At 42.3% G+C, this 57,546-nt stretch carries 49 protein-coding genes and 2 tRNA genes (1 of these 51 only partly in view); 30 read left to right on the top strand and 21 right to left on the bottom strand.

Annotated features, from left to right (window positions below; translation table 11 throughout):
* Window positions 1–190: 190 nt before the first annotated feature.
* Together PTT44_RS14545 and PTT44_RS14540 are read left to right on the top strand one after the other, a co-directional pair.
* Window positions 191–266: transfer RNA gene (locus tag PTT44_RS14545), tRNA-Phe, on the top strand.
* Window positions 267–408: 142 nt separating this feature from the next.
* On the top strand, window positions 409–1,161 hold the full coding sequence (locus tag PTT44_RS14540) for a class I SAM-dependent methyltransferase (RefSeq protein ID WP_168158684.1): 753 nt from the start codon (window positions 409–411) through the stop codon (window positions 1,159–1,161).
* A gap of 10 nt (window positions 1,162–1,171) precedes the next feature.
* Here PTT44_RS14540 and PTT44_RS14535 read toward each other — a convergent pair whose 3' ends face one another.
* The 4 genes from PTT44_RS14535 to ompR form a co-directional block, all read right to left on the bottom strand.
* Entirely contained in the window at window positions 1,172–1,591 is a 420-nt protein-coding gene (locus PTT44_RS14535; protein ID WP_004691549.1) for a GNAT family acetyltransferase, read from the bottom strand.
* A gap of 129 nt (window positions 1,592–1,720) precedes the next feature.
* Window positions 1,721–3,238 carry an acetyl-CoA hydrolase/transferase family protein gene (locus tag PTT44_RS14530; RefSeq protein ID WP_004978127.1) on the bottom strand — a complete coding sequence of 506 codons (1,518 nt, stop codon included), beginning with the start codon at window positions 3,236–3,238 and terminating at the stop codon, window positions 1,721–1,723.
* A gap of 206 nt (window positions 3,239–3,444) precedes the next feature.
* On the bottom strand, window positions 3,445–4,905 hold the full coding sequence (locus PTT44_RS14525; protein WP_168158683.1) for an ATP-binding protein: 1,461 nt from the start codon (window positions 4,903–4,905) through the stop codon (window positions 3,445–3,447).
* 303 nt (window positions 4,906–5,208) lie between these two features.
* Entirely contained in the window at window positions 5,209–5,973 is a 765-nt protein-coding gene (gene ompR, locus PTT44_RS14520) for an osmolarity response regulator transcription factor OmpR (RefSeq protein WP_004691545.1), read from the bottom strand.
* 336 nt (window positions 5,974–6,309) lie between these two features.
* Here ompR and PTT44_RS14515 point away from each other — a divergent pair, with 336 nt between their 5' ends.
* Window positions 6,310–8,661 (top strand): Tex family protein, encoded by a 2,352-nt coding sequence (locus PTT44_RS14515; RefSeq protein WP_168158682.1) that lies wholly within the window; start codon window positions 6,310–6,312, stop codon window positions 8,659–8,661.
* A gap of 56 nt (window positions 8,662–8,717) precedes the next feature.
* On the opposite strand, the gene PTT44_RS14510 is transcribed toward PTT44_RS14515, so the two are convergent.
* The 3 genes from PTT44_RS14510 to PTT44_RS14500 all read right to left on the bottom strand — a co-directional run bounded on the left by PTT44_RS14510 (window position 8,718) and on the right by PTT44_RS14500 (window position 12,058).
* Window positions 8,718–9,035 carry a hypothetical protein gene (locus tag PTT44_RS14510; RefSeq protein ID WP_004691542.1) on the bottom strand — a complete coding sequence of 106 codons (318 nt, stop codon included), beginning with the start codon at window positions 9,033–9,035 and terminating at the stop codon, window positions 8,718–8,720.
* Between the two features lie 549 nt (window positions 9,036–9,584).
* Window positions 9,585–10,472, bottom strand: coding sequence for an SDR family NAD(P)-dependent oxidoreductase (locus PTT44_RS14505; protein ID WP_159152664.1), 888 nt, complete (start codon window positions 10,470–10,472; stop codon window positions 9,585–9,587).
* Between the two features lie 308 nt (window positions 10,473–10,780).
* Window positions 10,781–12,058 carry an O-acetylhomoserine aminocarboxypropyltransferase/cysteine synthase family protein gene (locus PTT44_RS14500; protein WP_168158680.1) on the bottom strand — a complete coding sequence of 426 codons (1,278 nt, stop codon included), beginning with the start codon at window positions 12,056–12,058 and terminating at the stop codon, window positions 10,781–10,783.
* A gap of 285 nt (window positions 12,059–12,343) precedes the next feature.
* Between PTT44_RS14500 and ettA the strand changes: the two genes are divergently transcribed.
* Entirely contained in the window at window positions 12,344–14,005 is a 1,662-nt protein-coding gene (gene ettA / locus PTT44_RS14495) for an energy-dependent translational throttle protein EttA (RefSeq protein WP_168158679.1), read from the top strand.
* 59 nt (window positions 14,006–14,064) lie between these two features.
* On the opposite strand, the gene PTT44_RS14490 is transcribed toward ettA, so the two are convergent.
* The 5 genes from PTT44_RS14490 to PTT44_RS14470 form a co-directional block, all read right to left on the bottom strand.
* On the bottom strand, window positions 14,065–14,868 hold the full coding sequence (locus PTT44_RS14490) for a DUF4198 domain-containing protein (protein ID WP_168158678.1): 804 nt from the start codon (window positions 14,866–14,868) through the stop codon (window positions 14,065–14,067).
* 149 nt (window positions 14,869–15,017) lie between these two features.
* Entirely contained in the window at window positions 15,018–15,359 is a 342-nt protein-coding gene (locus tag PTT44_RS14485; RefSeq protein WP_010327661.1) for a membrane protein, read from the bottom strand.
* A 152-nt stretch (window positions 15,360–15,511) separates the two neighbouring features.
* A tRNA-Glu gene (locus PTT44_RS14480) sits at window positions 15,512–15,587 on the bottom strand.
* Window positions 15,588–15,679: 92 nt separating this feature from the next.
* Complete coding sequence (gene gltX / locus PTT44_RS14475) at window positions 15,680–17,188, bottom strand: glutamate--tRNA ligase (protein WP_273795680.1); 1,509 nt, start codon at window positions 17,186–17,188, stop codon at window positions 15,680–15,682.
* A 148-nt stretch (window positions 17,189–17,336) separates the two neighbouring features.
* A complete protein-coding gene (locus PTT44_RS14470; RefSeq protein ID WP_168158676.1) occupies window positions 17,337–17,621 on the bottom strand; it encodes a hypothetical protein in 285 nt (94 codons plus the stop codon).
* Window positions 17,622–18,009: 388 nt separating this feature from the next.
* Here PTT44_RS14470 and PTT44_RS14465 point away from each other — a divergent pair, with 388 nt between their 5' ends.
* The 9 genes from PTT44_RS14465 to PTT44_RS14425 all read left to right on the top strand — a co-directional run bounded on the left by PTT44_RS14465 (window position 18,010) and on the right by PTT44_RS14425 (window position 28,477).
* Window positions 18,010–19,008, top strand: coding sequence for a sulfate ABC transporter substrate-binding protein (locus PTT44_RS14465; RefSeq protein ID WP_168158675.1), 999 nt, complete (start codon window positions 18,010–18,012; stop codon window positions 19,006–19,008).
* Window positions 19,009–19,260: 252 nt separating this feature from the next.
* Window positions 19,261–20,280, top strand: a complete 1,020-nt coding sequence (locus tag PTT44_RS14460; protein ID WP_159128570.1) for a sulfate ABC transporter substrate-binding protein — start codon at window positions 19,261–19,263, stop codon at window positions 20,278–20,280.
* A gap of 187 nt (window positions 20,281–20,467) precedes the next feature.
* Entirely contained in the window at window positions 20,468–21,391 is a 924-nt protein-coding gene (gene rsmH, locus PTT44_RS14455; RefSeq protein WP_058951622.1) for a 16S rRNA (cytosine(1402)-N(4))-methyltransferase RsmH, read from the top strand.
* Window positions 21,391–21,723: a cell division protein FtsL gene (ftsL, locus tag PTT44_RS14450; RefSeq protein ID WP_004691506.1), complete on the top strand. Its 333-nt coding sequence runs from the start codon at window positions 21,391–21,393 to the stop codon at window positions 21,721–21,723. The genes rsmH and ftsL overlap by 1 nt, the downstream gene beginning before the upstream one ends.
* A 12-nt stretch (window positions 21,724–21,735) precedes the next feature.
* Complete coding sequence (ftsI, locus tag PTT44_RS14445; protein ID WP_168158674.1) at window positions 21,736–23,559, top strand: penicillin-binding protein PBP3; 1,824 nt, start codon at window positions 21,736–21,738, stop codon at window positions 23,557–23,559.
* Between the two features lie 7 nt (window positions 23,560–23,566).
* Window positions 23,567–25,063, top strand: coding sequence for a UDP-N-acetylmuramoyl-L-alanyl-D-glutamate--2,6-diaminopimelate ligase (locus tag PTT44_RS14440; RefSeq protein ID WP_273795679.1), 1,497 nt, complete (start codon window positions 23,567–23,569; stop codon window positions 25,061–25,063).
* A gap of 9 nt (window positions 25,064–25,072) precedes the next feature.
* The gene (locus PTT44_RS14435) at window positions 25,073–26,482 is read left to right on the top strand and encodes a UDP-N-acetylmuramoyl-tripeptide--D-alanyl-D-alanine ligase (RefSeq protein ID WP_168158672.1); all 1,410 of its coding nucleotides are present in this window, start codon (window positions 25,073–25,075) and stop codon (window positions 26,480–26,482) included.
* A complete protein-coding gene (gene mraY, locus PTT44_RS14430) occupies window positions 26,483–27,601 on the top strand; it encodes a phospho-N-acetylmuramoyl-pentapeptide-transferase (RefSeq protein ID WP_058951625.1) in 1,119 nt (372 codons plus the stop codon).
* A 69-nt stretch (window positions 27,602–27,670) separates the two neighbouring features.
* Window positions 27,671–28,477 (top strand): putative RNA methyltransferase, encoded by an 807-nt coding sequence (locus PTT44_RS14425; protein ID WP_168158671.1) that lies wholly within the window; start codon window positions 27,671–27,673, stop codon window positions 28,475–28,477.
* 31 nt (window positions 28,478–28,508) lie between these two features.
* Here PTT44_RS14425 and ponA read toward each other — a convergent pair whose 3' ends face one another.
* Complete coding sequence (gene ponA / locus PTT44_RS14420) at window positions 28,509–31,037, bottom strand: penicillin-binding protein PBP1a (RefSeq protein WP_168158670.1); 2,529 nt, start codon at window positions 31,035–31,037, stop codon at window positions 28,509–28,511.
* A gap of 165 nt (window positions 31,038–31,202) precedes the next feature.
* Between ponA and PTT44_RS14415 the strand changes: the two genes are divergently transcribed.
* The 15 genes from PTT44_RS14415 to PTT44_RS14345 all read left to right on the top strand — a co-directional run bounded on the left by PTT44_RS14415 (window position 31,203) and on the right by PTT44_RS14345 (window position 49,350).
* A complete protein-coding gene (locus PTT44_RS14415) occupies window positions 31,203–32,261 on the top strand; it encodes a pilus assembly protein PilM (protein ID WP_168158669.1) in 1,059 nt (352 codons plus the stop codon).
* Window positions 32,261–32,917, top strand: coding sequence for a PilN domain-containing protein (locus PTT44_RS14410; RefSeq protein WP_168158668.1), 657 nt, complete (start codon window positions 32,261–32,263; stop codon window positions 32,915–32,917). The genes PTT44_RS14415 and PTT44_RS14410 overlap by 1 nt, the downstream gene beginning before the upstream one ends.
* Window positions 32,914–33,651, top strand: a complete 738-nt coding sequence (locus tag PTT44_RS14405; protein WP_168158667.1) for a type 4a pilus biogenesis protein PilO — start codon at window positions 32,914–32,916, stop codon at window positions 33,649–33,651. The genes PTT44_RS14410 and PTT44_RS14405 overlap by 4 nt, the downstream gene beginning before the upstream one ends.
* Window positions 33,651–34,178 (top strand): pilus assembly protein PilP, encoded by a 528-nt coding sequence (locus PTT44_RS14400; RefSeq protein WP_094148569.1) that lies wholly within the window; start codon window positions 33,651–33,653, stop codon window positions 34,176–34,178. The genes PTT44_RS14405 and PTT44_RS14400 overlap by 1 nt, the downstream gene beginning before the upstream one ends.
* A gap of 19 nt (window positions 34,179–34,197) precedes the next feature.
* The gene (pilQ, locus tag PTT44_RS14395) at window positions 34,198–36,276 is read left to right on the top strand and encodes a type IV pilus secretin PilQ family protein (RefSeq protein WP_273795678.1); all 2,079 of its coding nucleotides are present in this window, start codon (window positions 34,198–34,200) and stop codon (window positions 36,274–36,276) included.
* A 37-nt stretch (window positions 36,277–36,313) separates the two neighbouring features.
* Complete coding sequence (aroK, locus tag PTT44_RS14390; protein WP_168158665.1) at window positions 36,314–36,847, top strand: shikimate kinase AroK; 534 nt, start codon at window positions 36,314–36,316, stop codon at window positions 36,845–36,847.
* A gap of 30 nt (window positions 36,848–36,877) precedes the next feature.
* Entirely contained in the window at window positions 36,878–37,963 is a 1,086-nt protein-coding gene (gene aroB, locus PTT44_RS14385; protein WP_168158664.1) for a 3-dehydroquinate synthase, read from the top strand.
* 7 nt (window positions 37,964–37,970) lie between these two features.
* Window positions 37,971–38,810: a hypothetical protein gene (locus tag PTT44_RS14380; RefSeq protein WP_168158663.1), complete on the top strand. Its 840-nt coding sequence runs from the start codon at window positions 37,971–37,973 to the stop codon at window positions 38,808–38,810.
* A 447-nt stretch (window positions 38,811–39,257) separates the two neighbouring features.
* Window positions 39,258–43,733 carry a glutamate synthase large subunit gene (gene gltB, locus PTT44_RS14375; RefSeq protein WP_171527518.1) on the top strand — a complete coding sequence of 1,492 codons (4,476 nt, stop codon included), beginning with the start codon at window positions 39,258–39,260 and terminating at the stop codon, window positions 43,731–43,733.
* A 72-nt stretch (window positions 43,734–43,805) separates the two neighbouring features.
* Window positions 43,806–45,227: an FAD-dependent oxidoreductase gene (locus PTT44_RS14370; RefSeq protein ID WP_151835964.1), complete on the top strand. Its 1,422-nt coding sequence runs from the start codon at window positions 43,806–43,808 to the stop codon at window positions 45,225–45,227.
* 223 nt (window positions 45,228–45,450) lie between these two features.
* Entirely contained in the window at window positions 45,451–46,329 is an 879-nt protein-coding gene (locus PTT44_RS14365; protein ID WP_168158661.1) for a metal-dependent hydrolase, read from the top strand.
* A 148-nt stretch (window positions 46,330–46,477) separates the two neighbouring features.
* Window positions 46,478–47,068: a LemA family protein gene (locus PTT44_RS14360; RefSeq protein WP_004978062.1), complete on the top strand. Its 591-nt coding sequence runs from the start codon at window positions 46,478–46,480 to the stop codon at window positions 47,066–47,068.
* 37 nt (window positions 47,069–47,105) lie between these two features.
* Window positions 47,106–48,182 (top strand): TPM domain-containing protein, encoded by a 1,077-nt coding sequence (locus tag PTT44_RS14355; RefSeq protein ID WP_168158660.1) that lies wholly within the window; start codon window positions 47,106–47,108, stop codon window positions 48,180–48,182.
* Entirely contained in the window at window positions 48,176–48,736 is a 561-nt protein-coding gene (locus PTT44_RS14350) for a TPM domain-containing protein (protein ID WP_168158659.1), read from the top strand. Before PTT44_RS14355 ends, PTT44_RS14350 begins: the two co-directional genes overlap by 7 nt.
* A 194-nt stretch (window positions 48,737–48,930) precedes the next feature.
* Window positions 48,931–49,350: a pilin gene (locus tag PTT44_RS14345; protein WP_168158658.1), complete on the top strand. Its 420-nt coding sequence runs from the start codon at window positions 48,931–48,933 to the stop codon at window positions 49,348–49,350.
* Between the two features lie 76 nt (window positions 49,351–49,426).
* Here PTT44_RS14345 and PTT44_RS14340 read toward each other — a convergent pair whose 3' ends face one another.
* A complete protein-coding gene (locus PTT44_RS14340) occupies window positions 49,427–49,846 on the bottom strand; it encodes a pilin (protein ID WP_234951056.1) in 420 nt (139 codons plus the stop codon).
* A 158-nt stretch (window positions 49,847–50,004) separates the two neighbouring features.
* A complete protein-coding gene (locus PTT44_RS14335) occupies window positions 50,005–51,384 on the bottom strand; it encodes an O-antigen ligase family protein (RefSeq protein WP_273795677.1) in 1,380 nt (459 codons plus the stop codon).
* 54 nt (window positions 51,385–51,438) lie between these two features.
* On the opposite strand from PTT44_RS14335, the gene tfpZ reads away from it, so the two are divergent.
* The gene (tfpZ, locus tag PTT44_RS14330; RefSeq protein ID WP_168158656.1) at window positions 51,439–52,185 is read left to right on the top strand and encodes a TfpX/TfpZ family type IV pilin accessory protein; all 747 of its coding nucleotides are present in this window, start codon (window positions 51,439–51,441) and stop codon (window positions 52,183–52,185) included.
* A 46-nt stretch (window positions 52,186–52,231) separates the two neighbouring features.
* Here the strand turns inward: tfpZ and bfr are convergent, their stop codons facing one another.
* From bfr to gmk, 6 genes are all read right to left on the bottom strand, one after another.
* Window positions 52,232–52,696: a heteropolymeric bacterioferritin subunit Bfr gene (bfr, locus tag PTT44_RS14325; RefSeq protein WP_058870405.1), complete on the bottom strand. Its 465-nt coding sequence runs from the start codon at window positions 52,694–52,696 to the stop codon at window positions 52,232–52,234.
* 254 nt (window positions 52,697–52,950) lie between these two features.
* Complete coding sequence (locus tag PTT44_RS14320; protein ID WP_010327639.1) at window positions 52,951–53,145, bottom strand: bacterioferritin-associated ferredoxin; 195 nt, start codon at window positions 53,143–53,145, stop codon at window positions 52,951–52,953.
* Between the two features lie 154 nt (window positions 53,146–53,299).
* Window positions 53,300–53,683 (bottom strand): RidA family protein, encoded by a 384-nt coding sequence (locus PTT44_RS14315; protein WP_004691470.1) that lies wholly within the window; start codon window positions 53,681–53,683, stop codon window positions 53,300–53,302.
* 69 nt (window positions 53,684–53,752) lie between these two features.
* Window positions 53,753–55,852 (bottom strand): RelA/SpoT family protein, encoded by a 2,100-nt coding sequence (locus tag PTT44_RS14310; protein WP_004978051.1) that lies wholly within the window; start codon window positions 55,850–55,852, stop codon window positions 53,753–53,755.
* A 223-nt stretch (window positions 55,853–56,075) separates the two neighbouring features.
* Window positions 56,076–56,357: a DNA-directed RNA polymerase subunit omega gene (rpoZ, locus tag PTT44_RS14305; RefSeq protein ID WP_004978050.1), complete on the bottom strand. Its 282-nt coding sequence runs from the start codon at window positions 56,355–56,357 to the stop codon at window positions 56,076–56,078.
* Window positions 56,358–56,434: 77 nt separating this feature from the next.
* Complete coding sequence (gene gmk, locus PTT44_RS14300; protein WP_005401338.1) at window positions 56,435–57,058, bottom strand: guanylate kinase; 624 nt, start codon at window positions 57,056–57,058, stop codon at window positions 56,435–56,437.
* Window positions 57,059–57,192: 134 nt separating this feature from the next.
* Between gmk and ispH the strand changes: the two genes are divergently transcribed.
* A protein-coding gene (gene ispH, locus PTT44_RS14295; protein WP_168158655.1) for a 4-hydroxy-3-methylbut-2-enyl diphosphate reductase crosses the window boundary here: on the top strand, window positions 57,193–57,546 show its beginning. It continues 597 nt past the right edge of the window; the window shows 354 of its 951 coding nt (coding positions 1–354); its start codon is at window positions 57,193–57,195; the stop codon falls past the right edge of the window.

The raw sequence follows: 57,546 nt of genomic DNA, 5'->3' as shown, positions 1-57,546 counted from the left end.
AGCAACGGATTGAAAATCCGTGTGTCCCCAGTTCGATCCTGGGTCTCGCCACCATATTCAAAATCTTATTTAAAGATTTCAATCCCTGATCCCATCAGGGATTTTTTTTGCCTGAAATTTATTCGATCAAATAAAAAAGTGATGATTTTTATTGACTATTCATCCGAGATACGGCTTAATACACGGCATCGGCGTGATAGCTCAGTAGGTAGAGCAACGGATTGAAAATCCGTGTGTCCCCAGTTCGATCCTGGGTCTCGCCACCATATTCAAAAAAGTCTCAAACAATGTTTGGGGCTTTTTTTTGTCTCATGAAAAGTAGGATTGTATAAGATGTTGGACAACATCATGCTTTGGCTCTTGGAGAATGTGCTAATTTTGAGTCAAAAATAAGACTGAGGATGGCTTATGAAAGACCGCTTTTCATCGGGAAGTCAGCTTTATCAACTCGCACGTCCGAGTTATCCAGCGAGTTTGATTCAAGAAATACTCAAGCATGTAGTAACTCCTCAATTTGCGTGGGACTGTGGTGCAGGATCGGGGCAATTAACTCAATTGTTGGCGCCGCATTTTGATGCCGTGGTGGCGACAGATATCAGTGTGCATCAGTTACAACATGCACCTTATTTTGAAAATGTTAGTTATCAAGTTCAGTCTGCAGAGCACACCAGTTTTGCCGAGCAGAGTTTTGATTTAATCACGGTGGCTCAAGCCATTCATTGGTTTAACTTTGATAGCTTTTATGCAGAAGTGCGGCGGACTTTACGACCTGAAGGCATTTTGGCGGTCATTGGCTATGGTTTAATTCAGCTGCAGCAACCTGAGTTACAGGGTTGTATTGAGCGACTTTATTTTAAGACTTTGAAAGGCTATTGGGATGCCGAACGTCGTTATATCGACGAGGCCTATCAAACCATTCCTTTTCCCTTTGAGGAAATAGCGACGCCTGAATTGTCGATGTCGTTTCAATGGTCTGCTGCTCAATTGTTGGATTATTTAAATACATGGTCTGCACTGAAACATTATCGAGCGAAAAATTCAGATGACCCCTTATATGAGTTCAAAGCATTCTTTGCCGTTGATGATTATGCGAACCAAGTCTTTGCGCTTAAATTTCCAATTTTTTTAAGATTGGGCCGTCTACCTGTATCGGCGCATTGAGTGTCTAAGCTTAATCGGCAATCAGACGTTTACCGAAGCACACGACTTCGATTTCCTCATAACCCAGTTGCTCATAGAAGCTTTGCACGTCGATGTTTTCTTTACGTACAAGCAGTTGTAGTTTGGGACAGCCTAACGCAATCAGGCGCTTCTCTAGTTGCTGTATAAGTGCGGTTGCGACCCCATTGCGTTGAAAGTGCGGATGTACTGCCAAATAATTAATCCAGCCGCGATGGCCATCATAACCACCCATCAATGTGGCGATGAGTTGTTCATCTTTAACCGCTAATAAAAATAAACCATCTTTTTGTGCGGTTTTTCTAAAAATATCAATTTCAGGGTTGTTCCAAGGGCGAGTGAGGTCGCATACCTCCCAAAGTGCAATGACGTCTTCTAAATCTGTTTCGAGATAGGGGCGAATAATGAACATGAGCTTGGCATTTTTATTTTTTGGATGCCTTTAGATTAATTGAGTTTTTTTATTTTGATAAGTGTTTTATTGCACTTTTCATCAGACATAAAAAAAACGCCCAAGAGGGCGCTTTTTTTAAACTTTAAATTAAGCAGATTTTGCTTCTGCTTGAACAGGAAGCATGTGGCCTGTTTCTTCAAAGTTAGAATGCCAAGACAACGCTTCACGTAGAAGGTGAGGTGTATGACCACCTTTTGCACATGAACGATCGAAGTAGTCGTTTAATGCATCACGATACAGTGGGTGTGCACAGTTGTCGATAATCGCACGAGCACGTTCACGCGGTGCTAAACCACGCAGGTCAGCCAAACCTTGTTCAGTCACTAGAATGTCAACATCGTGTTCAGCATGGTCGATGTGCGATGCAAACGGTACGATTGAAGAGATGTCGCCACCTTTCGCAATTGATTTGGTTACGAAGATCGCCAAGTGTGCATTACGTGCGAAGTCACCTGAACCACCGATACCATTCATCATTTTCGTACCGCAAACGTGAGTTGAGTTTACGTTACCGTAAATATCAAATTCAAGCGCAGTATTGATGCCGATAATACCTAAACGACGAACCAATTCAGGGTGATTCGAAATTTCTTGCGGACGTAAAACCAATTTATCTTTGTACGCTTCAAGGTTATTAAATACTTTCTCGCCGTATTTTGCAGAAAGGGTAATTGATGAACCTGAAGCAAACTTCATTTTACCTGCATCGATCAATTCGAAAGTACAGTCTTGCAACACTTCTGAGTACATCACGAGGTCTTCGAAGTTCGAATCTTTAAGGCCTGTGAGTACAGCATTGGCAATTGAGCCAATCCCTGCTTGTAATGGGCCTAAGTTTTTCGGTAGACGCTCTTCAGCTACTTCTTTTTCAAAGAATGCGATTAAGTGATCTGCAATGCCTTGAGTTTCATCATCTGGCGCTGTCACAGTTGATGGAGAGTCGTGCAAGTCGTTGTTGATGACGATACCGACGATTTTTGCAGGATCGATATTGATCGCGTGCGTACCAATACGCTCATCCACTTGAGTCAATGGAATCGGTTGACGTGTCGGACGGTAAGTTGGGATGTAAATATCGTGTAAGCCTTCAAATGCAGGGCTTAAGTTGGTGTTGATTTCAACAATCACTTTTTCTGCGAAAATTGCAAAACTTGCAGAGTTACCTACCGACGTTGTTGGAATGATGCCGCCATCTTCAGTAATCGCAACTGCTTCAATGATCGCTACATCTGGCTTTTTCAACTGAAGGTTACGCATTTGCTCAACAGTTTCAGATAAGTGTTGGTCAATGAACATCACTTCGCCATTGTTGATAGCTTTACGTAAAGTGTTGTCCACTTGGAACGGTAAACGACGTGCCAATACACCCGCTTCAGTCAATTGCTTGTCTAGGTCATTACCTAAAGAAGCACCAGTAATTAATGTGATTTTTAAAGGATTTGTGTGTGCACGTTTAACCAATGCCAAAGGTACAGCTTTCGCTTCGCCAGCACGAGTGAAGCCACTCATACCTACAGTCATGCCATCTTCAATAAAAGCAGACGCTTCTTCTGCACTGATGACTTTATCGTGAAGTGAAGCTAAACGGATACGATCTAAAGACATGGTTTACTCTCGTTAATATTCTGGATCTGGCACCGATTGTACCGATCAAGAACGACATTGTGCATACCTGTTAGGCTAAGGTCTAATTTTTTGAAAAAATGTGGGTATAAGGGATTCTGATGATTTATAAGTGTTTGAAATATATTTGGTAAAATTAAATTGTTGAATAGTTGAACAAAATCGTTTGATCAACTATTGTACAAAGTTTAGAAATGCTCAACCAAGGTTTGCTTTAATTTTTCGAGTGGGTTGCTGCTGGAAATTTCAACATCTTGATTGTGATGAAGAGGCAGCGAAATAATTGCTTCAAGTCCGCCTTGTTCCCGATTATGAATGCTGAGTTGACCTTGGTGAATGTCAACAATGCGCTTTACAATGGCGAGACCTAAACCACTGCCTTGAACTGTTCTGGCTTCATTCCCACGAACAAAAGGTTGCATGAGTTCTTCAATTTGATCATCAGGAATACCTTCACCATGGTCTGCTACGCTAATTAAAATATGTTCATTTTCCACTGTTGCGGAAAGTTCAATCGGCTCAGCACCGTAGCGTTTTGAATTATTAATCAAGTTACCAATCAGGCGTTTAAGAGACAGACTCCGTGCCTGAATAATCGGTAATTCAGCAGGCTCAAAACGAATATCCAACGGTTTGAATTGCACCACCAATTCTTGTAACAGCATATTTAAATCGGTGTCTTGGATTTCCTCATCCGAACCATCACGCATATAGGAAATGAACTGATTTAAGATCGCGTCCATATCTTCAACGTCATAAATCAGTCCTTCTTTTAAAAAATCATCATCGGGCATCATTTCTGCACTGAGTCGAATACGGGTCAGTGGGGTGCGTAAGTCATGTGAAATCCCCGCCAACATAATCCGGCGGTCACGTTCAGTCTGATCTAGGGTGTAGATCATGTGATTAAACGCTTGGTTGACCTCACGAATTTCTTGGGGGCCGTGATTGGTCTCTAAATACGGCGCTGTGCCTGTTTTACTATAACTGTTGGCAGCATTTTGCAGACGACGCAGCGGGCGATTGAGCTGACGAACCAAGGTTAAAATAATGGCTGCTGCAATAAGGGGTACGCCAAGCAGCCAACCGAAAATTAACTCAGGGCTGTAGTTGGCATAGGTTTTCAGTGGTTCCCGTACCCAGTTGCCGTTCATTTCAGGCGTTTGAATCCAAATGCGCGGGCTAGGTTTAAATTGGAAATATACTGTGGCATGTTCGACTTTTAATTCTTTGGCCAGCTTAGCTTCAATTTGATTGGTAAAGAACTCGGCAATCACCTTATCTTTAACATTGGGATATTCTTTGGGATCGGTGACGTATTCAATCCCGACGCGGCTTCTTAGCCAGTCATCGACATCGACTTCAGTATTTTGATGATAAATCCGTAAATCGGGGTTGTTGAGAATTTCTATTTCAACAGCAAGATAACGAGCATGTTGTTGAATTTCTGGAAGATATAAGGTGCGCCAAAAGAACCACAAAGACATAAATAAACTGAAAAATACAATGAAGAGTACCAGTACGGTGGTGCGCATGGCAGCAGAACGCGGCTTGATTTTATCTAAAAAGCGTTCCCAATGCGTGCGTTTCCGTTCTGAATACGCTTCGTAATCTGTAAATTTTTGAGGGTCGATGGGTTCGAGTTTCACGTGATTTCCTGTTTCTATGTAAGAGACATAGTTCAATGGTGACAGGTATGCGATACGCGAAAAGTCATCTGCAATTGTTCGAGGCAGGAGGTCTGGGTGTTATAAAGTTTCTGCGAGCATGATGTTGAAATGCAGAAATATGCCGAGTTTTGCAGATGACAATGGTTTTGCTTACTTTTGTCGAAACAAAAGTAAGGCGAACCGCAGGTTAATCGATAAAGTTGAGCTTAATTTTAGGACTCCGTCGTGCTGATTATTGCTACTCAGCTTAAAAAGACCGAAGCCGTATTTTTTAGTTTTGAATTATTCCGCGCCATCTGGAACGAACACATAACCCACACCCCAAACCGTTTGGATATAACGTGCACGAGCAGGGTTTTCTTCTACAAGACGACGTAGGCGCGATACCTGAACATCAATCGAACGTTCCATTGCACCCCATTCACGGCCACGCGCAAGGTTCATCAATTTGTCGCGAGTCAAAGGCTCACGTGGATGTTGTACCAAGGCTTTCAGTACCGCAAACTCACCTGTAGTTAGGGTTACGACTTGACCTTCACGCGTTAGGGTACGTGTTGATAAATCAAGTGACCATGGCCCAAAGCTGACCACTTCCATTTGTTGGCTTGGTGCACCTGGAACTTCACGGACTTGGCGGCGCAGTACGGCGCGAATACGTGCTAACAACTCATTTGGATTAAATGGTTTCGGTAAATAGTCATCTGCACCCGCTTCTAGACCTGCAATACGGTCTGAGTCACTGCCACGTGCAGTGAGCATAATAATAGGCGTATCTATATTGGATTGACGTAGACGACGGCAGATACTTAAGCCATCTTCAACAGGAAGCATGAAGTCGAGCACAATCAGTGAAAACAGTTCGCGCTGTAATAGACGATCCATTTGGGTTGCGTCATGCGCTGTTTTCACTACAAAGCCTTTATCTTCTAAAAAGCGTTGGAGTAGCGTACGTAAACGCACATCGTCATCTACCACTAAAATGCGTTCAACGCGATCTGCATCGCTATGTACAGCATCTGTTTTTTCAGCAGGTACAACTAAACTCATTGAAGTGCTCCTTTATTCTTTATTGTCATCGTAAACAAAAGCCGGGACAGTCTTGAGTATACGACTCATTTGTATGTCTTTACTATGCTCTAAAGCAACAAATATTGCAGGTAAAATCAAGACATAGATACCAAATGTATACATCTTAGCCCATAGAAAAAAATGGCAAAGAATACCTAAAAATAAGATTTAACACTGAAAATAAGATGGATTTATGAAATTTGCCTGAAATATGTCACATTTAAGCCATTAAATTAATAAAAACAGTTGTGGATTTTATAGTCTTGGTCTTTATAATCATGGCTTTTAGTACATATCCTTGTGGGATCACATACGATGACTGACTTAGTTCAGCAGTTGGCAAAAGAAATTGCCGTACGTCCAAATCAAATCGAGGCTGCCATCAAGTTGATTGATGAAGGTGCTAGCGTTCCATTTATTGCGCGTTACCGTAAAGAAGTCACGCAAGGCTTAGATGATGCGCAGTTACGTCAGCTCGATACACGTTTGGCTTATTTACGTGACTTATTTGAACGTCGCGACAAGGTAATTGAATCATTAAAAGAACAAGACAAATTGTCTGATGATTTATTGGCACGTGTAAATGCTGCTGAAACTAAAAATGCCTTAGAAGAAATTTACGCACCGTACCGTCCAAAACGGACCAGTAAATCATTTAAAGCCAAAGAAGCAGGCTTAGGCCCGATTGCAGTGAAAATCTTTGCAGAAGCGGTTGATCCAGCTGAAGCATTGGCAGGCTTTAGCCATGAAGATTATCCAGATCTAGAAAGTCAGTTGGATGCGATTCAACATATTCTAATTGATGACTGGGCGCAGAACATTGCACTGACCACTGAACTCAAGGCAACGTTTGCAAAAACAGCCACTTTAAAAAGTTTAGTGGCAAGTGATGAGAAAAAAGAAGTTGGCAAAAAATTCCGCGATTACTTCGACTTTTCTGAAAATTTAAATAAAGTCCCGTCACACCGTTTATTGGCTATGTTACGTGGCCGTCAAGAAAACGTTTTAGGTTTAAAAGTTGATGGCGAAGATGATGCACCATTGGTGCGTATTGAAAATGAATACAGCCTTGAAACTGCACAGCCGCAAGCACGTCAAGACTATTTAAAACAAACAGCTAAATTGTTCTGGTTAGGCAAGGTTCGTCCAAGTATCGAACATTCGTTGCTCACCGAAAAACGTCTTGCAGCTGAATCTGAAGCAATGGATGTTTTTGCTGAAAACTTACGTCATTTGCTGTTGTCTGCACCCGCGGGCGCACGTACAACCTTAGGGGTGGACCCTGGTATCCGTACAGGGGTGAAATTGGCTGTGGTGAATGCATCGGGTGATGTACTTGCACATAGCACGATTTATCCATTTGCACCCAAAGATGATAAAGCGGGTTCAATTGCAGAACTTGCCCGTTTATGCCGTGAGTTTAATGTTGACCTGATTGCCATTGGCAATGGCACAGCAAGCCGTGAAACAGAAAGCGTTGTGGCTGAAATGATGGCTGCAAACAGCGATTTAAAACTAACACGTGTTTCTGTATCAGAAGCGGGTGCATCGGTTTATTCAGCGTCTGAATTGGCATCTGCGGAGTTACCAGAGTTAGATGTGTCGATTCGTGGTGCAGTGTCGATTGCACGTCGTTTACAAGACCCATTGGCTGAACTGGTGAAAATCGATCCAAAATCGATTGGTGTAGGTCAGTACCAACATGATGTGAACCAAACTGGTTTAGCGAAAACCCTTGAAGCAGTCGTTGAAGACTGCGTGAACTCGGTAGGTGTGGATGTTAATACTGCATCATCTGCTATCTTGGGTTATATCGCAGGTTTGAATAAGTCGATTGCACAGCAAATTGTCGATTTTCGTAAAGAAAATGGCCGTTTCGACAACCGCCAAGATTTGAAAAAAGTACCGCGGTTAGGCGAGCGTACTTTTGAACAAGCGGCAGGTTTCTTACGTATTCAAGATGGTTCAGAGCCACTGGATGCTTCTGCTGTTCACCCAGAGTCTTATGCGCTGGTGGGTAAAATTGTTGAAGCGAAAGCGACGACGGTGAAAGATATCATTGGTAACTCTGAAATCATTCGCCAAGTGAATGCTGAAGAATTTGCAGATGAGAAATTTGGTTTACCAACCATTCAAGATGTACTGTCTGAACTGGAAAAACCAGGTCGTGATCCGCGTCCAGAGTTCCGTACAGCAAAATTCCGTGAAGACATTACGGAAGTTGCGCAACTGACTGAAGGCATGCAGCTTGAAGGCGTCGTGACCAATGTGACGAACTTCGGTGCTTTTGTGGATGTGGGTGTACACCAAGATGGTTTAGTCCATATTTCAGAATTGGCCAATGAATTCGTTGCAGATCCGCATAAAGTGGTAAAGCCGGGGCAAATTGTGCAAGTACGTGTACTCACTGTAGATGCTGAGCGTAATCGTGTGAATTTGTCGATGCGCCCTGAAGGTGCTGAAGCGCCTAAAGCTCCGCGTCAACCACGTCGTGAAAATACAGAGCGTAGTGAACGTAAACCACAAGGTAAACGTCCACAACAAGCACGTTTGCAAGGCGAGCGTGCTCAAACAAACAAGAAGCCGCAAACGGCTAAACCTCAAGAAAATAAAATTGGTGGTTTAGGTGCATTGTTACTTCAAGCAGGGATTAAAGGTTCGAAATAATCTTTAAGATTTGAATAAAAAAACCTCCCAAGTGGGAGGTTTTTTTATGGTTACTTTTATCCGTTGATGATGGGCACGATCCAACTGGTGATAATCAGCATAATGCCAAAGTGCCCAAGCTTTCGGCAAACTTTGACAAAAGTTGGAGCGGGTTGTTCTAGTCTCGTCGCATAATCTTTGAGGCTTATGGCTTGGGTGCTGCGGCTATGCCACAGGAAAACAGCAAGATCGATACAGATTAGAATCGTCCCGACATTGGCCACGATATCCATCATCACATAATCTTGTAAATACAGGCTACTGCCTACTCGGTAGCAGAGATAAATCGCAAAAGCGATACACACATATTGCAGTACGAAAGTAAAAGCGCGCATAAATTCACAAAATAAAAAAAGACGGCTGTTTATAACACAAAAAGTAGAAGGGTCACGTCGTCTTTATCTTTTGTCCACAAAAAAAGTATGAGTCTTAACTGATTAGGCTTTGTGCAATTAGGCTGGAAAAAATGGAGACTAAACCTATTTTTGAAAAAATATTGCAATACATGCTTGATGATTGTGAGGTTGGCTTATTTTTTGTTTCTAGCGAGTATATTTCACTCGTCAGTGGGGGAGGCTGTTGAGATGCGCGTTGGCTCTTAAAGCCAAATTCGAGTAAGATCATCAGCAAACCACCATGAATCAGCACTTGCCAGATTGAAATATGAGAGAGGGTGAGTTCTGTATACAGATTAAAAGCAGTGATTGCAGCAAAGATGAAGCAAAAAAGCTTGAATAAATAAAGTGCCTGCATTTCTTTTCCCCTTTTATTGTTGCTCTTATGGTGGACTTTTTTTCTTAAGCGAATATTAAGAACTATAAAAGAGTTGCGAAAAATTTAGCTACCCAACCTTTAATCAAAGGTTGGGTAAATTGTAAGAAAACTTACCAATGTTCACCTGGGAACAAGCGTGCATACGCTTTTTGTACCCAGTTGAGTTTTTGCGGTTCACCTACTGACGCAGTGGAACTTGGGAATAAGTTATAACCAATCGACATCAGCTTATTGTTGATATCTGGTGCAATTGAATAAGTGATCGATGCCAAACGACCTAAGTTGGTTGCGACTTTCTTCGGACGCTTCACAATCGCATAAGCAACCAGATCTGCTGCCTGTTCAGGCGAAAGGGTAGGAACGTATTTATAAATTTTTGTTGGCGCAATCATCGGGGTGCGTACCAAAGGCATATAAACCGAAGTAATCGCAATTTTATGTGAATGCACTTCGGCAGAAAGACAGCGACTGAATGCATCTAGTGCCGCTTTAGACGCCACATAGGCTGAGAAACGAGTGGCATTTGCCAATACGCCAATCGAGCTAATGTTAATAATATGCCCATCACGACGAATCATCATTTGTGGCAGGATGTTCATGACTAAACGTACCGCACCAAAGTAGTTAAGCTGCATGGTGCGTTCAAAGTCGTGGAAGCGTTCCGCTGACTCATGTACAGCACGGCGGATCGAACGACCTGCGTTATTAATTAAAATATCAATATGATCGACTGAAGCTAAAATCTGCTTAGAAACTTCATCAATCGAGTCTAAATCATTTAGGTCACATGGAAAAACAGAGGCTGAACCCCCTTTGGCTTCGATTTCTGCTTTAACTTCTTCTAATGTTTCTTTGGTGCGCGAAACTAAAAGGACGTGTGCTCCTGCGTCAGCCAGTTTGTGTGCAACGGTTAAACCAATACCACTTGAAGCGCCTGTAATTAAGACGGTTTTTCCATTTACGCGTTCTTTAAAAAGTCTATCTATTCTTGAATTCACGTTATCATTCCTGATCTAAGTCAAATATTTGAGGGTTATGGCTGTTTTTGTATTCGATTATTTAGGCTGCATTTTCGGAGAAATGTAGCGGCTTTCCTTCACGGTATAATACCTAAACTGCTTAAAAATATCACGGCATAAGTTATTGAAATAATAAATAATTTTAGAGCAAAAACTCTATTTTATTGGTTCTAATGACTTGTTTTTACCACGAATTCAAGCGAAGTGAAAGGGCTATAAATATAAAAGACAAGCGTATAAAAAACCTCAATCATGTGATTGAGGTTTTAAGTTTAGTGGTCTGTATTTTAGACTTGAGCCAAGGCCTGCTCTAAATCTGCAATCAAATCATCAATATGTTCAATGCCTACAGATAAACGCACCATGTCAAGACTTACTCCAGCAGACTTTAATTCCGCTTCATTCAGTTGGCGATGTGTGGTGGTGGCAGGGTGGCAGGCCAAACTTTTGGCATCGCCAATATTGACCAAGCGAGTGAAGAGTTGCAAAGCATCAATAAAGCGGGTGCCACCTTCACGGCCATCTTGTACCCCAAAAGATAAAATCGCCGAAGGTTTTCCTTTAACATATTTTTGCGCTAAGCCATGCTGAGGGTGATCTTTCAGGCCAGCATAGTTGACCCATTTCACTTTGGGATGGGCTTGTAAATATTCTGCGACTTTCTGCGCATTTTCAGTATGACGTTCCATACGCAGATTTAGCGTTTCTAAGCCTTGTAGAATCAAGAACACGCTTAAAGGGCTAATCGCAGCTCCGGTATTGCGTAATGGCACCACGCGGGCGCGTGCAATATAAGCTGCTTCGCCTAAAGCTTCGACATAGTTCACGCCGTGATAGCTTGGGTCTGGCGTATTTAGCACTTTAAAGCGCTCAGGATATTGGCCCCAAGGAAATTTACCACTATCGACAATCGCTCCACCAATCGAGTTACCATGCCCGCCAATATATTTGGTTAATGAATGCACCACAATGTCTGCCCCATATTCAAAGGGTTTCAGCAGCGCAGGGGTTGCGACGGTATTATCGACCACCACAGGCACGCCATACTCATGTGCGATTTTGGCAATCGCTTCTAGGTCAATGATATTGCCGAGTGGGTTGCCAATCGATTCAACAAAGACCAATTTGGTTTTTTCATCAATTAAACCACGTAGGGCTTCTGGATCTTGATAATCAAAGAAACGGACTTCAATGCCTTGCTTCGGTAGAGTGTGGGCAAATAGGTTATAAGTGCCACCGTACAAGGTCGAGACGGAAGCAATGTTATCACCTGCTTCGGTAATCGTCTGAATCGCATAAGTAATGGCTGCCATGCCAGAGGCTAAGGCCAACGCGCCAATACCGCCTTCGAGTGCAGCCAAACGTTGTTCTAGCACCGCAGTGGTCGGGTTCATAATTCGGGTATAAATATTGCCTTGAACTTTTAGGTCAAATAGATCTGCACCATGTTGTGTATTATCAAAGGCATAAGACGTAGTTTGATAAATCGGCACAGCCACTGCTTTGGTGGTGGCTTCGGGGCTATAACCAGCATGGATAGCCAAAGTTTCATCTTTATAGGTCATGGGACTTCATCTGCGTGAGTTAAATATTGCACAGTCTACCATCAATGAATATGAGTGAAAGTGTGAAAATAATGAATATTTATCTAAAAAATTCATAAAGATGAGCTGCTTGTCTGCGAAAAAGTGAGATAAAGGTGGTGTTTAAAAAATAACCGAGGTGAAAGTTGTAACATTGCATTGAAGATCGGTTTCATGCCTTATTTTTTCAACGTATTCATCGTATAATGCCCGCAAATATTTTTTCGCTTCTTGCGATTTTTTGGTTTTTCTATTGAGGAGTCCTACGTGGCCCAATATATTTATACGATGAACCGAGTGTCTAAGATGGTTCCGCCGAAGCGCGAAATCTTAAAAGACATCTCTTTGTCATTTTTCCCAGGTGCAAAAATTGGTGTGCTTGGTTTAAACGGTGCAGGTAAATCGACCTTGCTTCGTATTATGGCGGGCGTAGACAAAGATTTCTCTGGCGAAGCGCGTGCGCAACCGGGTATCAAAATTGGTTACCTAGAACAAGAGCCGCCACTCGATCCAAATAAGGATGTTCGTGGAAATGTAGAAGATGGTTTACGTGAACCATTGGATGCTTTGGCGCGTTTGGACGAAGTATTTGCTGAATATGCAGCAGAAGATGCAGACTTTGATGCATTGGCAAAAGAGCAAGAAAAACTTGAAGCGATTATCCATTCATGGGATGCACATAATCTGAGCAACCAAATGGATCAAGCTGCAGCAGCTTTGAATCTTCCAGCTTGGGATGCGGACGTGACTTTACTGTCAGGTGGTGAGCGTCGTCGTGTTGCATTGTGTCGTTTGCTTTTGTCTAAGCCAGACATGTTGCTTTTAGATGAACCGACGAACCACTTGGATGCAGAATCTGTGTCTTGGTTAGAGCGTTTCTTGAAAGACTTTGCCGGAACGATTGTGGCGATTACGCACGATCGTTATTTCTTGGATAACGTAGCAGAATGGATTCTTGAGCTTGACCGCGGTATGGGCATTCCATATCAAGGCAACTATTCTGCTTGGTTAGAGCAGAAGAATGCGCGTCTAGAACAAGAGAACAAGCAAGAAGAGTCTTTTGCTAAAGCATTGAAGAAAGAACTTGAATGGGTTCGTTCAAATGCGAAAGGTCAGCAAAAGAAAAACAAAGCGCGTATGGAGCGTTTTGAAGAGCTTAACTCACGCGAGTTCCAACAACGTAACGAAACTTCAGAAATCTATATTCCACCTGGCCCACGTCTAGGGAATAAAGTCGTAGAAGTGGAAGGCATTAGCAAATCATTTGATGGTCGCGTACTGTACGAAAACCTGAGCTTTACCGTACCGCCTACAGCAATTGTGGGTATCGTGGGTCCAAACGGTGCGGGTAAAACCACACTGTTCCGTATGATGACGGGTGAACAACAGCCAGATACAGGTACGGTGACTTTGGGTGAGTCGGTTAAAGTAGCGTATGTGGGTCAGATTCGTGACACCTTAGATAACAATAAAACCGTTTGGGAAGAAGTTTCTGGCGGTTTGGATATCTTAAGAATTGGCGATTATGAAATTGCATCACGTGCTTATATCGGTCGCTTTAACTTTAAAGGTCAAGACCAGCAGAAGCGTGTAGGGGAGTTGTCAGGTGGTGAGCGTAACCGTTTACAACTGGCGAAAATCCTACAAATGGGCGCAAACGTCATCTTACTGGATGAGCCATCGAACGACTTGGATATCGAAACCTTACGTGCACTTGAGGATGCAATTCTTGTATTCCCAGGTACGGTAATGGTGGTGTCGCACGACCGTTGGTTCCTTGACCGTATTGCAACGCACATCTTGTCGTTTGAGAACGAACAGCCTGAATTCTACGAAGGTAACTATGCTGAATATGAAGCCTATCGTTTAGCGCGTTTAGGTGATGCTGCGGTTCAAAAGCGTACCAAATACAAAAAAATTGGCGGTTAATTTCCCCGCATAAAAAAACCAGCCTTCGGGCTGGTTTTTTTATGCTTAGCAATTGCCGCTTAAGGCGTTTTAGGGGCATTCACTTGTAAGCTGATAATGGTGTAATACTGATTTTTAGGTTTTGCTTTGGCATCGACTTTTTCGCTCACTTCAATCAGGTATTGCCCAGCTTGTGCAAAAGTGAGTGTGGCATGGCCTTGTGCATCGACAGCTGTGCTTTTCGCTTGTTGCTCAAGCTCACCTTGAGCGCGAACCATGAGTTCTGCATGTGCAAGGGCTTTGCCTGCTTGAGTAATTTGCAGTTGTACAGGCTGTTGCACCGTGATTTGGTTTGGATGGGTTTTGAATTTGACTTGAATTGGGGCTGGCGTTACAGCGACAGGTGTGGTGCTGTCTTTGCTCACATAGCTTTGAATGCTCCATTCGCGAACCGTAGAGACCTTGCTTGGCACTTTGCCTTTAAAGTCACTTGGTATGACATAGTCACGCTCGCTTAAAGTAGGGACTTTATCTGCTGCGACATCAACAAAGATTTTCCATTGGCGATTATGTTGTACATATTCAATTGGATATGAGGTCTTGGCAAAAATGGTATAGGTGCCTTTTTCTGGTAGCTTAAGATCAAATGCAGTTGCAGATTCTAAGTGCTTCTGTGCTTGAATCGTCGTCTGTGTTTGGTTTGGTTGGAAAACGCTGAATGAAATATCTTTTAGGGCATATTCAGGATGAAAGGCTTGTTCTGCATAGGCGCTCAATACAGGGACTTGGGTATTTTCAGTGTGATACGCCAGTGGAGCGACATAGGGTTCATGGGCTTGAGCCACTGAACAGAATAAAAGTGTGCAGAGTAGAGCGTTTTTCATAGAGACTAGGCCTAAAAATATTTCGTAAGATGAGGTTTTTGATTATATCGAGAAAAACTAACAGGTGATAATAATTATTATTTATTATTTGAGTAGATAAAAAGGGAGTGCATAGACTCCCTTTTTGGATGCGGGTTCTAAGTTAAGGCTTAGATTTCCCACTCATGGTCGCATTCACGACATTTCCATTTTTTCTGAGACTGCATGAAGCCTTGCATTGAAATCTTAAAATCAGGAAGGTCGCGGTAAAATAAGAAGCCTGCAATCACACACACGATGAAAACCACAACTGTTGCAATTTGTAGTGTTGAGCCAGCGCCATCCCCAAATAGCCACATTGCGATGCTAATGAGCACCAAAAGTAATAATACAAAAATGGCTGGAACTAAAAAAACCAGACTTTTAGGCACGACAGGGCGTGTTGCTGGAGCTCCTGCTTGAGCAACAGGCATAATTTTTGGGCTTTGACATTGAGGACAACGATATTGCATTACAACTCCAAAATTCGAATCTATGCTGTATTCTAATCGGATTGGAGCAGAAAGCCAAAAAAGCGCGGTAATGAAGTGCTGATAAATTTGAGGCAATAAAAAACCCAAGTCATAATGCTTGGGTTTTTTACCAGATGTTGCCATCTTAAATATGGCGTCCCTACGGGGATTCGAACCCCGGTTACCGCCGTGAAAGGGCGATGTCCTAGGCCTCTAGACGATAGGGACTTATTGAGGCATCACGTTGAGTGGTTAACACCGTCTCTCTGTGTGAGCGCTATATTAGGGATATAACGCCCATGCGTCAACTAAAAAATCAATTAAGCTTCATCAACTGCGTCATTTTTCGGCAATTTTAGACTTTCATTCAGTTTTTCCCAAATTTTTGCTTCTTTTTTGCTTGGACCACCCACAATTTCAAGGGCATGACGTAAGCGCGCGAAAGTTAAGTCAGGGCCAATGGTGACCATGGTTTGCATCACTGGGGTCGAAGCGGTTGAACCTGCAATGGCAATAAAGAACGCTGGCATAAAGTCACGGAGCTTAATTTCCATTTGGCTGGCTAAGTCCATCAAGGTTTGACTTACGGTGTCATTGTTCCATGTGAACATGCTTTCCAAACGCCAAATCGCAAATTGCAGACTTTGACGAACTTGCTCTTCGCTCAGTTTCTTGCTTTCAAACTGTTCTTTGGTCAAGCTTGGGAACTGGTTAAAGTAATGCGCAGACCAGTTCACCGCTTCTGAAAGCAAGTTGATACGAGGTTGAATCGCTGCGGCGATGTCTTCGAGCATCTTGCGATCTGCTTTCCATGCCAATAAGGTATCTAACAGTTCAGCAGGGCTTAAGCCTTTGATCCATTGACCATTGAGCCAATTCAGTTTTTCCACATCAAAAATTGGACCACCGAGGGATACCCGTTGAATGTCAAAGTGTTCAATCATCTCTGCCAATGTGAATTTTTCGCGTTCATCTGGCATAGACCAGCCCATGCGGCCTAAGTAGTTCAACAAGGCTTCAGGCAAGACACCAATATTTTTGTAGTAGTTAATAGAGGTTGGGTTCTTACGTTTTGACAGTTTTGATTTGTCTGGGTTACGTAATAATGGCATATGCCCCAATACAGGCATTTCCCAACCAAAGTATTGGTACAACAACTGATGTTTAGGTGCTGAAGGCAACCATTCTTCGCCACGGAAAACGTGGGTGATTTGCATCAAATGGTCATCGACAACATTGGCAAGGTGATAGGTCGGTAAACCATCTGTTTTAAGCAAGACTTGCATGTCCACTTGTACCCAAGGAATTTCCACTTCCCCGCGCAGTAAGTCATTGACTGTACAAATGCCTTCTTCGGGCACTTTCATACGAATCACGTGTGGCTCACCTGCAGCAAGGCGACTTTGGACTTCTTCAGCAGATAATTTTAAACCACGGCCATCGTACTTTGGTGTCTCACCACGGGCCTGTTGTTCTGCACGCATTTGATCCAACTCTTCGCTTGTAGCAAAGCAGTAGAACGCATGACCTTTTTCAACCAAATCCAGTGCATATTGTTTATAAATATGCATGCGTTCAGACTGGCGATACGGTGCATGTGGCCCGCCAATGTCTGGACCTTCAAACCAATTCAGTCCTAACCAACGCAATGAATCTAAAATCATTTTTTCAGATTCAGGAGTCGAACGAAGTTGGTCGGTATCTTCAATCCGCAGAATAAATTCACCACCATGTTGCTTGGCATAGCATAAGTTAAATAACGCAATATACGCTGTGCCCACATGCGGGAAGCCAGTTGGAGAGGGTGCAATACGAGTACGAACAGTCATAGCCAATTATGATTCAGAATGTAAATTGAGGTCTATTATAACGAAAAAGCCCGACCACTTAATGCTTAATTCAACATTCAGTGATCAGGCTTTTATGTGCAAATGTCATAACTTGAGAGAGGTTATGACGTTGTTGCTTATTTTTAGTTTAGAGGAACAATGATTGCACAAAACGGCTAAAGCGCTGGTTTTGTGTAGCAAAGAAATTTTGTGTCGGTGCAACTTTGATTGAAGTCATGATTTTTAAATCATTATCCGTCATCGTGGTTCGGTCACTGCCTTTTTGTTGGCTGAGCGCTTTTTCAATCAACGATGTTTTCTCAGTGGGCATCGTCGCTTTGTCATTGCTTTGAATGGCTGCACTATGTCCCAGTTGGCTAAAACAAGCCAAGCCGATACTTAACGTAACGGTATGTAAAAATATTGCTTTCATGTCCTTTTCCCCCTCTCAACATGGTATTGGAACAGATTTTTATTAAAATCATTGGTAATCTAGTTTCAATTTAACCGATTTTACAAATAAAAAAGTAGAACTGTGTCACACAATTTACAAAATTATAAACAAATTTGGGCTAAATTGACATTTAAACATCAAATATAAATCATTTGGCTTTTTGTACCAAATAACTGTGGAGATAGCATGGAGATTTTGAGCTTGATCTGTGGAGGGCGGATATGGGCTTATCCCTAAAAGTGCACAAAATAGTCCTTTTAGAGATATCTTTTTATCAGATATAAAAGCCATAATTAATTATAACTAGATGATTGTGTTGGTTTTTTGTTGTTTATATAGTGAGCAAATTCAGTTCGAGTATAAAGCAATGAAAAAAATATTAGCGACATCTATTTTAGTATTACTTGGGGGCTTTGCAGCCAGTGCTTATGCAGCAAAAGATTTTTTAAATGTGTCTTATGACCCAACCCGTGAGTTTTATCAAGAATATAACCAAGCCTTTGGACAGTATTGGAAAAGCAAAACTGGGCAGGAGGTCAACTTTAAACAGTCTCATGGTGGATCGGGCAAGCAAGCACGTGCCGTTGCAACGGGTCTACAAGCAGATGTGGTGACCTTGGCCTTGGCCAATGATATTGATGAAATTGTGAATACTGGACAAATTGATAAAAATTGGCAAAAAGAATTTCCAAATAATTCTGCACCTTATACGTCAACCATTGTTTTTTTAGTGCGTAAGGGTAATCCGAAACAAATTAAAGACTGGAATGATTTAACCAAACCGGGGGTTGAGATCATTACCCCAAATCCAAAAACAGGCGGTGCGCCGCGTTGGATCTATTTATCGGCTTGGGGGTATGCATTAAAACAACCGGGAGGTAATGATGCGAAAGCCAAAGAATTGGTGAAAAAACTTTATCAAAATGTCAAAGTCCTTGATTCAGGTGCGCGAGGTTCATTGACCACGTTTGCTGAACGAAGCATAGGAGATGTGTTGTTGTCTTGGGAAAATGAAGCCTTACTGGCAACCCAAGGCCTCGGTAAAGACAAATACGATATTGTTTATCCGTCTATTTCGATTTTAGCGGAGCCATCGGTTGCGATTGTGGACAAAACCGTCGACAAAAATGGCAATCGAAATTTGGCCAAGGGCTATTTAAATTATCTGTATTCGCCAAAAGGGCAGGAGTTGGCGGCGAAGCATTTCTTCCGTCCACGAAATAAACAAGTGGCGAACAAATACCTTACGCAATTTCCAAAGCAAAAAACCTTTAATATTAATGATGTCTTTGGAGGGTGGGCCAAAGCGCAGAAAACTCACTTTGTAAATGGTGCGATTTTTGATCAAATTTATGCTGAAAAATAAACGTGCTGTGGTTTAATGAGATCACGTTCGAACATAAAAGTGGATATACGCATATCCACTTTTATTATATTTTAAGCATAAAAATGTATATAATAAGAATAAGTAAAGTGTTTGCTATTATTTTAAATAAAAACAATTCATTAAGTCTCAGTGATTCTAAAGTAACGAGTATTTAAAAAACAAAAGTGAATTGCGATTTATGATTTTGTTTCATATATTTAGCATAATTCTTGATATTTAATTTAATACGCCATGAAAATGCATTTGAAATCTCTCTGGGCTGCTGCCGTAGTGGCAACAGGTCTGACATTCAGTATGACATCAGCTCAAGCGGCTGATCGTACTATGCTCAATGTCTCCTATGATGCAACACGTGAATTTTACGATGAGTTCAATAAATCCTTTGGTGCTTATTGGCAAAGTCGTACAGGACAAACGGTCGATTTTAAACAGTCACACGGGGGTTCAGGTAAACAAGCCCGTTCGGTCGTTGATGGTCTAAAAGGGGATGTGGTGACCTTGGCCCTAGCCAATGACATTGAAGAAATTGTCAAATCGGGTCAAATCCAGCCGGGTTGGCAAAAAGAGTTCCCAAATAACTCTGCACCTTATACGTCGACCATTGTGTTCATGGTACGCAAAGGCAACCCGAAAAAAATTAAGGACTGGTCTGATTTAACCAAACCGGGTGTACAAATTATTACGCCTAATCCTAAAACAGGCGGTCTACCACGTTGGGTGTATCTGTCTGCTTGGGGTTATGCACTGAAACAACCAGGTGGCAATGAGGCCAAAGCCAAAGAGTTCGTGGGTAAAATGTACCATAACGTGAAAGTCATGGACTCTGCGGCACGGGCGTCTATGACCACCTTTGCAGAACGTCGCATTGGTGATGTGTTGTTGACTTGGGAAAATGAAGCCTTAGTGACACAAAAAACTTTAGGTAAAAATCAGTTCGATATTGTTTATCCATCGATCTCGATTTTAACCGAGCCTTCGGTGGCAATCGTGGATAAGACCGTGGCGAAAAATGGCAACAAGTGGTTAGCACAGGGTTATATCAACTATTTATATTCACCACTGGGTCAGGAAATGGCGGCGAAACACTTCTATCGTCCGCGTAATGCTGCAGTTTTAGAAAAATATAAAGCGCAATTTCCACCGTTAAAAACCTTCACCATTGATGAAGTGTTTGGTGGTTGGGCCAATGCTCAAAAGACCCACTTTGTGAATGGGGCGACCTTTGACCAAATCTATAATAGCCGTAAATAATCCAGTTAATTATTTCAGCTACTACTTAAAAAGCCTCCCTCGGGAGGCTTTTTTGATAATGAATGCCGTTTAAAAACGGTTTTGTCTATGAAAAGTAATATTTCCCTACAAAAAGTCGTTTGGAGCTTTGTTAAAACAAGGTAATAATGTGCAGTTACATTTTTCCTTCCGATCATATTGAGTCTTTATGTCGCATATTTCTGTATTACTTCACGAAACTGTTGATGCTTTGGTAGCAGATCGCAATACAGGGATTTTCATTGACGGGACGTTTGGTCGTGGCGGACATACACGTTTGCTGTTGTCTAAGCTGGATGAAAATGCACGTGTCTATGGTTTTGATAAAGACCCGCAAGCACTGGAAACAGCCGCGATTTTAGAACAAGAAGATCCACGTTTTAAAATTATCCATGCCAGCTTTGCTGATCTTAAACATGAGTTAGAAGTACGTGGTATTGGCTTGGTCGATGGGGTTATGGCCGATTTGGGCGTGTCTTCACCGCAGCTTGATCAGGCGGAGCGTGGCTTTAGTTTTATGAAAGATGGGCCACTGGATATGCGTATGGATAATTCAAAAGGTCCAACCGCAGCGCAGTGGTTGGTCAATATTGAAGAAGAAGCGTTAGCTAATATTATTTTTCAATACGGTGAAGAGCGTTATAGCCGTCGTATTGCCAAAGCCATTAAAGCGGCTGGGTTGATTGAAACGACCGCGCAATTGGCTGAAATTGTGAAAGTGGCACACCCGAAATGGGAAAAAAATAAACATGCCGCAACACGAACTTTCCAAGCAATTCGTATTGCCATTAATAAAGAATTAGAAGATATTGAAGTTTTCCTACCTCAAGCGGTAGACGTATTAAAACCGAATGGTCGCTTGGCTGTGATTAGCTTTCATTCGCTAGAAGATCGATTAATTAAACAATTTATTCAAAAAGAGTCGACACTTGAGGAAGACATGGGTTGGGGAATGCCACAACAACGACCAGATACACGTCGTTTAAAGAAAGTATCACGTGTGAAAGCAAGTGATGCCGAGGTTAAAGCCAATCCACGTTCACGTAGTGCATGGCTTAGAGTTGCAGAGCGCTTAGCACTTAAAGGCGAATAATGAAAACTGAAGTCGTTGAAAAAATTCCAACAAAGTTAAAGTTTAAGAAGCTGATTGCCTATGTCATTTTATTGGTGCTGGTATTTATTAGTGCCATGATGGTGGTGTTTCAAGTGTTTGAATACCGTCATGACTATCGCGAAATGAGTTCTTTTATGCGCGAGCGTGATGACTTAAATGCAGAGTGGGGCCGTTTGCTGATTGAACAGCAAACTTTTGGCGCAACTGCACAAATTGGAACGCGCGCAGTGACGCAACTGCGGATGTATTCACCACCTGCGGCGCAAACCGTAGTGATTTCTTTACCCACGACTTCAGAAGACAAAAAATAAGGCCGCTGTAACATGGTAGAAAAGCGTAAACCCACTCGTAAAAAACAGCAAGCGGTGACTGAAAAATCGGCTCTACAGGTTGAAATGTGGCGCTTTTATCTCATGTGGGCGGTGGTTTTAGCTTGCTTTATTGCTTTGATTGGACGTGCTTTTTACGTACAGGTCATCAATACCGAATTTTTGCAAAATAAAGCCAATGCCAATATTTTAAGAACCGAAAAAATTAAAGCCATGCGTGGTGTGATTTATGACCGTCATGGTGTGCCTTTGGCGATCAGTACGCCGATCATGAAAGTGGTGATTGATCCGCGTGATTATTTTGATAATAAAAAACTGTTTGATGAAATTACTGCTGAATTAGCCAAAGATCCACACAATCGTAAATTGAAGCGTCAATTACCAGACAAAAACTTAAATCTGGATGAACTGGCTGATGCCGTGGGCATGGATCGTGCGGAACTGAAGCGGAAACTCAATGAACGTCCGCGTTCGCGCTACTTGGTTTTGAAAAAAGAAGTGCCACCTCAGCAAGCTGAACTGATTGCGAAACGTGAGTTCCAAGGGGTGTATACCGAAAAGAACTACAAGCGTTACTATCCGCAGCCACAACCGAATGCGCAAATTATTGGTTTGACCAACAGTGAAGGTTCGGGCATTGAAGGTTTAGAAATGCAGCTGAATCAACGCCTGTCGGGTATTGATGGTGAGCAGCAAATTGTTCGAGATAAAAAGGGCAATCGTTTTAAAGATGCCGAGGTGGTTAAAGAAGTTGAGCCGGGCGAAAATATTACGCTCAGTATTGATTCGCGCCTTCAATACATTATGTACCGTGAACTGACCGCTGCGGGTGTAGCCAATAATGCTCGTTCTGCAACAGCGATTGCGGTCGATGTGAAAACGGGTGAAATTTTAGCGATGGCGTCGTGGCCGTCGTATAACCCGAACGATAAAAACAGTTTGTCCAATAAAGACGCCATGCGTAACCGTGGTGCGGTTGACTCTTTCGAGCCGGGTTCAACCATGAAGCCTTTGACCATTTCAATGGCCTTGGAAAGCGGCAAATATATGCCGAATACTGTGGTCAATACCACTCCGGGTTCAATGCGGGTCGGTAACCACACCATTCGAGATACGCATAACTACGGTCCACTGACTTTGGGCGGGATTATTCAAAAATCCTCTAACGTGGGTGTGGCTAAAATTGCCTTGTCTCTCCCTTATGCAACTTTACCGACTTTTTACAAACGTCTCGGTTTTGGTCAGCGTTCTGCGGTTAAATTCCCGGGTGAAAGTGGTGGTTTAATTCTTCCGCCAAGTAAATGGAATGTATCGGAAGTGGCGACCATGGCATATGGTTACGGTTTAAATGCGACTGTGCTGCAAATGGTGGATGCTTATGCCATGTTGGCTAACAAAGGTGTGAAAATGCCTTTGAGTTTGTATAAGTTAGATGCACCGCCCCGTGGTGAACAAATGATTGATCCAAAAATTGCGGATCAAGTTTTGTTGATGATGGAAACAGCAACCTTACCAGGTGGTACTGCGACGCGTGCGACTATTCCGGGTTACCGTGTGGGGGGTAAAACAGGAACCGCACATAAGTTGCGTGCTGACCGTAAAGGCTACTCAACCAATGAATATCGTGCACTTTTTGCTGGTGTAGCACCAGTCAGCGACCCGCGTTTAGCGATGGTGGTCGTGGTCGAAAACCCGCAAGGGACCTACTATGGTGGTACAGTGTCTGCGCCTGTATTTGCCCGTGTTATGCAAGAATCCTTACGTTTAATGAACGTGCCTTTAGATAAACCTTTAGATGCTCCTGTAATCAAGAGATAGGTGATGAATGTCCATTACATTTCAACAACTCTACACCGCTAACTTAAGCGCTGAATGGATGGCACAGCCATTTCAAGGTTTTGTTCTTGATAGTCGTAAAGTACAGGCAGGGCAAATTTTTATTGCGCTGACATCATTTTCACAACCTGAGAAAACAGAGCAGTTTGCGCAAATAGCCTTGGACAAAGGGGCTTTAGCGGTGGTGAGTGAAACTGAGCTTGCACTTGAAAACAGTATTGTGGTGCCGAATGTGCGTCACTTGATGGGAGGCTGGCAAAAGCAATTTTTGTTGGCCACTAGCCAAGTACAGCCTGCTCGTATTTTAGCAGTGACAGGAACCAATGGTAAAACCACCATTTCTCGTTTAGTCGCAGAACTGTTGATGCTACAAGGCAAATCATGTGCGGTAATGGGAACCACAGGTAATGGCATTTTACCCAATTTAGAAGCATCGTCGCATACCACTTTAGATGCGCTGCACTTACAAAATGCACTACATAGCTATGCCAAGCAAGGGGCTGAATTTTCATCGATTGAAGCCTCTTCGCATGGTTTGGAACAAGGTCGTTTAGCGGGCAGTGAAATTGAAATTGCTGCATATAGTAACTTAAGTCGTGACCATTTGGACTACCATGGCACGCTTGAGGCCTATGCCGAAGCTAAATCTCGCTTGTTTCAATTTCCATCATTGAAAGTTGCAGTCATCAATCTGGATGATGAGCATGCTGGAGTCATGATTCAAGCGGCACAAAATAATCCAGTCCAACCGAAAATTTTAACCTATTCAACCACGCAGCCTGCAGACTATCAGGTGAAGAATATTCAATATAGCCTGACGGGTGCGAACTTTAGCTTGTCTACGGCACAGGCCGAATATCAGGTACAGAACCCATTATTGGGTCATTTTAATATTGAAAATTTGGTCGCAAGTTTAATTATGGTTGAACAAGCGGGTTTTGATTTAGCCGATGTGGTTACTACGACAGCACAGCTCAAAGGTGCACCAGGTCGTATGCAAGTGATTCGTGATGATGCGCGTTTATTTGTGGTTGATTATGCGCATACGCCTGATGCTCTGGTGCAAGTCTTAAGCACGTTGAAGCGCCATGTAGAACAGCAACTCTGGGCAGTATTTGGTTGTGGTGGAGACCGCGACCGTGGCAAACGCCCACTCATGACCCAAGCAGCATTAAACGGAGCAGATGTGGTGTTGTTGACTTCAGATAACCCACGGACTGAAAATCCTGAGCAAATTTTTGCCGATATGAAAGCGGGTGTTGATTTCTCGACTCGTGTGGTTCATGAAATCCATGATCGTCGTGAAGCGATTAAATTTGCCGTTCAACAGGCCCAAGCGGGTGATATTGTCGTGATTGCAGGCAAAGGTCATGAAAACTATCAAGAAATAGAGGGTGTTCGACATTGGTTTGACGATGTCGTCGAAGTGCAATCCGCGATTGATGCACAGCACCACACTACTGATTCTGCTTATCCTGCACACTAAGGAAGTCATATGCATACCTCAACAACCAGCACAGTGCCTTTAGTGTCATGGACCGCCGCACAGTTACTCGAAGCCACCCAAGGTTATTGGCTAAATGATCAAGCACCAAATACTGAAATTAAGCGTATTTTGACGGATTCGCGTGATGCAGAAGCAGGAGATGCTTTCTTGGCACTCAAAGGCGAACGTTTTGATGCGCATGCTTTTATTACGCAAGTTGCTGAACAAGGCTGCCAAGTGGCCATTGTGAGCCAGCCTATAGATGCGGAGATTTGTCAGTTGGTGGTGCCTGATACACGTTTGGCATTGGGACAGCTGGGGGCTTATCGTCGTGCACAAAACCCACAGCTAAAAGTGATTGCGCTGACGGGGAGTAGTGGTAAAACCACCACCAAAGAAATGTTAGGCAGTATTTTGTCACGTATAGCACCAACGTTGGTGACCCGTGGCAATCTGAATAATGACTTGGGTGTGCCAGTCATGTTATTGGAATTACGTCCTGAGCATCAATATGCAGTGATGGAATTGGGTGCAAGCCATCAAGGTGAAATTGATTATACCTCGAATTTGGTCCAGCCCTTGGTTGCAGGCATTATCAATATTGGTACAGCACACTTGGGTGAGTTTGGTGGACGCGATGGTATCTGCCGTGCCAAGTCTGAGATTTATGCGCATATTGCCCCAAATGGAACATCTATTGTTCCTGCAGCCGATGATTTTGCCGATAGCATTCGCCAAGCAGTGCAAACTGAACAGGTGCTCAGCTTTGGTGCGGGTGGTGAAATCTTTGCCACTGAGATTGAGTTACAGGCACAATCGGCAACGTTTAAGTTGAATACCCCGCAAGGCGTGAGTCAGGTGAATTTACCATTTGCTGGGGAGCATAATGTTCAAAATGCAACCGCTGCGGCAGCTTTTGCTTTAGCGATTGGTATTAGCTTGGATGATATCGTGCTTGGCCTTGAGCAAGCGGTCGGTGCAAAAGGGCGTTTGAACTTTATTCAACAAGGCCGTCATTTGTTGATTGATGATACCTATAATGCCAACCCAACTTCTATGCGTGCCGCTGCTGAAGTGCTTGCACAGCAAGAGGGGGTTCGGGTGATGGTGATGGGTGATATCGGTGAGCTAGGTAGCTCTGCTGCACAGCAGCACTATATGCTGGGGCGTGATTTAGTCTCAGTGAAAGGGCTAAACTTCGTAGTGGCTGTCGGTGAATTTGCACCTGCGGCACAAGAAGGTGCACGCAGCACCCAATATGGCAAAAAAATGCAGGCTTTTTTGAATCAAGAGCAGGCTTTGCCGTTCTTACTCAGTTTAATTGAAACACATCAACCCCAGTCTATGAGTTTCCTGTTTAAAGGTTCTCGTTATACCCATATGGAAACGTTGATGGCTGATTTGATGGAGAAACTCTAAATGTTGTTATGGTTGTTTGAACAACTGGCGGGCTACCATAGTTCGTTTCAGGTGGTTCGTTATTTAACATTGCGTTCTTTGCTCAGTGTTTTAACCGCACTGACCATTGGTCTAGTGCTCGGTCCTGTGATGATTCGCAAGTTGCAAGCACTCAAATATGGTCAAGCCGTGAGTTCATATGCTCCTGAAAATCATGCCAAAAAAATGGGCACACCAACCATGGGTGGTGTGTTGATCTTACTCTCAATTGGTATCTCCACACTGTTGTGGGCAGATTTATCCAACCCATATGTATGGATTGTCTTGGCAGTGATGGTGATTTTCGGTGCAGTGGGTTGGGCCGATGACTGGATCAAGATTCGCTATAAAGACAATGCAGGTTTACCTGCCCGTAAAAAGTTCTTTTGGACCTCGCTTGCATCATTGGGCGCAGGTATTGCGCTATATGTAATTGCACAGCAACAGACTAATCCTGTACATACCGCAAATATGCTGGATCTGCTGATTCCATTTTTTAAAGATTTAAGTATTCCTTTGTCGGTGATTCCGTTGGGTATTGGTTTTATCATTTTCACCTATTTGGTGATTAATGGTGCATCAAATGCCGTGAACCTCACTGATGGTTTGGATGGTTTAGCGATTATGCCTGTGGTGCTGGTTGCTGCAGGTCTAGGTGTATTTGCATATCTGGCTGGTGATGTCCGGTTTGCCAATTATTTACATATTCCTTATGTGCGCTTTGCCTCTGAATTGGTGGTGATTTGTGCAGCCATGATTGGCGCAGGTTTGGCCTTCCTTTGGTTTAATGCACACCCTGCTCAGGTTTTCATGGGCGATGTGGGTGCATTATCATTGGGTGCAATGCTCGGTACAATTGCGGTCATGGTTCGTCAGGAAATTGTCTTTGCTATTATGGCTGGTGTGTTCTTGGTCGAAGCGATTTCAGTCTTCTTGCAAATTGGTTCGCTCAGAATGCGCAATAAACGGGTATTCCTGATGGCGCCATTACACCACCATTATGAGAAAAAAGGCTGGCGTGAAACCCAAGTGGTGATTCGTTTCTGGATTATCACAATTATGCTGGTAGTTTTAGGGCTAATGACCTTAAAATTGCGCTAAGCAAAAGTATGAAAAGAGTCGGTATTTGCCGGCTTTTTTTATGCCTGAGGTAATGTCTTGGAGAAAATAATGAATCTGCTCATGTGTCCTGTGTGTCGTGAGGCTTTAACTTTAAACGAAAGAACATGGCGCTGTGCGAATTCACATAGTTATGATGTGGCGAAACAAGGCTACGTCAATCTGCATGTCGTTCAACATAAGCACAGCAAAAATCCGGGGGATACGCCTGAGTCGGTACAAGCCCGCCGTGCCTTCTTAAGTGCAGGTCATTACGCGCCTTTACAGCAAGCGGTGATCAATAAGGTACGTGAGTTACGTATTGAAAATTTACTCGATATTGGCTGTGGTGAAGGCTATTACACCGATGCGATGCAGGCTGAAGTGCTGCAATGTGTCGGTGTAGATATTGCAAAAAATGCGGTTCAAGTAGCTGCGAAAATCAATAAAAATATCACGTGGGTGGTGGGTACAGGGGCAACTTTACCGGTGCTAGATCAATCAATTGATCTGTGTAGTAGTTTGTTTAGCCCGATTCCAAAACAAGAGATTTTAAGGGTGCTCAAACCGCAAGGATATTTGTTGGTGGTGACGCCGGCGCCTCAGCATTTATATGCAATGCGTGAGGCTTTGTTCGAAGAGGTGAAGCCGCATGAACCGAGCAAATTTGTAGAGCAGTTGAGTGATGCGTTTGATTTGGTGAGTGATGATGTCGTCGATGCTGAACTTAAGCTTAATCAGCAGGATTTAAAAAACCTGATTGCCATGACCCCTTATGCCTATAAAGCAAAACAAGAGCGCCGTGAAGCTTTAGAGGCTCAAACAGCTTTTGAACTACAGGCACAGTATCAAATTTTACTGTTTCAGAAAAAAGCATAAGTATAAAAAAGCCCGCAGATGCGGGCTTTTATTATTGGACTTGATCAATCAAATGATCGAGCGCATCTGTTTTAGGTTTTGGTTGTTCTTTGGGTGCATGCATGGTGGGTGGGGCGCTGTTCTTTGGAACCAGCGTTTCCTCTTCACCCGGCAAATCATCAAAGTCACGCTCAGGAGCACGTGGAACCACCACCGGTGCAGGGCGATACAACGGTTGCGCCAAAGGTGGGGTTGGGCCTAAGTTGCTCTGAGGTGCTTCTTTCTGATGGCGTTGAATCGGCGCTTTGGCTTTGGCATCGAGTTGAACCCAAGCCGAAGGCGTGCCTTGTAAGGCTTTGGCCATGAAGTCTGTCCATATCGGGAGCGCAGCCACACCGCCGTATTCGCGGCGTCCTAAAGTCGTGGGTTGGTCGAAACCGACCCACGCTACGGTCACCAATTTGCCATTAAAGCCGGCAAACCAAGCATCTTTCGCATCATTGGTGGTTCCTGTTTTTCCGCCCAAGTCATCTCGTCCAATACGTAGCGCAGCACGGCCTGTACCATGTTGAATCACGTCTTTTAAAATATTCGCCATATCATAAGCAGAACTGGATTTTAAAATACGTTGCGCTTGACGATAGTCACTGTTGATCTCAACAGGATTTGTCGATTTTTCAGCAGGGTTCAGCTCTTGGTTGGTGACTTCAATTACTTCATCATCAGGCGTGATGGTGTCAGCAGACTGAGGATTTGATTCTTGTTGAGAGATACAACTGATACATGCATATTCAGGGTTGTTCTGATAAATGACCTTGCCATAGGCATCTTCAATACGATTGATGAAGTGTGGTTGAATACGATAACCGCCATTGGCAAAGGCTGAGTAACCTGTGGCCATTTGAATCGGTAAAACCTGAGGTGTTCCGAGTGCAATGGTGTAGTTGCGCGGAATCTGTTCATCGGTTAAGCCGAAGTCCATGAACAATTGGCGTGTACGTTCAATGCCCACGGTTTGCAGGAGTCGAACTGACACGGTGTTACGCGATAAATAGAGTGCACGACGCAGGGGAATCATACCTAAATAGCGACCATCGGCATTACGTGGTGACCATTTCCCAATGGTGATCGGGCTGTCATTGACCATGCTATATGGTGTCATACCGCGCTCTAAAGCGAGTGCATAGACAAAGGGTTTAATAATCGAACCTGGTTGGCGCCAGCCTTGTGTGGTTCGGTTAAATTTAGATTGATAAAAATTATAACCACCAACCAATGCTTCTACAGCGCCATTGTTTGGGTTAAGTGCAATCAGCTGGCCCTGAACTTTAGGCAGTTGCACCAAAGCCCATGAGGTTTTGTTGTCATTGGGGCGCAGACGTACAATGTCTTTTACTTTAACAATCTGAGATGCTCTTGATGGTGCACCGCCTACCGCATTTGCATTGCGATAAGGACGTGTCCAAGACATGCCAGACCATGGCACGGTTACTGTCGAGCCATCTTGCATTAAGGCATCAAAGCTATTTTGATTCACACGGGTAACTTCGGCAGGGAAGGTATTGGCAAAAGCACTAAAGCTACTTAAGGGTTTGTCATGGGCTTCCGCACCACGCCAACCATGACGACGGTCATAGGCTTCTAAACCATCTTGTACCGCTTGTTCGGCATAGGCTTGGCGTTCGCTGTTGATGGTGGTGTAGACCTTATAACCAGAGTCAATCGCATGCTCGCCGAACTTTTCAATCAGTTCGCTGCGGACCATTTCACCGATATAGGGAAATCGGTTGCTTACCCCGCGGTCAGGCATATCGAGGTTAATTGGTTCAGCAATCCCTTTTTCATATTGGCTTTGGTTGATGTAGCCTAGCTGCAGCATACGACCCAAAATCCAGTTACGACGTTCTAAAGCACGTTCGGGGTTGACCACTGGATTGTATTTAGACGGCGCTTTAGGCAGACCTGCAATCATCGCCATTTGCGCAATGCTGAGTTCGTCTAAGCTTTTGTTATAGTAAATTTTAGCTGCCGCTGCGATACCGTAGGCATTTTTACCCAAGAAAATCTTGTTGACATAGAGGGTTAAGATTTCCTCTTTCGTCAAATTTTGTTCAATTTTTCGTGCCAGAAAAACCTCAGTCAACTTACGTTTTAAGGTACGCTCGGGACTGAGATAATAGTTTTTTGCCACTTGCATGGTGATGGTCGAGCCACCCGTTTGGACGTTTGACCCAGTAATACTTTCACTGACTGCACGTCCTAAACCTTTAAAACTGATACCACTATGCTCAAAAAAAGAAGAATCTTCCGCCGCTAAGAAGGCATGAATAAAACTTCGTGGGATCTGATCGTAATCTACGGGTACAGATAGCTTGCCACCGTATTCCGAAATGAGTTGGTTATCCGCACTATAAACTTGTAAAGGTTTTAGTAATGGCGCCTTTTTTAGAGTTGTCATTTGCGGCAAAGATGGGGCAATATAGAGATACATGCCATAAAAACCCATTGGAATTGAGACCAACATTATAATAATGATCAAAAAAAATGGATGAACACGGCCCGAACAAGATAGCTTTTTCATAACAAGTAAGTTTTAATAAGAGCTAATGGCAAACTAATTAGCGGTCAGTATATCCTGTACACATACGGAATGTTAGATGAGTTATTGTATCCGTATAAAATTATAGACGCGGACTAATTAGTGGGTTACTTTTTTTGGGGATAAAAAAATAATAGGAATGATACTGTGCTCAGGTTATATCGTAAGCCAAGTAAGGGGTTAATAGGAGTAGATATTAGTTCGACTTCTGTTAAGGTATTGGAACTTTCTGTTAAAAACAATCGGTATTGGGTGGGGAGCTATGCACTAGTCCCATTACCAGAAGGAAGTGTGGTCGAAAAAAATATATTGAATCCAGAAGCGGTTGGTGATGCCCTTGAGCGTGCGGTAAATTTGGCCAATGTTCAATCGACAGACGTAGCACTGGCAGTTCCGACGTCCATGGTGATTACTAAAATCATTGAAATGGATGCCGATATGAACGATGACGAACGTGAAATTCAGATTCGTGATGATGCTGAGCAATATATTCCATTCCCATTAGATGAAGCGAGTTTGGACTTTGAAGTCCTTCCAGACCGTTTAGCCAATCCAAATCGTGTCAATGTACTCCTCGTTGCAACCCGCATTGAAAATGTAGAGGCGCGTTCCGAAGCATTGGAATTAGGTGGTTTAACACCTAAGATTGCCGATGTTGAAAGTTTCGCCATTGAAAATGCATTCAAAGTCTTTTCAGATACGCTTCCAATGGGTGTAAACACCGTTGGGATTCTGGACATCGGTCATACCATGACCACCTTATCTGTCATGCAAAACAATAAAGTCATTTATACGCGTGAACAGGTGTTCGGTGGTAAACAACTGACTCAAGAAATTCAAAACCGTTATGGTTTGTCTTTTGAAGAAGCTGGACGTGCCAAAAAAAGCCGTACCTTGCCTGACGACTATGATATTGAAGTACTTGAGCCTTTTCTTGAAGCTGTGGTGCAACAAGCAGCACGCTCTTTGCAGTTCTTCTTTTCGTCCTCTCAATTTAATGAGATCGACCATATTTTATTGGCAGGGGGGAATGCCAATATTCCAGGACTGGCGAAGTTATTACAACAAAAATTAGGTTACCGGGTCACCATTGCCAACCCATTTTTACAGATGGGCTTTTCTCCACAAATCGACATTAAAAAAATTGAAAATGATGCTTCATCACTCATGGTGGCATGTGGATTGGCATTGAGGAGTTTTGATTAATGGCAAAAATAAACCTACTCCCTTGGCGTGATGCGTTAAGAGAGAAACGAAAAAAAGAATTTATTGCCTATTGTGTTGGGGCTGCATTAGTTGGGGTTTTAGCTGTTGCTTTGGCTTGGTTCTTTTACAGTCAAAAACTTGAAGATCAAGAACAAGCCAATCAGTTGGTGGTGAGTACCAATCAAAACTTAGATGTTCAATTAAAGTCGTTGGAAGGTCTGCAAGAGCAGCGCAATGCGATTGTTGAACGGATGAAATTGATCCAAGGTTTGCAAGGTCAACGCCCTGTAGCTGTGCGTTTAGTGGATGAAATGGTACGTGTCACTCCAAGTAATATGTACATTACTAAGTTTGTGCGTACGGGTGATAAATTTACCATTGAAGGGAAAGCGGAAAGCCCGAATACAGTTGCGGAGTTCTTACGCAACCTAGAAGCATCGGCGTGGTATCGCAATGCCTTTATGAATTCATTCTTGGTTGCTGAAGAGAAAAAAGATAAAGCACCAAGTTCCATCGTGCCACGTATTGAAGAAACCTATGGCACCTTTGTGGTCACGGCAGATTTAGATGAGATTGCACAGCCAGTAGCGCCTGATGCGACTACACCTGAAGCAGCAAGTACAGTTAATAATTCAACAGCGGGGGCAGCACAATGAGTCGCGATGAATTTGAAGAATTAACATCAGAAAACCATGCTGTAACCAAGAAAAAAATGACGGTTGATAAGTTTTTTCAACAGTTTAATACCTTAGATCCAAACAATTACGGTAGTTGGCCCTTTTCAGTCAAATTGACTTGTTGGATCTTTATCATTTTAGTAATTGGGGCATTGGGTTATTTTGTCGTGATTAAGCCGAAGCTTGATGCGATTTCAAATGCACATGCACAAGAACAAAATTTACTGAATGAGTTTCGTGAAAAAGATTCAAAATTACGTAATTTGCAGCAATATCAAGCGCAATTGCAAGAAATGGAAGCCAATTTCAATCAGCAGTTAGAACAGTTGCCGAAAGAAACTGAAATTCCTGGTTTGGTTGAAGATATCAACGTGAGTGGCGTAAATTCTGGATTAAAGTTTAAAAATATTCGTTTAGAGCCAGAAATTCGCCAAGAGTTCTTTATCGAACAACCGATTTCCATTGAAGCGACGGGTGATTATCATTCTTTTGGTTCATTTGTCAGTGGAATTGCAGCTTTGCCGCGTATTGTGACCTTGCATGACTTCGATATCTCAGCATCAAGTAACAATGATAAAAAGACGGATATTCCGCAAATTTCATACAGTGTAAAAGCGAAAACCTACCGTTATGTCGGGGCGACGGCTACAACGGATGTTGATGTAAAAGATACAAAAAAAGATAAGAAAGCCAATGCGGGAGGTGCCAAGTAATGAAATATCAAAATCTCATGCTTAGTCTCTGCGTAGGACTATTCCTTGTCGGTTGTGATTCACGTATTGATGCGGTCAATATGCAAATGGCTGAAATTCGTAATCAGCCACCGTTACCGATTGAACCTGCGCCAGATTTCCCACCTGTACCGACTTTTAATTATGCCGCGCATCAATTAAAGAGTCCGTTTATGCCAAGCTCATTAGCAGCTGAACTGAAAATTATGGCTGGAAAGCGTGTTTATCCAAACTTATCTCGCCAATTACAACCTTTGGAAAGTTATGCGATTGAATCGCTTAACATGAAAGGCAGTATGCGCGGGCAAAATGGACAAATTTTGGCGTTGATTCAAACACCTGATGGTGAAATTGAACGCGTGCAGCGTGGTAGTTATTTGGGGATGAATCATGGTCGTGTGATTAATATCACCGCTACACAAATTGATTTGATTGAAATTATTCCGGATGGGCGTGAGGGCTATGTCGAGCGCCCGAGAAGCCTAGTATTAATTGGGCCGGCGCCTTAAAAAAGGAAAAGGAATAAAAATGAAAAATAGTGCTAAAGATTTTATATTTGGGGATGGCAATACGATGAACCATATGTTCCGTCAGTTTTCAATGGGTGCAATTGCAATGGCGGTGATGCAGGCTGCAAGTGCGCAAGTCAGTATTACGAATATTGTGCCGATGCAAATTCCGGGACAGGGAACAGAAATTCGTGTCATGTTCAACGGTTTGCCACCACAGCCGCAAGCCTATCAGTTGGAACAGCCATCACGTTTGGTTTTGGATTTTGATAAAGCACAGCAGAGCTTAAAACAAGGCAGTATTGCGGTGGCAACGGCTGAAGCAAGTACAGTAGATGTAACTTCAGATGCGCAGCGTTCACGTTTAACTGTAAAATTGGCTGATGCCGGTGCATTTACTACACGTGTTGAAGGTAATACCTTTATTCTGAAAATTAACTCAGCGAACCCGGCGCTAGCAACACCTGTTGCTGCGGCGCGTTCAGAGCAAGGCATTTCAAATATTGGATTCCAGCGCGGTTCAGATGGTGAAGGCCAAGTTGTCATTGATTTAAAAGGTAGTAATACCCCTGTCGATGTGAAACAACAAGGCAGTAAAATTGTGGTGCGCGTTTTGGGGAATAAAATTCCTGCCCACTTATCACGCCGTCTCAATGTGAATGATTTCGCCACGCCTGTATCGACCATCGATGCACAAAACGATGGTAGTAATGGCCTGATCACAATTCAATCGAATGGCAGTTTTGAATATATGGCTTATCAGGCAGAAGATAAGCTCACCATTAGTTTAAAGCGTCCTGAAGATAAAAATCCAATGAAACCTAAAGCACCAAGTGCTTATACGGGCAAAAAGATTTCTTTAGATTTTCAAGATATTGAAGTGCGACGTGTATTACAGCTCTTAGCTGATTTTACAGGCATTAACATGGTGGCTTCGGACACAGTACAAGGCAATATTACCTTGCGCCTTAAAGATGTTCCGTGGGATCAAGCACTTGATATTATTATGAAAACCAAGAACTTGGATAAGCGACGAAATGGTAATGTGATTTGGATTGCTCCTGTAGCTGAACTGATCAAATCTGAGGAAGATGAAGCCAAAGCCATCGCACAAAGCATTAAACTTGCTCCGATTCAAACTGATTACATTCAATTGAGTTATGCAAAATCGGCGGATGTGTTGAAATTGTTAGAAGACTCTCGTGACAGTAAAGGGAGTGAGTCGAATCGTACAGCGGGTTCAGAGTCATTGGCTTTAGAAAGCTTATTAAGTGCTCGTGGTAGTGCGGTTTCTGATTCGCGTACCAATACGCTAATTATTAATGATACGCAGCAAAATATTGACAAGATTCGTCGCATGATTGACTTGTTGGATGTCGCAGTGAAACAGGTGATGGTCGAAGCACGTATTGTCACAGCATCAACAGACTTTTCTCGTGAATTGGGGATTAAGTGGAGTGCGAAGAAGCTGGGCAATAGCCCAGTGTGGGGCGGGGATTTCCAGCCAAGTTTTGATTTGGGTGTGGATTTAGCAACAAACACTGCTGGTACGTTTAACTTTGGTTTATTGAAAATTTCAGACTATATGTTGAATCTTGAGTTAAGCGCGCTTCAAGCGGATGGTCATGGTGAAGTGTTATCGGCGCCTAAAGTACTTACTGGCGATAAACAGAAAGCCTATATCTTGCGTGGTACAGAGATTCCTTATCAAACATGGAGTGCGACGGAAGGTTTAAAAACTGAGTTTCGCGCGGCTAACTTAAAGTTAGAAGTGACGCCAAGTATTACTCCAGATGGTAAAGTTCAAATGGCGCTCATGGTTGAAAAAGACTCGATTGGTGATATCACCAATGATGGTCTTGCGATAGATACCAGTGAATTACAAACCAATGTGTTGGTAGACGATGGTGAAACCGTCGTGCTTGGTGGTATTTTTGATGATACGAAACGTAATGACTATCAAAAAGTACCATTCTTAGGAGATTTGCCTGTGGTGGGTAACTTATTTAAGAATAATGTCAAAACGACGATACAAACGGAGTTATTGATTTTTGTGACACCACGAATTGTTAATGACAGTGTTTCAAGAAATCATTAATATATTTTCAATTTGAACAAATCTAAAAGGTGACTCCTTGCCAAGCAAAGAGTTTGAAACCCTACCAAATATTTATTTGGTAGGGCCTATGGGGGCTGGAAAAACAACGGTAGGACGACATTTAGCTGAACTGTTAGGGCGCGAGTTTCTTGATAGTGATCATGAGATTGAGCGTAAAACAGGGGCAACGATTCCATGGATCTTTGAAAAAGAGGGTGAGCTTGGGTTTCGTAGTCGTGAAACGGTTGTAATTGATGAGTTAACCTCTCGACCCAACTTGGTCTTGGCCACAGGTGGTGGGGCGGTGACTCAGGCTCCAAATCGCGCATTTCTCAAACAACGGGGTATCGTTGTTTATCTTTATACTCCTGTAGAGATTCAACTACAGCGAACTTATCGTGATAAAAATCGCCCACTGCTTCAAGTGGAGAATCCTGAACAAAAGTTAACTGACTTACTCAGCGTTCGAGATCCTTTATATCGTGAAGTTGCCCATTATATTATCGAGACCAATCAAGGGGCTGCACGTGATCTTGCGCAGCGTATCTTAAGCTTGATTCTTGTAAAGTAGTTTTGATTCAGTTTTGAAGTGATTTGATCCATGCAAACCTTATATGTTGAACTTGGCGAACGCCGTTACCCGATCTTTATTGGTAGTGATTTAGATCCAAAAGCTTTACTTGAGCCGTATATTCATGGGCGCCAAGTGATGATTGTGAGTAATGAAACGGTCGCACCTTTGTATTTAGCGCGTTACGTGGTAGCAATTGAAGCGTTGGGAAAAACAGTTGCAACGTGTATTTTGCCCGATGGTGAAAAATATAAGAATATTGAGCACCTCAACCTGATTTTTGATGCCTTGTTAGCGTCAGGATTCAACCGTGATTGTACAGTTTTAGCTTTAGGTGGTGGTGTGATTGGTGATATGGCAGGCTTTGCTTCGGCATGTTTCCAGCGTGGAGTCTATTTTATTCAGGTGCCAACCACACTTCTTTCACAGGTTGATTCGAGTGTCGGTGGTAAAACAGGGATTAACCATCCGCTGGGTAAAAATATGATCGGGGCATTTCAGCAACCGCAAGTGGTCTTGGCGGATATGTCTCAACTTAAAACGCTGCCACCACGTGAGTTATCTGCAGGTTTGGCAGAAGTCATTAAGTACGCACTCTTGGGTGATACTGACTTTCTCGCTTGGTTGGAGCAACATATAGATGATTTGGTGCAGGGTGATGAAGCTGCACTGGCTGAAGCTGTGTATCGTTCTTGTGCCCATAAAGCGCGTATTGTTGCTAATGATGAAAAAGAACAAGGTGAGCGTGCCTTATTGAATCTTGGGCATACCTTTGGACATGCGATTGAATCTTATCTAGGCTATGGTGAATGGCTCCATGGAGAAGCTGTGGCAACAGGTATGGTGATGGCAGCAGATTTATCGCAGCGTATGGGGTGGATCAGTGCAGAAGATTTGGCGCGTACAAAAAATATCATTCAACGCGCGAATTTGCCGATAGTATGTCCACAGATTCCCCTCGATGACTTTTTGGCGTATATGGCGCATGATAAAAAAGTCTTGAACGGGCAGCTGCGTTTGGTTTTGATGCAAGCGGTAGGGCAGGCCATCATTACCAAAACATTTGATGTAGAATTGATGAAACAGGCGATTTTAGCCAACCAAGAACAGGCATAACTTTATTATGGCAACAACCCTTCGAACCCAGTGGCAGACAAAGCAAAATTATATTTGGCTTGCATTTGGAGGGGTATGCTTGTTTGGCGCCTTAGTCTTTTGGGCCATTACAGATCAAGAGACTGTCGTTGAAGTTGAAAAAAAGGCTGAATCTGAAGTTGAGTTACAAATTCAGCCAGAAAAAGTCGCAACAACCGCACATTTAGGCTCATTCCTCGATGAAGTAAAACCTTTGGATATGACGACACGTGTTGTAGCAATCGCGCAGCATGAAGCTGAATTTCGTGGGACCAAATTTATTCAGGAAAATAAAAAGAACAGTACAGTTGAACTGTTTAGAGTCTCAGAAGAAGCGATTATTAAGCGCTTTTTGCAAAGGCAATCTGATCGTCAAGCTTTTAACTACTTGAGACTGACGGGTGAAAACCAAATTGAGCAATATGTGCTGATCTATGGTGTGTATAAAAATACCAATGAGGCGCAAAAGGCATTGGCGGATTTAAAACTGACGTTGCCGAAGTCGGTGCAACCCAAAGTTGAAAAAATTGAAAGTTATGCTGAATATGTCAATGACCTCGGTTCTGATGAACTTGGACTTAGCAATAAGCTCTATGCCGTGCAGTTGAAACCAGCCGCTGTGCCTGTGATTGATGAAGCCACTCTTGCTGCGCGTCAACAAGCGGCACGTGCAGCAGTTGCACAAAATAAACAATCGACAACATCGACGACAGTTACTCGTCGTGATGCGGATGGAAATGTGGTTGATGTACAAAAGTCACAAACAACCGTAGAGAATGCGCCACAAAATAAAACAAATGAACCTGAAGTGACCGATCCATTTAATTAAAATTGGTTCATTATGGCGCACCAAAAAAAGTAAATTTCATATACGCACAAATATAGTGCAATAAATTGATTGTCTTCGAACTAAATTTTTACCTAAAAAACACAAACCTAATAAAACTAAAGTGTTTAACACACAAAATAAATAATTGGCATAAAACTTGCTTTAATGGTGCATGAATTGAGTTGATGTCACTGTTTTGGCGCAAAAAAGATTCGATTTATGAGCGAAATAGTAGCGGCCAAGTGCCTTAAATAAGTGCGTGACTGCTGCATACATTTTTTCAATTAAGACATGCATAAAGACGAAAATCAGTCTATCTTGGGTGTGAAGAAAAAATGCTGTACTTCAATCAGAATCTGAATATGAGTCAATTGAACGAATCGGCAAGAAGTAATTAGATTGTTAGACGCCCGACAGGGCCTGTAGAAAGAAGGGTACGCTATGCACATGCCATCGCCTAATACTGTAGCTCCCGCTCAAGGTTTATACCAACCGGATGAGTTTAAAGATAACTGTGGTTTTGGTTTAATCGCCCATATGCAGGGTGATGCAAGCCATGATCTTGTCAAGACTGCTATGCACAGTCTGAGCTGTATGACCCACCGCGGTGGTATTGCTGCAGATGGTAAGACAGGGGATGGTTGCGGTTTACTCTTAGCAATGCCAAAACAGTTTTTCCGCGAAGAAGCGAAAAAACTCAGTGATATTACACTCAGTGAAGTTTTTGCTGTCGGTACGGTGTTTTTAAGCCTCGATCCAGCAATTGCAGCACATGCAAAACAAATTCTAAGCAAAGAAATTGAATCTGAAGGTTGCCGAGTATTGGCGTGGCGTGTGGTCCCGACCAATAACGATGCTTTGGGTTCGATTGCAATGCAGTCACTTCCTGCATTTGAGCAAATTATTGTGAACTGCCCAATGGGTGTGTCTGAAGTTGAGTTTAACCGTAAACTCTTCTTGGCACGCCGCCGTGCAGAACAGCAGCTTACTAATGACGCTTCATTTTATGTAACTACATTATGTTCAACAGTGATTAGCTATAAAGGCTTGATGATGCCTGAAGCGATTGCTGATTTTTACACAGACTTGGCAGACCCACGTCTTGAGTCACATATTGTGGTGTTCCACCAACGTTTCTCGACCAATACTTTGCCGCGTTGGCCTTTGGCTCAGCCATTCCGTTATCTTGCACACAATGGTGAAATTAATACCATTACTGCGAACCGTAACTGGGCGATGGCGCGTACGCCAAAGTTTGAAAACCCATTATTGCCTGGTTTAACTGAGCTTAACCCAATCGTGAACCGTACTGGCTCGGATTCTTCAAGCTTAGATAACATGCTTGAAATTCTTGTGGGCGGCGGTATGGACTTGTTCCGTGCATTGCGTATGTTGGTTCCGCCAGCATGGCAGAACGTGGAAACGTTAGATGCTGATTTACGTGCATTCTATGAGTTTAACTCGAAGCATATGGAAGCGTGGGATGGTCCTGCTGGTCTCGTGATTCAAGATGGTCGTCATGCGATTTGTATGTTGGACCGTAATGGTTTGCGTCCAGCTCGTTGGGTGATTACCAAAAATGGTTACATCACATTGGCATCTGAAATTGGTGTATGGGGCTACGAGCCTGAAGACGTGATTTCTAAAGGTCGTGTCGGACCAGGTCAAATTCTAGTGATCGATACTTTCACAGGTAAAATGCTTGACACTAAAGATGTCAGCACGCATTTGAAAAAAATGCGTCCTTATCGTGAATGGTTACGTGAAAACTCAGTTCGTGTACAAGGTAGTCCAGAGCTTGAAGAGTATTTATGTGATCAAGGCTTAAAAGGCGATGACCTGAAAGCATCACAAAAAATGTTTATGGTGACCTTTGAAGAGCGTGACCAATTACTTCGTCCAATCGCTGAAAGTGGTCAGGAAGCAGTGGGTTCAATGGGTGATGATACGCCAATGGCGGTTTTGTCTCGCCAAGTGCGTCATGTATCGGATTACTTCCGTCAACAGTTTGCTCAGGTCACCAACCCACCAATCGACCCATTACGTGAATCGATTGTGATGTCATTGGAAACGTGTTTAGGTCGTGAGCAAAACGTTTTTGAACAAAGCCCTGAGCATGCGGATCGTTTGATTATTTCAAGCCCAGTGTTGTCAAATTCGAAAATGCATCAAATCCGTACGTTGGGTCGTAAGGGTTATGAAATTGCAGATATCGATTTAAATTATGTGGAAGATGAAGGTCTAGAAGCTGCAATTGCACGTATCTGTGAAGAAGCAGCGCAAGCGATTCGCGACGGCAAAACCTTATTGGTGTTGTCTGATAAGAAAATTCGTCAAGGTTTCTTGCCTGCCAATGCACTGATGGCAACTGGTGCAGTGCATCACTATTTAATCAATGTCGGTTTGCGTACGGATGCCAATATTATTGTTGAAACAGCCTTGGCGCGTGATCCGCATCAATTTGCGGTTATTTTAGGCTTTGGTGCAACTGCGATTTATCCATACTTGGCTTATGACGTGATCAATGACTTGGTTGCAAAAGGCGAGCTATTGGGTGACCCAATCCAAGCGCAAGTGAATTTCCGTAAAGGCATTGAAAAAGGCTTGTTAAAAGTCCTTTCAAAAATGGGGATTTCAACGGTGGCCTCTTACCGTGGTGGTCAGTTGTTTGAAGCGGTGGGTCTGTCTGAAGAAGTGGTTTCAAAATGCTTCACGGGTGTGCCAAGCCGTATCAAAGGTGCAACCTTTGTTGACCTTGAAAATGACCAAAAGAAATTGGCCGATACCGCATGGAAAACACGTAAACCAATCGATCAAGGTGGTTTGCTAAAATTTGTCTTCGACAAGGAATACCATGCATTCAACCCAGACGTGATCAATGCTTTGCATAAATCAGTGCGTTCTGGTCAATATACAGACTTTAAAGAATATGCTGAGCTGGTGAATAACCGTCCAGTGGCAACAATTCGCGACCTATTAAAGTTAAAAACAGACAACTCGATTGCTCTAGATCAAGTGGAGTCTGTAGAAGCGATTTTACCGCGCTTCGACTCTGCAGGCATGTCATTAGGTGCATTGTCTCCTGAAGCGCATGAGGCGATTGCGATTGCGATGAATACCATTGGTGGCCGTTCAAACTCGGGTGAGGGCGGTGAAGATCCAGCGCGTTATGGCACCATTCGTAACTCGAAAATCAAACAGATTGCATCAGGTCGTTTCGGTGTAACACCTGCGTATTTAACCTCTGCTGAAGTCTTGCAGATTAAAGTGGCGCAAGGGGCTAAACCGGGTGAAGGTGGTCAATTACCAGGTGGTAAAGTGAATGGCTTAATTGCACGTTTACGTTATTCAGTACCGGGTGTGACCTTAATTTCTCCACCACCGCACCATGACATTTACTCGATTGAAGATTTATCACAATTGATTTTTGACTTAAAACAAGTCAATCCTCAGGCGATGGTTTCAGTGAAACTGGTGTCTGAGCCGGGTGTAGGAACGATTGCTGCAGGTGTGGCAAAAGCCTATGCTGACTTCATTACCATTTCAGGTTATGACGGTGGTACAGCAGCCTCTCCATTGTCTTCAATTCACCATGCAGGTTCGCCTTGGGAGTTGGGTCTTTCTGAAGCGCATCAAGCACTTCGCGTCAATGACTTGCGCGGTAAAGTTCGTGTTCAAACCGACGGCGGTTTGAAAACAGGTCTAGATGTGGTGAAAGCAGCCATTTTAGGTGCAGAAAGCTTTGGCTTTGGTTCTACGCCAATGATTGCTTTAGGTTGTAAATACCTGCGTATTTGTCACTTGAATAACTGTGCAACGGGTGTTGCAACTCAACAAGATCATTTACGCCAAGAACATTATATTGGCGAGCCACAAATGCTCATCAACTTCTTCACCTTCATTGCTGAAGAAACACGTGAGTGGCTGGCAGCGTTGGGTGTTTCAAGCCTTAAAGACTTGATTGGTCGTACGGATTTGCTTGAAATGCTTCCAGGTGAAACGGAGAAACATGCGCACCTTGATTTGAGCGCATTACTGGAGTCACATCCTTCTGCGCAAGGTAAGGCGCAGTACTGTGAAGTTGAAGGTAACGCACCGTTTGATAAAGGCTTGCTTGCTGAGAAAATGGTGGCAGAAATGCTACCAGCAATTGAAGCTGGGACCACAGGTGAATATCACTTCACCATTGGTAACTGTGACCGTTCAATTGGTGCACGTATTTCAGGTGAGATTGCGCGTCGTTATGGCAACCTCAGCATGGAAGCGCACCCAGTGAAGATGAACTTGGTAGGTACTGCGGGTCAATCCCTCGGTGTTTGGAACGCAGGTGGTTTGCACATTCGATTAGAAGGTGATGCGAACGACTACGTGGGTAAAGGCATGGCAGGTGGTCGTGTGTCGATCTTCCCGCCAAAAGGTTCGCCTTTCCAAACTCAAGAAACGGCAATCATTGGTAACACTTGCTTATACGGTGCAACGGGCGGTAAATTGTTCGCGGCAGGTACAGCAGGTGAGCGTTTTGCAGTACGTAACTCGGGTGCTTTCGCTGTAATTGAAGGTGCAGGCGATCACTGTTGTGAATATATGACAGGTGGTATCGTGACTGTACTTGGTAAAGTGGGGCATAACTTCGGTGCAGGTATGACAGGTGGTTTTGCTTACGTTCTTGACCTTGATAATGACTTCGTTGATCATTACAACCACGAGCTGATTGAGCTGAATCGTATTTCGACTGAATCGATGGAAGAACATAAAGAGTTCTTAAGCCGTATTTTAGATGAACACATTGCTGAGACTGGTAGTGCTTGGGCGTACAAGATCCGTAACGAGTTTGATTTCTACAGTCGTAAATTCTGGTTGGTGAAACCGAAAGCTGCCAATTTACAGACTTTGTTGAAAACCACTCAAGCTGATCCACAATAATTCCACTACTGCTGATACATAGGCAGGTGCAGACGATAGATAAACGGGCTGCACCTACCCACGGAGAGAGACATGGCAGAGCGCCTAAACAATGACTTTCAATTTCTGGATGTAGCACGCCAAGATCCAGAGAAAAAAGAGATTCAGGTCCGCAAAGCAGAGTTTGTGGAAATTTATAAACCTTTTACAGCGGAAGTGGCAGCAAATCAGACCCACCGTTGTTTAGGGTGTGGTAACCCATATTGTGAATGGAAATGTCCAGTACATAACTACATTCCAAACTGGTTAAAATTGATCGCTGAAGGTCGTATTTTCCAAGCAGCAGAATTGTGCCACCAAACCAACACGCTACCTGAAGTATGTGGTCGTGTTTGTCCGCAAGACCGTTTATGTGAAGGGGCTTGTACCTTAAACGATGGTTTTGGTGCAGTGACGATTGGTAACGCTGAAAAATACATCAATGACACCGCCTTTGCACTGGGCTGGCGTCCAGATATGTCTTCAGTAAAGTGGACAGATAAAAAAGTCGCGATCATTGGTGCAGGCCCTGCGGGTCTAGGCTGTGCTGATATTTTGGTGCGTAGCGGGGTTAAACCTGTTGTATTCGACAAACGCCCTGAAATCGGTGGTCTACTGACCTTTGGTATTCCAGAATTTAAAATGGAAAAAGATGTGATGAAGCGTCGCCGTGAAATCTTTACGGGTATGGGTGTGGAATTTCGTTTAAATACTGAAATTGGGACAGATGTCACCATCGATCAACTGCTTGCAGAATACGATGCGGTGTTCATGGGTATGGGTACTTATACCTATATGAAAGGCGGCTTTGCAGGTGAAGACCTTAATGGTGTCTATGATGCATTGGATTTCTTGATTGCCAATGTCAACCGTACTCAAGGTTGGGAAAAAGACCCAAGCGAGTACATTAGTGTTGAAGGTAAAAAGGTGATTGTTCTTGGCGGTGGTGACACAGCAATGGACTGTAACCGTACCTCTATTCGTCAGGGTGCGGAAGTGGTGAGCTGTGCATACCGTCGTGACGAAGAAAATATGCCAGGTTCACGTCGTGAAGTGCAAAATGCCAAAGAAGAAGGTGTCAACTTCTTGTTTAACCGTCAACCGATTGAAATCGTCGGTGAAAATGGCAAAGTCACGGGTGTGAAAGTGGTTACAACTCAACTTGGTGAGCCTGATAGCCGTGGTCGTCGCAGCCCAGAACCAATTCCGGGTTCAGAAGAAATTTTACCTGCAGATGCAGTGTTATTGGCATTTGGTTTCCGTACCAGCCCTGCGGATTGGTTTACAAATGTGAATATTAACCTTGATGGTTCAGGTCGTGTGGTTGCAGCTGAACAGCAAACCTATAAATTCCAAACCTCAAATCCGAAAATCTTTGCGGGTGGTGATATGGTTCGTGGTTCAGACCTTGTTGTCACAGCGATTTGGGAAGGCCGTCAAGCGGCTGAAGGTATTTTGGATTATTTAGACATTTAATCTAAATCGTTCAACAAAAAAACCCGCTTCGGCGGGTTTTTTTATGATCACTATTTGCCTGAGATGATATGAAAGAGGTGGATCGGGATAAATCGAAAAAGATCTGGTGGAGAGTCTGATAAAAATGGACGAATTTGCAAATGCACTAAGCATTTTTGCCATATGTGAATGGCCTCTAAATTCAGATACTGAAGATCGCTCGGTTAAATGTTAGGAAATGGACATGACTCAAGTGACGACAGAAAAACTATATCAACATCGTCCAAAAGCTCAGGGTATTACGATTCGACGTTTGCAATTTAACCCCAAAGCCATTCGCCGGCATTATTTTGCCAATTCACCGGTCATGTCGCATTTACTGACGGCATTGTCTTCGACTTTTCCCATCGGTGAGCAGTTCTTTGTGCATAGTGTGCGCAATGTACGTGACCAAGTGAAGGATGACAATCTTCAAGCGCAGATTGCGGCATTTATTGGTCAAGAGGCGATGCATTCTCAAGCACACACGGCATTTAATGCTGCATGGCGCCGTGATGATTATAATCTCGACCGTTTTCAGGCATGGTTGGCGCGTAAAGATGATTATGTGAAAAATCTGCATCCTAAAATTCAGCTCGCAATCACCTGCGCTTTTGAGCATTTTACGGCACTGCTAGGCGGCTATATTTTAAGGCATCCTGAGGTATTGAGTACCTTGGATGATGATGCGGTTAAACTCTGGGTGTGGCATGCCATTGAAGAAATTGAGCATCGTGCGGTTGCCTTTGATGTTTATCAAGATGTGTATGGTGATGACAAGATTCGCCGTTTAATTATGCGCAGTGTAACGACAGGTTTCGCCAGTTTAACTTTTTACTCGGCCAGTCGATTATTTTTACAAGACCACAAAAATAGTATACCTAAATTGGGCGGGAATCTCTTTGGATTGTATTTGCTGGCGAAGATGTTTGTGCAATTGCTGCCTGAATATCTGTCTTACTACAAAACCAACTTTCATCCCTCAGATATTGATTACACCCAGTTGTTGAAATACTGGAAAACCCGTTTGGCAGAAGACTATCAACTCGAAGGTTTTCAGCAGGAGTTGCACGCGGCTATTTAGTTTAAGTATAAAAATAAATAATCAAAACCGAGTGAAGTTCACTCGGTTTTTTCATTTTTAGCTACTTTAACTAAAAGCAACAAAAGGATAATCAAATGTGTTTACAATCAGGTTATTGCAATAAATACAAAAGAAAGAGGATAGCTGAATGAATTTTATGAAAAAAACTGCTGTCGTTGTTACCCTTGCGAGCACGTTAACGCTATCGGGCTGTGGTTATAATACCTTACAGGTTAAAGATGAGGCGGTTACAGCTGCGTGGTCGGAAGTACAAAACCAATATCAACGCCGCGCAGATTTGGTGCCGAATTTGGTGAATGTGGTGAAGGGGTATGCCAAACATGAAGAGCAAGTTCTAACCGAAGTTACGCAGGCTCGTGCCAATGTGGCAGGTTTAAAAGTCGATAAAGAAGTATTAGAAGACCCTGCATTATTCCAAAAATATCAAGAAGCGCAGGCACAAATGACGGGTGCATTGTCGCGTTTAATTGCGGTCTCAGAAAACTATCCAGATTTAAAAGCCAATGAGCAATTCCGTGATTTGCAGGTTCAGCTCGAAGGTACCGAAAACCGTATTGCTGTGGCGCGTAATCGCTATATTACTACGGTGCAAGACTTTAACTCCTATTCACGCCAGTTCCCACAAGTCATGACTGCCAAGGTGATTGGGATGGATACTAAACCGAACTTTAGTGCAGAGCAAAGTGCGCAAAAGGCGCCAACGGTGTCATTTAACTAGCTGTGACTTAAAGTAATCGTAACCATAGGGTGAATGAATGATAGGACAGCAGCAGTTCTTACTACGGTTTTCGTATAAATGGGTGCTTGCATTCATTTTATCAGGACTGCTGTGTCTAAGTTCGTTAACATGGGCAGAGGTTGCTACAGCAACAGATGATGCTGCGGAAACAGTCGTTGCTGGAAAAATGATTCAAGGTCAGCATGCGGCGAGTTCCAATAATGTAAGTTCTACGAATGCTGATGTCGTGTCACAACCGCCCGTTGCCAATGATATGGCAGAAGGTGAATCGATACGGGCGTTGCCGACCTTAAATGAACCCGTGATCGATCAAGCACATATTTTAAGTACTGAAGATAAGCAAGCCATTGACCAAAAAATCCGTGCCTTGCATGACACAGGAAAAGCCCAAATAGGCGTAGTGATTGTACCCACCACAGGTCAAGAGGATATTTTTGGTTTTGCCATGCGTATTGCAGATCAATGGAAACTTGGTTCAGCAAAGCAGGACAACGGTTTGCTGATTGCAATTGCCGTTAATGACCGACGTATGCAGATTCTTACGGGTTATGGTTTGGAAGGAGTCATTCCTGACATTATTGCGAATCGCATTATTAACCAACAAATCACACCGTATTTTAAGCAAGCTCAGTATGCTCAAGGGATCAATGCGGGACTTGTTGAAATTGAACGGATTTTAAATCTTGATCCTGAAGTTGCAGCCCAAGCGGCGCAAGAACTACAAGAACGCCAAGACCAAGCTATTCGAGAGCAGGAAGCCAAAAGTAAAACGTTTAGTACTGCTTTATTTATCTTAATTGCTGGCGCAATTGGCTCATTTGTGGTGGGGAAGCGTTTAAGTGCCTCGACTGCAGCAGTTGCAGGCATCGTAGCTGGTTTGGTGAATGGAGCAGGCTTAATCACCAGCTTACTGATTGGTGGAGGGATTTTCTTTTTACTCATCACGACCTTAGCCCAAACGATATTTCAGCTCTTTCTCTCTTCTGGTGGTGGAGGTGGGCGCGGAGGTCGTGGAGGCGGCGGTTTTGGTGGCGGTGGATATAGTGGCGGGGGCGGCGGCTTCGGCGGTGGAGGAGCATCAGGGTCATGGTAACAATAACTGAAACGACGGAAATCGTCACTAAACCAAAGCTAGATGAAGTTGTACAGCCGAGTATTAAGCGTTGGCTAAAGCATTTACTGCATATGCCAGCGAGCAAACGTTTTTTTAATCAGCAAGATCAACATGCGATTGCGCAAGCGGTGACTGAAGCCGAACAAGGCCATGTTGGTGAAATTCAAGTGGTGATCGAAGGACATATGCCCGCACGAGAAGCCTATTATTTAGATACTCGTGGACGTGCAAAACAGCTTTTTGCTGAGCTTGGTGTGTGGGATACCGAATTGAATAGTGGTATTTTGCTTTACATAAACTTGTGTGAGCGAAAAGTTGAAATTGTGATTGATCGTGGGATACAGGATGCCACTACACAGCAAGTGTGGGATGAGGTTTGCCAATGCATTATTGAAAAAATGTCACAGCAGCAGTATCGGCAGGCTTTAGTCGATGGCGTAACCCAAATTGGGACTATTTTGGATCAATTCTATGCCAATCAAATAGAAGACAAAGCTGATGAATTGAGCAATTCGCCAATTATGTTGAACTAGAAAGAAGGAAACTGACAATATTTGTCAGTTTTTTACATAAAAACACAATGCTCAAAAATAAATTTTTAAATAATGAAATAAAGTGCTGTTTTTTATTTGAAAATAAATATAATAAAAGTTGGCATAATACATGCTAATTACAAAGTAGCTTAAAAAGCTTATAAAAAATTAACAAAACATTTGTGGAGAATGTTATGAACGCTCAAAAGGGTTTCACTCTCATTGAATTAATGATCGTTGTTGCAATTATCGGTATTCTTGCTGCGATTGCGATTCCTGCTTACCAAGATTATATTGCGAAATCACAAGCTACTTCAGGCTTAGCTGAAATTTCTCCAGCTAAGACACAGTACGAAGTACTTGTAAACGAAGGTAAGCCATCAAGTGACTTTACCGTTGCTAATGTTGGTCTGAAAGATAGTGATCGTTGTACTGTAGCTGTGACAGCCCCAACTAGTGGCGCTGCAACAAATGCCATCACTTGTACTCTGAAAGGTTCACCAAAAGTAGAAAATGCTGTTATTAATCTTGGACGTGCTGCAGATGGTACATGGGCTTGTACTTTAACGGGTACTACTTTAGATGCTAAATATAAGCCTGGTTCATGTTCATAATTTGAATCTATAAGAAGAGAGCTAAGGCTCTCTTTTTTTGAGTGTGATTTAATTGGTTTGAAAGTAAATGTATAGATTAAATACAAGATGCTGGTAAGAATTTATTTGGAATATCAATGCTTTCACAGGAAAAGTGACCATTGGTATTACGTGAGAAATAGATTTCAGCTAAATTACCTAGTCCATTTTTATTTTTGAGCTTACAACTAATAGCTTTATTTGCAATTCCTAAAGCATCTGGAGTTGTAATACTAATCATACAAAAATGTGTAGAGCTTTGTAAGCTAATATCTTCAGCAGTTGTAATGAGTGAATAGTTGTGATTTGCATTAATTTCGTAGGAGGCTATACCTTCTGAAATCTCATAAAAAGCTGAGTTAATGCGACTTTTAATCATATAGCTTTGATATAAATTAATTGATATCGCTGCAAGTATACTAATAATAGCAACAGTAATTATTAGTTCAATCAATGTAAATCCCATGTTTGTTTTCATTGAAATCCTCCTTCATTATATGAAACAGAGCAAAAACAATACCAAGTATATTTTAAGATAAATCAATATCTTGCACATTATGGATGGTATCTGACATAAAAAAAATGTCAGAAATTACCAGTAATTGCAAATTAATATGATCAAAATTGTTAGTTTCATTATTTATGTAAATTGGATATAGGTAATAGATGTATAGCCCGGCCTTGATCCCAAAAGTTAGGCGCACCGAAATCATCAATACTTATACATGTATAGCATAATATATCTTGCCCATGGATATACAATAGGGTAATTAATGATAAGTATGAAATAATGGCCCATAGATTTTTGTTATATTGAAAATAACTCGTTGGTTCTGAAATAGTATAAACTTTTAAAAAGCTCAGTAAAAAAGCTATAAATGTAAGGCTGATAATTTGGCTTACTGGGTATACGAAACTTCCAGAAAGTAAACTATTAAAGAAAATAGCAATTGCTCCTGCGATAAGGAAGATGGGGATATTTTTACGTTGCTTATAGACTGCTTGTATGATGGGAATTAAGCTTAATATGAGAATGAAGATTGCAATACCCCATTCTGATAGTGATTTTAGAAAAAAGTTGTGCGGGTGAGTTGGTAATAGAAATGGTGTATGTAACATAAAGTTATTTCCACCAACGCCAAGGATAGGGTGTTCAAACCAAAGATGTACAGCTTTTTCCCATAAATCGAACCTTCCACTACTGGTAATGCGGTTAATAGATGGACCTATCGTTTCAGAAAGTGAGAGGTGATAGAGGTTAAATATGACTAAAGCTAAAATACAAGAAATGATCGGAAGTTTTAAAAATTTACGTTGATGATTGGGTGTAAATATTAAACTGACACATAGACCAATAAAAATTGATAGTAAGCAGGCACGTGCACCATGAAATAAAAAGCTTAATAAGTAAATAGTTGAAACAATATATAAGCTACTTTTTAGTAGCTTGTTTTTTTTGAAGTCAAAATTAGAATAAATGGGCTGTAACCAGATGAGGAATAAACATGGAAGTAAAGCATCATCCAACATTCTGATATTTGTAAAGGATTGTGTCCAAACACCATCCCCACCTTGTAGTCGATTAACTAGTGCAATTGGTAAGAAAATAAGGCTCAACATTGGTAAGAATGCAATAGATGTAGCAATGTTTTTGGAAAATTTGGAGTAATTTTTTAATAAAAATGAATAAATTAAAGTAAAGTTGATGAGTAAAAAAATTAAACTTGCTTCTGCAAGCGCACGATCAAAGGCTGTGGAGAAGCTTATGGTTAATATTGCTAAGAACGATATTGAAATAATTGAAATAAAGGTTAATAAATGCGCTTTTCTTGATTCTATAAGGTATTGATTTTTAATTAAAAAATTAAATAAAGCAAAAGTAAATAAAATAAGTATTTCATAAATACGCCATGCATCATAGGGATAGCTGGTCCAATAAATACTTAAGCTAGAATAGGCAATGAAGCAAAAAAAGGGAATAAGAATAAGTAATATCTTGGAGAGATAATTTTGCATTGAAGTATAATTTTAAAAATTTTACATATTGTAAACAAAGTGAAGGGAAAGTAAATGTCGGATACGCTTCAACTATTTCGTGAAAAGTTTAATGCATTTTTAATACATCTATTCGTATCAGTTTTAATTCTATTTATCGTTTTTTTGCTTGTATATTTTGTGTTATACCCTTACCCGCTACTGACAGCTACAGGTGGTAAAGAGATTTTATTAATTATGGTCATGATTGATATTGTTCTAGGTCCTTTGCTTACTTTTATTGTATACAGAAAATATAAAAAGACACTCAAGTTTGACTTGGCTATCATTGGTTTGATTCAACTTATTGCATTGGTATATGGCTTATACAGCATGGTTTTGGCAAAACCATGCTGGATTGTTTTTAATCAAAATAAATTTGAGCTTATTCAATGTAGTCAGATTGTGGGAGATATTGGGAAATCAGACTATCAGTTAGCTCTGTTTGAGCGTCCTATTTTTATAGCTGTAATGTTGTCTCAGAATCCTAAGCTAAAGTCGGAACAAGTCTTTGATGAAGTTTTGAGTGGTATATCTCTAGCGCAGCGACCAGAAAATTATGTAGACTTATCTAAAGTCACAGAAAAAATACAAGAGCAGGCTCAAAGTGTAATGCTGTTACAACAGTATAATGATGTGCAACAAGTAGATCGTATTTTATCTAAGTATCCACAAGCAACTAGCTTTGTTCCTCTAAAAGCCAATGCTGTGGATATGACAGTTTTAATCAATAAAGACAAAGGTGAAGTAGTTAAGATCGTCGATCTTCGCCCCTGGAAATAAATTTAAAAAACCTGCGTATGCAGGTTTTTTATTCGCGAATAAAGTCTTAAATTTGACTCTGAATATAATTCTCTACACCGACAGTCTCAACCAAATCAAGCTGTGTAGTTGTCCAATCTAACCACTCTTCTTCTTTTTCTAAAATCTCTTGCACCAGATCACGAGTGACGTAGTCCAGTTGTTCTTCAGCAAGCTTAACAGCGGCTTGAATGGATTCAATGTTCTCTTTAACTTTACGGATATCACAGTTAAGAACTTCAACAGTATGTTGACCGATGTAGAGTTTACCTAAGTGTTGTAAGTTTGGTAGACCTTCTAAAAAAAGAATACGTTCAATGATTTTGTCAGCATGCTTCATTTGGCGAATCGATTCTTTATACTCGGCAGAACCGAGTTGCTCAATGCCCCAGTCATTAAACATACGAGAATGTAGGAAATTTTGGTTGATGGCAGTTAAATGATGATAAAGCACCTGATTTAACTGATTAATTACATCACGATTGCCTTTCATGAGAAAGCTCCATTCAAACTGCGGCTTAAAAATAATATCAATAACTTATGAGAAATATCTTAAACAACAAAGTGGTTTTTGGCGAGTAATTTATAGAACAGCAAATGAAAATCGCAATCAAAAGCATGCGGGATGCAAATTTTATTTTGAGACATTTAAGAAAAGGAAACCCGCTTAGAGTCATAAGCGGGGGAGGAGCTACTCATAAAGAGTAAGTTTATAATTATGGTTATTCTAAAAAACGAATCAAATATCTAGGCAGCAATGGCTAAGCGTGAGGCAATCGCAGAGACTTCAGCACTGATGATTGAGCGTGCTTCTGGTGCACAGCGACCACAGCATGTGCCGAGGTCGAGCATCTCGCGAACTTCACGATAACTACCCGCACCATTTTCAACAGCGTCTTTAATATCTTGATCTGTAATACCACGGCATAAGCACACGTACATTTCAGCAAGCCACATGAAAGAAATAAGATAAGTGATATTATTGATAATTGTTATCGTTTGTCAATAAAAATCATTTGAAATCTTGGTTGTCTTTATTGGAGTTTTGGATGAAAAAAAGCCACTCAATCGGTGGCTTTTTCTTAAAAAATATAACTTATTGATTAATAATTACAATACCATCCATCTCAACTAATGCATTTTTGGGTAGGCTTGCCACACCGAGCGCTGCGCGTGCAGGATAAGGTTGTGCGAAATATTCACCCATAATTTGGTTGACCAACTGGAAGTTTGAAAGATCGGTTAAGAAAATATTCAACTTCGCGATATCTGCCAGCGTTCCACCAGCAGCTTCGCAGACAGCTTTTAAGTTATCAAATACACGGCGAATTTGTGCTTCAATGCCTTCAACCAACTCCATACTGTATGGGTCTAAACCGATCTGACCAGAAAGGTAAAGTGTATTGCCAACTAAGATTGCTTGCGAATAAGTGCCGATCGCAGCAGGGGCATTTTCAGTATGAATTACTTGGCGGGACATCGTGTTCTCCTATTATATTCACCATCAATCATAGCCTAGATTGGCATTAAAATGTGCGGATTTAAACAATTAACTCGCAATCGATGTTTCCGCAATGCTCACTGGTTGAGCCAGTCGACTGATACGCGGAAAGCCAAAATGCATGCGTAGATCGCGAATTATTTTTGCAATTTGCTTGCGGTTGTGTACCACAACATTGACATAAGTCTTGTCATCTTGATTACGTACCATTTCGACCCCAATTTTTTCTTTACGACATTGATAAATTAGGTCGGAAATTTGTTCGTCATCCATGGCCATGTTAATCAATAAATATGCAGTGAAACTAATTTCTTCTTCATTCTCATTGGTCCACTGCAACGGCATGATGTTTTCAGGGTGTAGATGTTGTTCATGCAGGAGATTATGACAACGCGCACGATGCACAATAAGACCGCGGCGTGATAAATGTCCTTGAATTGGATCACCCAACACAGGGTTACAGCAATGTGCGTATTTGACATCGACACCTTCAGTACCTTGAATGAGTCGGTCAGATTCTTGTGCACTTTGGTCATGCGCAAACAAATGATTCGCAACCAATTGCGGCAGTAAATCACCCACGGCAATTTGCTCAAAGAGTTGGTCTTTACTTTCGATATGTCGCCATTGTAAAAGCTCTAACCAGTCTGATTCGGTTAAATCTTTAATGGATACATTGAATAGTTTTAAAGCGCGATTTAAAGCTTGTTGTCCAACAAGGCGTTGTTCTTCGATGTCTTGCTCACGCAGTATATTTTGTAGGGCACGGCGGGCTTTTTGCGTATTGACGAAGCTGAGCCAATCCGGGTTTGGGGTGGCCAAGACATCGGTTATAATTTCAATAACCTGACCACTGTGCAATGGCGTAGAAAGTGGTTTAGTTTCCCCATTGATTTTCGCACCTACCGCATGGTTACCTAAAAATAAGCTAGCAGAGTAGGCAAAATCGACGACTGTTGCACCTTGTGGTAACTCGTGTAGATGACCTTGTGGTGTATACACCCAAATTTTCTCTTGGTGTAAATAATCGAGCAGTTCGCTAAAAGTGGTTTTGGCACAGGCACCATCAATCAAGACATTTAAGTTCTGCATCGAGGCTTGAATCGCAGAGCGGCAAGCTTGCGGAGCACTGTCGCCTAGTACTACACCAAAACGCGCCGCTTTGCGCATCAGTTCGGTTTGAATGGTGACTGATAAGGTTGTATTTTCACCTTTTAAACGTAGTAGTAGCGATTGGTTACCACCTGGGAGTGGTTTACGAATATGGTCTGCAAAGTGTAAAACTTGAAAACTCTCTCGCAACACATCGGCTAAGCGGTCACAGTCAGCAATACTATTTAGAATAATTTCAAAGGCATGACTATGCGTGAGTTCATGCAGATCAATGTCATTTTTTACAAAGTGACGTAACAGTTCGATATTATTATTTTTCTTTTTAATTCGACCTGAAATTTGATGGGTTTTTAATAGCTCAGTAAGATTATTTTCCCATTTGCTTTGATATTCACAGCGTTTGGGTTTGGTTTGCAGGAGGGCTTCTTGGACATTGTTATACATGTCGAGATCAAGGTTTTGATAACACAGATGTTCGAGGTTATCGCCCATCTCATTCATACCAACAATACGTGCCATTGGGACAAAAATATCAAAGGTTTCTTGGGCAATACGCGCACGCTTATCGGGGCGTAGTGCATCCAAGGTAGTCATATTGTGATAACGATCAGCCAGTTTAATAATAATGACACGTGGGTCTTGTAGTGTGGCTTGCAGAATTTTTCGGAAAGAAGCGGCTTTGTTATATTCTTTATCGCTGGATTGACTAAGTTTGGTGACGCCATCGACCAGTTCGGAAACGGTTTTTCCAAATTTTTCTGCAATATCTTCTTTGCTAAAGTCTGTGTCTTCAATCACATCATGTAAAAGTGCCGCCATCAAAGTTTCGGCATCTAAACGCATATGCGCTAAAATACAGCTTACCGCAATCGGGTGCAAAATATAGGGTTCGCCACTTTTGCGAGTAATACCGTCATGGGCAATATCCGCATAATCACAGGCCGCAAGCACTCGCTCGACGTCGCTTTCAGTTAAGTAAGCATCGATAATAGTTTTGAGCTGTTGTTTAGCTTGGCTGACCATTGGGCCTGGCATAAAACACCTTTAAGACGTAGCAATTACAAGAAAATTTTACTGATCCTCTAATGAAAAACATATTGCATGAGTTGTCAAATTTTTCATTGAGAGAAAAGCAAAAAAGATACACCTAAACCACGATGAATCCTAACTTCTAGTTATAACGTGTATTGCACAAATATAAAAGTTATCCAATAAAAAAGCCTAGTTAAAAACTAGGCTTTTAAGCGATAAATTTTTCTTATTGGAAAGAAAAACCATCTAAATTCAAATTGTTTGCAGAAAGTGCAAGATCAAGACTCGAAGTTTGGTAGTCTTGCTCACGTTGTTTCAAAATATCTTTAGAAACATGACCGATTGCGATTTCACGTAATGCAACAACAGTAGGTTTGTCATTGTCCCACTCAACAGTAGGTTCAATGCCTTGACGTGCCAATTGACGCGCGCGTTTGCTTGCCACTAGTACAAGCTCAAAGCGGTTGTCTACATGGTCTAAACAATCTTCAACGGTTACGCGTGCCATAAGAGTTCTCGTTACAAAGGCTAAAATTAAACAGACTGTACAGTATAAGGTGCTTTGTCTGTAGACTCAAGTTTTAATCACTTTTCAACAGGGGTGATCAGCTCAGAAATCATTTTCTGATGACGGCTCGCTTGCTGAGTAATGACTAAACGATTGGCAATAATCACAGACTCAAGATCGTGCAATGCCTTATTAAAATCATCATTAATAATTACATAGTCGAAGTTAACATATTGTTGCATGTCTTCAACTGCACAGCCTAAACGACGCTCAATCACTTCAACCGAGTCTGTGCCACGGTTAGACAGACGTTGACGCAGATCAAACTGGCTTGGTGGTAAAATGAAAATTTGTTTAGAGTCAGGAAAAAGTTTACGCACTTGCTGTGCGCCTTGCCAATCAATTTCTAGTAGGACATCATGACCTTTCGCCAGTTGTTCTTTTACTGTAGCTTGAGCTGTACCGTAGTAATTACCAAAGACTTCGGCGTATTCAATAAAACCACCTTGTTCAACCAAGGCTAAAAATGAGTCTTTTTCGGTAAAATGGTAATGTACACCATCAAGTTCGCCGGGACGTTGCCCACGTGTAGTATGAGAAACAGAAACGTGAAGATTCGTTACACGGTCAAGGAGGGCTTTTACGAGGGATGTTTTGCCTGTTCCTGAAGCTGCAGAAACGACAAACAAGAGACCCGACATGATATTTTTCCTGATATGATAAAATATCTTCTCTATTTTAGAGTAGACAAGGTTTAAACGAAATAGCAAGGCGTCACTTTGTTTGCATTTATTTTATTAGTTTCCGCTGATTGAAAAGTGGTATCGAGGAACATATGGAAATTGTATTGGCCAATCCACGTGGTTTTTGTGCAGGTGTTGACCGTGCGATTGCCATCGTAAATCGTGCGCTTGAGTGTTTTAATCCGCCCATTTATGTACGACATGAAGTGGTGCACAATAAATTTGTCGTGGACGATTTACGTCAACGAGGTGCAATTTTTGTCGATGAATTGGATGAAGTACCCGATGACAATATTGTAATTTTTAGTGCGCATGGGGTCTCTAAAGCGGTACAAATCGAAGCTGAGCATCGCGGTTTAAAAGTTTTTGATGCAACCTGTCCATTGGTGACCAAGGTTCATATTGAAGTTACTAAATATGCCCGTGAGGGGGTTGAGGCCATCTTA

It is taken from the genome of Acinetobacter sp. Gutcm_16, from assembly GCF_028649355.1.
Taxonomy (GTDB): domain Bacteria; phylum Pseudomonadota; class Gammaproteobacteria; order Pseudomonadales; family Moraxellaceae; genus Acinetobacter; species Acinetobacter johnsonii.
This window is presented reverse-complemented; position numbering and strand designations above follow the sequence as displayed.

Coding starts and splice junctions, on each gene's coding strand:
- gltX (WP_273795680.1), bottom strand. CDS start 17,188: ATGACTGTTCGTACTCGTATTGCACCCTCTCCAACTGGCTTCCCGCAT.
- PTT44_RS14365 (WP_168158661.1), top strand. CDS start 45,451: ATGACTCAAGTGACGACAGAAAAACTATATCAACATCGTCCAAAAGCT.
- PTT44_RS14340 (WP_234951056.1), bottom strand. CDS start 49,846: ATGAAAACAAACATGGGATTTACATTGATTGAACTAATAATTACTGTT.
- rpoZ (WP_004978050.1), bottom strand. CDS start 56,357: ATGGCACGCGTAACCGTTGAAGATTGTTTAGACCATGTAGACAACCGC.
- PTT44_RS14345 (WP_168158658.1), top strand. CDS start 48,931: ATGAACGCTCAAAAGGGTTTCACTCTCATTGAATTAATGATCGTTGTT.
- PTT44_RS14405 (WP_168158667.1), top strand. CDS start 32,914: ATGAGTCGCGATGAATTTGAAGAATTAACATCAGAAAACCATGCTGTA.
- PTT44_RS14510 (WP_004691542.1), bottom strand. CDS start 9,035: ATGCGCGCTTTTACTTTCGTACTGCAATATGTGTGTATCGCTTTTGCG.
- PTT44_RS14310 (WP_004978051.1), bottom strand. CDS start 55,852: ATGCCAGGCCCAATGGTCAGCCAAGCTAAACAACAGCTCAAAACTATT.
- PTT44_RS14360 (WP_004978062.1), top strand. CDS start 46,478: ATGAATTTTATGAAAAAAACTGCTGTCGTTGTTACCCTTGCGAGCACG.
- PTT44_RS14530 (WP_004978127.1), bottom strand. CDS start 3,238: ATGTCTTTAGATCGTATCCGTTTAGCTTCACTTCACGATAAAGTCATC.
- pilQ (WP_273795678.1), top strand. CDS start 34,198: ATGAAAAATAGTGCTAAAGATTTTATATTTGGGGATGGCAATACGATG.
- tfpZ (WP_168158656.1), top strand. CDS start 51,439: ATGTCGGATACGCTTCAACTATTTCGTGAAAAGTTTAATGCATTTTTA.
- PTT44_RS14500 (WP_168158680.1), bottom strand. CDS start 12,058: ATGACCTATAAAGATGAAACTTTGGCTATCCATGCTGGTTATAGCCCC.
- ompR (WP_004691545.1), bottom strand. CDS start 5,973: ATGAGTTTAGTTGTACCTGCTGAAAAAACAGATGCTGTACATAGCGAT.
- PTT44_RS14350 (WP_168158659.1), top strand. CDS start 48,176: ATGGTAACAATAACTGAAACGACGGAAATCGTCACTAAACCAAAGCTA.
- gltB (WP_171527518.1), top strand. CDS start 39,258: ATGCCATCGCCTAATACTGTAGCTCCCGCTCAAGGTTTATACCAACCG.
- PTT44_RS14370 (WP_151835964.1), top strand. CDS start 43,806: ATGGCAGAGCGCCTAAACAATGACTTTCAATTTCTGGATGTAGCACGC.
- PTT44_RS14355 (WP_168158660.1), top strand. CDS start 47,106: ATGATAGGACAGCAGCAGTTCTTACTACGGTTTTCGTATAAATGGGTG.
- PTT44_RS14425 (WP_168158671.1), top strand. CDS start 27,671: ATGAATCTGCTCATGTGTCCTGTGTGTCGTGAGGCTTTAACTTTAAAC.
- PTT44_RS14315 (WP_004691470.1), bottom strand. CDS start 53,683: ATGTCCCGCCAAGTAATTCATACTGAAAATGCCCCTGCTGCGATCGGC.
- PTT44_RS14380 (WP_168158663.1), top strand. CDS start 37,971: ATGGCAACAACCCTTCGAACCCAGTGGCAGACAAAGCAAAATTATATT.
- PTT44_RS14490 (WP_168158678.1), bottom strand. CDS start 14,868: ATGAAAAACGCTCTACTCTGCACACTTTTATTCTGTTCAGTGGCTCAA.
- PTT44_RS14465 (WP_168158675.1), top strand. CDS start 18,010: ATGAAAAAAATATTAGCGACATCTATTTTAGTATTACTTGGGGGCTTT.
- PTT44_RS14335 (WP_273795677.1), bottom strand. CDS start 51,384: ATGCAAAATTATCTCTCCAAGATATTACTTATTCTTATTCCCTTTTTT.
- PTT44_RS14460 (WP_159128570.1), top strand. CDS start 19,261: ATGAAAATGCATTTGAAATCTCTCTGGGCTGCTGCCGTAGTGGCAACA.
- PTT44_RS14540 (WP_168158684.1), top strand. CDS start 409: ATGAAAGACCGCTTTTCATCGGGAAGTCAGCTTTATCAACTCGCACGT.
- PTT44_RS14440 (WP_273795679.1), top strand. CDS start 23,567: ATGTCCATTACATTTCAACAACTCTACACCGCTAACTTAAGCGCTGAA.
- gmk (WP_005401338.1), bottom strand. CDS start 57,058: ATGTCGGGTCTCTTGTTTGTCGTTTCTGCAGCTTCAGGAACAGGCAAA.
- PTT44_RS14400 (WP_094148569.1), top strand. CDS start 33,651: ATGAAATATCAAAATCTCATGCTTAGTCTCTGCGTAGGACTATTCCTT.
- ponA (WP_168158670.1), bottom strand. CDS start 31,037: ATGAAAAAGCTATCTTGTTCGGGCCGTGTTCATCCATTTTTTTTGATC.
- bfr (WP_058870405.1), bottom strand. CDS start 52,696: ATGAAAGGCAATCGTGATGTAATTAATCAGTTAAATCAGGTGCTTTAT.
- mraY (WP_058951625.1), top strand. CDS start 26,483: ATGTTGTTATGGTTGTTTGAACAACTGGCGGGCTACCATAGTTCGTTT.
- PTT44_RS14470 (WP_168158676.1), bottom strand. CDS start 17,621: ATGAAAGCAATATTTTTACATACCGTTACGTTAAGTATCGGCTTGGCT.
- PTT44_RS14515 (WP_168158682.1), top strand. CDS start 6,310: ATGACTGACTTAGTTCAGCAGTTGGCAAAAGAAATTGCCGTACGTCCA.
- PTT44_RS14410 (WP_168158668.1), top strand. CDS start 32,261: ATGGCAAAAATAAACCTACTCCCTTGGCGTGATGCGTTAAGAGAGAAA.
- rsmH (WP_058951622.1), top strand. CDS start 20,468: ATGTCGCATATTTCTGTATTACTTCACGAAACTGTTGATGCTTTGGTA.
- ftsI (WP_168158674.1), top strand. CDS start 21,736: ATGGTAGAAAAGCGTAAACCCACTCGTAAAAAACAGCAAGCGGTGACT.
- PTT44_RS14435 (WP_168158672.1), top strand. CDS start 25,073: ATGCATACCTCAACAACCAGCACAGTGCCTTTAGTGTCATGGACCGCC.
- PTT44_RS14485 (WP_010327661.1), bottom strand. CDS start 15,359: ATGCAATATCGTTGTCCTCAATGTCAAAGCCCAAAAATTATGCCTGTT.
- PTT44_RS14320 (WP_010327639.1), bottom strand. CDS start 53,145: ATGTACGTGTGCTTATGCCGTGGTATTACAGATCAAGATATTAAAGAC.
- aroB (WP_168158664.1), top strand. CDS start 36,878: ATGCAAACCTTATATGTTGAACTTGGCGAACGCCGTTACCCGATCTTT.
- PTT44_RS14535 (WP_004691549.1), bottom strand. CDS start 1,591: ATGTTCATTATTCGCCCCTATCTCGAAACAGATTTAGAAGACGTCATT.
- ftsL (WP_004691506.1), top strand. CDS start 21,391: ATGAAAACTGAAGTCGTTGAAAAAATTCCAACAAAGTTAAAGTTTAAG.